The sequence below is a fragment of the Tenacibaculum amylolyticum genome (assembly GCF_964511145.1).
Taxonomy (GTDB): Bacteria; Bacteroidota; Bacteroidia; order Flavobacteriales; family Flavobacteriaceae; genus Polaribacter; species Polaribacter amylolyticum.
On sequence record NZ_CAZEFZ010000017.1, the window covers coordinates 1 to 57,671 of the forward strand.

General features: G+C 30.3%; 61 protein-coding genes (1 of these 61 running past the window's edge). 31 read left to right on the top strand and 30 right to left on the bottom strand.

The annotated features are described in order from the left end of the window. Positions 1-340: 340 nt before the first annotated feature. The 6 genes from ACKTTC_RS06820 to ACKTTC_RS06845 form a co-directional block, all read right to left on the bottom strand. The gene (locus tag ACKTTC_RS06820; RefSeq protein WP_408039056.1) at positions 341-853 is read right to left on the bottom strand and encodes a hypothetical protein; all 513 of its coding nucleotides are present in this window, start codon (positions 851-853) and stop codon (positions 341-343) included. Between the two features lie 60 nt (positions 854-913). Continuing rightward, positions 914-1,315, bottom strand: a complete 402-nt coding sequence (locus tag ACKTTC_RS06825; RefSeq protein WP_408039057.1) for a hypothetical protein — start codon at positions 1,313-1,315, stop codon at positions 914-916. Positions 1,316-1,374: 59 nt separating this feature from the next. Beyond that, on the bottom strand, positions 1,375-1,794 hold the full coding sequence (locus ACKTTC_RS06830) for a hypothetical protein (RefSeq protein WP_408039058.1): 420 nt from the start codon (positions 1,792-1,794) through the stop codon (positions 1,375-1,377). Between the two features lie 1,138 nt (positions 1,795-2,932). Next, positions 2,933-3,724, bottom strand: a complete 792-nt coding sequence (locus ACKTTC_RS06835; protein WP_408039059.1) for a hypothetical protein — start codon at positions 3,722-3,724, stop codon at positions 2,933-2,935. 33 nt (positions 3,725-3,757) lie between these two features. Continuing rightward, positions 3,758-5,158, bottom strand: coding sequence for a hypothetical protein (locus ACKTTC_RS06840; RefSeq protein ID WP_408039060.1), 1,401 nt, complete (start codon positions 5,156-5,158; stop codon positions 3,758-3,760). A gap of 502 nt (positions 5,159-5,660) precedes the next feature. Beyond that, positions 5,661-5,996 (bottom strand): single-stranded DNA-binding protein, encoded by a 336-nt coding sequence (locus ACKTTC_RS06845; RefSeq protein ID WP_408039061.1) that lies wholly within the window; start codon positions 5,994-5,996, stop codon positions 5,661-5,663. Between the two features lie 162 nt (positions 5,997-6,158). Between ACKTTC_RS06845 and ACKTTC_RS06850 the strand changes: the two genes are divergently transcribed. Together ACKTTC_RS06850 and ACKTTC_RS06855 are read left to right on the top strand one after the other, a co-directional pair. Beyond that, entirely contained in the window at positions 6,159-6,509 is a 351-nt protein-coding gene (locus ACKTTC_RS06850) for a hypothetical protein (protein WP_408039062.1), read from the top strand. 57 nt (positions 6,510-6,566) lie between these two features. Beyond that, the gene (locus ACKTTC_RS06855) at positions 6,567-7,229 is read left to right on the top strand and encodes a hypothetical protein (protein WP_408039063.1); all 663 of its coding nucleotides are present in this window, start codon (positions 6,567-6,569) and stop codon (positions 7,227-7,229) included. A gap of 2 nt (positions 7,230-7,231) precedes the next feature. Here the strand turns inward: ACKTTC_RS06855 and ACKTTC_RS06860 are convergent, their stop codons facing one another. Continuing rightward, complete coding sequence (locus ACKTTC_RS06860) at positions 7,232-7,699, bottom strand: CBS domain-containing protein (RefSeq protein ID WP_408039064.1); 468 nt, start codon at positions 7,697-7,699, stop codon at positions 7,232-7,234. A gap of 196 nt (positions 7,700-7,895) precedes the next feature. On the opposite strand from ACKTTC_RS06860, the gene ACKTTC_RS06865 reads away from it, so the two are divergent. Both ACKTTC_RS06865 and ACKTTC_RS06870 read left to right on the top strand, forming a co-directional pair. After that, positions 7,896-10,190 carry a M28 family peptidase gene (locus ACKTTC_RS06865; RefSeq protein WP_408039065.1) on the top strand — a complete coding sequence of 765 codons (2,295 nt, stop codon included), beginning with the start codon at positions 7,896-7,898 and terminating at the stop codon, positions 10,188-10,190. 69 nt (positions 10,191-10,259) lie between these two features. Continuing rightward, on the top strand, positions 10,260-10,538 hold the full coding sequence (locus ACKTTC_RS06870; protein WP_408039066.1) for a Sec-independent protein translocase subunit TatA/TatB: 279 nt from the start codon (positions 10,260-10,262) through the stop codon (positions 10,536-10,538). Between the two features lie 12 nt (positions 10,539-10,550). Here the strand turns inward: ACKTTC_RS06870 and ACKTTC_RS06875 are convergent, their stop codons facing one another. The 3 genes from ACKTTC_RS06875 to ACKTTC_RS06885 form a co-directional block, all read right to left on the bottom strand. Beyond that, positions 10,551-11,192, bottom strand: coding sequence for an O-methyltransferase (locus tag ACKTTC_RS06875; protein ID WP_408039067.1), 642 nt, complete (start codon positions 11,190-11,192; stop codon positions 10,551-10,553). Positions 11,193-11,555: 363 nt separating this feature from the next. Next, positions 11,556-12,128 carry a sigma-70 family RNA polymerase sigma factor gene (locus tag ACKTTC_RS06880; protein WP_408039068.1) on the bottom strand — a complete coding sequence of 191 codons (573 nt, stop codon included), beginning with the start codon at positions 12,126-12,128 and terminating at the stop codon, positions 11,556-11,558. A gap of 14 nt (positions 12,129-12,142) precedes the next feature. After that, the gene (locus ACKTTC_RS06885) at positions 12,143-12,622 is read right to left on the bottom strand and encodes a nuclear transport factor 2 family protein (protein ID WP_408039069.1); all 480 of its coding nucleotides are present in this window, start codon (positions 12,620-12,622) and stop codon (positions 12,143-12,145) included. Positions 12,623-12,741: 119 nt separating this feature from the next. Here ACKTTC_RS06885 and panB point away from each other — a divergent pair, with 119 nt between their 5' ends. The 6 genes from panB to ACKTTC_RS06915 all read left to right on the top strand — a co-directional run bounded on the left by panB (position 12,742) and on the right by ACKTTC_RS06915 (position 18,831). Further along, entirely contained in the window at positions 12,742-13,560 is an 819-nt protein-coding gene (gene panB, locus ACKTTC_RS06890; RefSeq protein WP_408039070.1) for a 3-methyl-2-oxobutanoate hydroxymethyltransferase, read from the top strand. A 115-nt stretch (positions 13,561-13,675) separates the two neighbouring features. After that, the gene (locus ACKTTC_RS06895; RefSeq protein WP_408039071.1) at positions 13,676-14,479 is read left to right on the top strand and encodes a hypothetical protein; all 804 of its coding nucleotides are present in this window, start codon (positions 13,676-13,678) and stop codon (positions 14,477-14,479) included. Beyond that, positions 14,476-15,273 (top strand): hypothetical protein, encoded by a 798-nt coding sequence (locus ACKTTC_RS06900; protein WP_408039072.1) that lies wholly within the window; start codon positions 14,476-14,478, stop codon positions 15,271-15,273. Before ACKTTC_RS06895 ends, ACKTTC_RS06900 begins: the two co-directional genes overlap by 4 nt. Beyond that, positions 15,252-17,567 carry a hypothetical protein gene (locus ACKTTC_RS06905; protein WP_408039073.1) on the top strand — a complete coding sequence of 772 codons (2,316 nt, stop codon included), beginning with the start codon at positions 15,252-15,254 and terminating at the stop codon, positions 17,565-17,567. Before ACKTTC_RS06900 ends, ACKTTC_RS06905 begins: the two co-directional genes overlap by 22 nt. A gap of 8 nt (positions 17,568-17,575) precedes the next feature. Further along, on the top strand, positions 17,576-18,040 hold the full coding sequence (locus ACKTTC_RS06910) for a DUF4231 domain-containing protein (RefSeq protein ID WP_408039074.1): 465 nt from the start codon (positions 17,576-17,578) through the stop codon (positions 18,038-18,040). A 59-nt stretch (positions 18,041-18,099) separates the two neighbouring features. Then, positions 18,100-18,831: a hypothetical protein gene (locus ACKTTC_RS06915; protein ID WP_408039075.1), complete on the top strand. Its 732-nt coding sequence runs from the start codon at positions 18,100-18,102 to the stop codon at positions 18,829-18,831. 157 nt (positions 18,832-18,988) lie between these two features. On the opposite strand, the gene ACKTTC_RS06920 is transcribed toward ACKTTC_RS06915, so the two are convergent. Continuing rightward, positions 18,989-19,381, bottom strand: a complete 393-nt coding sequence (locus tag ACKTTC_RS06920; protein WP_408039076.1) for a hypothetical protein — start codon at positions 19,379-19,381, stop codon at positions 18,989-18,991. A gap of 197 nt (positions 19,382-19,578) precedes the next feature. On the opposite strand from ACKTTC_RS06920, the gene ACKTTC_RS06925 reads away from it, so the two are divergent. From ACKTTC_RS06925 to ACKTTC_RS06945, 5 genes are all read left to right on the top strand, one after another. Beyond that, the gene (locus ACKTTC_RS06925) at positions 19,579-20,517 is read left to right on the top strand and encodes a 2-hydroxyacid dehydrogenase (protein ID WP_408039077.1); all 939 of its coding nucleotides are present in this window, start codon (positions 19,579-19,581) and stop codon (positions 20,515-20,517) included. 27 nt (positions 20,518-20,544) lie between these two features. After that, positions 20,545-20,952 (top strand): response regulator transcription factor, encoded by a 408-nt coding sequence (locus tag ACKTTC_RS06930; protein WP_408039078.1) that lies wholly within the window; start codon positions 20,545-20,547, stop codon positions 20,950-20,952. A gap of 195 nt (positions 20,953-21,147) precedes the next feature. After that, the gene (locus ACKTTC_RS06935) at positions 21,148-21,609 is read left to right on the top strand and encodes a DUF4199 domain-containing protein (protein ID WP_408039079.1); all 462 of its coding nucleotides are present in this window, start codon (positions 21,148-21,150) and stop codon (positions 21,607-21,609) included. 6 nt (positions 21,610-21,615) lie between these two features. After that, a complete protein-coding gene (locus tag ACKTTC_RS06940; protein WP_408039080.1) occupies positions 21,616-22,071 on the top strand; it encodes a DUF1801 domain-containing protein in 456 nt (151 codons plus the stop codon). After that, a complete protein-coding gene (locus ACKTTC_RS06945) occupies positions 22,068-22,457 on the top strand; it encodes a VOC family protein (RefSeq protein ID WP_408039081.1) in 390 nt (129 codons plus the stop codon). Before ACKTTC_RS06940 ends, ACKTTC_RS06945 begins: the two co-directional genes overlap by 4 nt. On the opposite strand, the gene ACKTTC_RS06950 is transcribed toward ACKTTC_RS06945, so the two are convergent. Beyond that, the gene (locus tag ACKTTC_RS06950) at positions 22,452-23,960 is read right to left on the bottom strand and encodes a hypothetical protein (protein WP_408039082.1); all 1,509 of its coding nucleotides are present in this window, start codon (positions 23,958-23,960) and stop codon (positions 22,452-22,454) included. The two genes, ACKTTC_RS06945 and ACKTTC_RS06950, sit on opposite strands and share 6 nt — an antisense overlap. A gap of 154 nt (positions 23,961-24,114) precedes the next feature. Between ACKTTC_RS06950 and yiaA the strand changes: the two genes are divergently transcribed. From yiaA to ACKTTC_RS06965, 3 genes are all read left to right on the top strand, one after another. Next, a complete protein-coding gene (gene yiaA / locus ACKTTC_RS06955) occupies positions 24,115-24,603 on the top strand; it encodes an inner membrane protein YiaA (protein WP_408039083.1) in 489 nt (162 codons plus the stop codon). A 115-nt stretch (positions 24,604-24,718) separates the two neighbouring features. Continuing rightward, positions 24,719-25,219, top strand: a complete 501-nt coding sequence (locus ACKTTC_RS06960; RefSeq protein WP_408039084.1) for a hypothetical protein — start codon at positions 24,719-24,721, stop codon at positions 25,217-25,219. A 254-nt stretch (positions 25,220-25,473) separates the two neighbouring features. Beyond that, positions 25,474-26,097, top strand: a complete 624-nt coding sequence (locus ACKTTC_RS06965; RefSeq protein ID WP_408039085.1) for a PAS domain-containing protein — start codon at positions 25,474-25,476, stop codon at positions 26,095-26,097. A 104-nt stretch (positions 26,098-26,201) separates the two neighbouring features. On the opposite strand, the gene ACKTTC_RS06970 is transcribed toward ACKTTC_RS06965, so the two are convergent. The 6 genes from ACKTTC_RS06970 to ACKTTC_RS06995 form a co-directional block, all read right to left on the bottom strand. After that, positions 26,202-27,074, bottom strand: a complete 873-nt coding sequence (locus ACKTTC_RS06970) for an OmpA/MotB family protein (RefSeq protein ID WP_408039086.1) — start codon at positions 27,072-27,074, stop codon at positions 26,202-26,204. A 372-nt stretch (positions 27,075-27,446) separates the two neighbouring features. Next, on the bottom strand, positions 27,447-27,668 hold the full coding sequence (locus ACKTTC_RS06975; RefSeq protein ID WP_408039087.1) for a hypothetical protein: 222 nt from the start codon (positions 27,666-27,668) through the stop codon (positions 27,447-27,449). 139 nt (positions 27,669-27,807) lie between these two features. Further along, positions 27,808-28,413, bottom strand: coding sequence for a LytR/AlgR family response regulator transcription factor (locus ACKTTC_RS06980; protein ID WP_408039088.1), 606 nt, complete (start codon positions 28,411-28,413; stop codon positions 27,808-27,810). A 198-nt stretch (positions 28,414-28,611) separates the two neighbouring features. Next, complete coding sequence (locus tag ACKTTC_RS06985) at positions 28,612-30,435, bottom strand: GNAT family N-acyltransferase (protein ID WP_408039089.1); 1,824 nt, start codon at positions 30,433-30,435, stop codon at positions 28,612-28,614. 43 nt (positions 30,436-30,478) lie between these two features. Beyond that, positions 30,479-31,732: an aspartate kinase gene (locus ACKTTC_RS06990; RefSeq protein WP_408039090.1), complete on the bottom strand. Its 1,254-nt coding sequence runs from the start codon at positions 31,730-31,732 to the stop codon at positions 30,479-30,481. Further along, on the bottom strand, positions 31,719-32,201 hold the full coding sequence (locus tag ACKTTC_RS06995; RefSeq protein WP_408039091.1) for a GNAT family N-acetyltransferase: 483 nt from the start codon (positions 32,199-32,201) through the stop codon (positions 31,719-31,721). The genes ACKTTC_RS06990 and ACKTTC_RS06995 overlap by 14 nt, the downstream gene beginning before the upstream one ends. Positions 32,202-32,432: 231 nt before the next feature. Here ACKTTC_RS06995 and fbp point away from each other — a divergent pair, with 231 nt between their 5' ends. Then, positions 32,433-33,449, top strand: a complete 1,017-nt coding sequence (fbp, locus tag ACKTTC_RS07000) for a class 1 fructose-bisphosphatase (protein ID WP_408039092.1) — start codon at positions 32,433-32,435, stop codon at positions 33,447-33,449. A 110-nt stretch (positions 33,450-33,559) separates the two neighbouring features. Then, complete coding sequence (locus ACKTTC_RS07005; protein ID WP_408039093.1) at positions 33,560-34,168, top strand: superoxide dismutase; 609 nt, start codon at positions 33,560-33,562, stop codon at positions 34,166-34,168. Between the two features lie 310 nt (positions 34,169-34,478). Here the strand turns inward: ACKTTC_RS07005 and ACKTTC_RS07010 are convergent, their stop codons facing one another. From ACKTTC_RS07010 to ACKTTC_RS07020, 3 genes are all read right to left on the bottom strand, one after another. Continuing rightward, complete coding sequence (locus ACKTTC_RS07010) at positions 34,479-35,072, bottom strand: TetR/AcrR family transcriptional regulator (RefSeq protein WP_408039094.1); 594 nt, start codon at positions 35,070-35,072, stop codon at positions 34,479-34,481. Between the two features lie 215 nt (positions 35,073-35,287). Next, entirely contained in the window at positions 35,288-36,439 is a 1,152-nt protein-coding gene (locus ACKTTC_RS07015; protein WP_408039095.1) for a cystathionine gamma-synthase, read from the bottom strand. Positions 36,440-36,479: 40 nt separating this feature from the next. Then, positions 36,480-36,935: a DinB family protein gene (locus ACKTTC_RS07020; RefSeq protein ID WP_408039096.1), complete on the bottom strand. Its 456-nt coding sequence runs from the start codon at positions 36,933-36,935 to the stop codon at positions 36,480-36,482. Between the two features lie 40 nt (positions 36,936-36,975). Here ACKTTC_RS07020 and ACKTTC_RS07025 point away from each other — a divergent pair, with 40 nt between their 5' ends. Then, positions 36,976-37,323 (top strand): arsenate reductase family protein, encoded by a 348-nt coding sequence (locus tag ACKTTC_RS07025; protein ID WP_408039097.1) that lies wholly within the window; start codon positions 36,976-36,978, stop codon positions 37,321-37,323. Here the strand turns inward: ACKTTC_RS07025 and ACKTTC_RS07030 are convergent. The 5 genes from ACKTTC_RS07030 to ACKTTC_RS07050 all read right to left on the bottom strand — a co-directional run bounded on the left by ACKTTC_RS07030 (position 37,320) and on the right by ACKTTC_RS07050 (position 40,804). Beyond that, a complete protein-coding gene (locus tag ACKTTC_RS07030) occupies positions 37,320-37,796 on the bottom strand; it encodes a DUF4252 domain-containing protein (protein WP_408039098.1) in 477 nt (158 codons plus the stop codon). The two genes, ACKTTC_RS07025 and ACKTTC_RS07030, sit on opposite strands and share 4 nt — an antisense overlap. Positions 37,797-37,905: 109 nt before the next feature. Continuing rightward, positions 37,906-38,235: a YegP family protein gene (locus ACKTTC_RS07035; protein WP_408039099.1), complete on the bottom strand. Its 330-nt coding sequence runs from the start codon at positions 38,233-38,235 to the stop codon at positions 37,906-37,908. Positions 38,236-38,328: 93 nt separating this feature from the next. Further along, positions 38,329-39,336, bottom strand: coding sequence for a DUF3089 domain-containing protein (locus tag ACKTTC_RS07040; RefSeq protein WP_408039100.1), 1,008 nt, complete (start codon positions 39,334-39,336; stop codon positions 38,329-38,331). Positions 39,337-39,352: 16 nt separating this feature from the next. After that, positions 39,353-39,748 carry a DUF6165 family protein gene (locus tag ACKTTC_RS07045; protein ID WP_408039101.1) on the bottom strand — a complete coding sequence of 132 codons (396 nt, stop codon included), beginning with the start codon at positions 39,746-39,748 and terminating at the stop codon, positions 39,353-39,355. A gap of 21 nt (positions 39,749-39,769) precedes the next feature. Then, positions 39,770-40,804 carry a hypothetical protein gene (locus tag ACKTTC_RS07050; RefSeq protein ID WP_408039102.1) on the bottom strand — a complete coding sequence of 345 codons (1,035 nt, stop codon included), beginning with the start codon at positions 40,802-40,804 and terminating at the stop codon, positions 39,770-39,772. Between the two features lie 101 nt (positions 40,805-40,905). On the opposite strand from ACKTTC_RS07050, the gene ACKTTC_RS07055 reads away from it, so the two are divergent. Genes ACKTTC_RS07055 through mscL form a run of 3 tightly spaced genes read left to right on the top strand, consistent with a single transcriptional unit; the run spans position 40,906 to position 43,067 of the window. Next, positions 40,906-41,511, top strand: a complete 606-nt coding sequence (locus ACKTTC_RS07055) for a thymidine kinase (protein ID WP_408039103.1) — start codon at positions 40,906-40,908, stop codon at positions 41,509-41,511. Next, positions 41,508-42,608, top strand: coding sequence for an alanine racemase (gene alr, locus ACKTTC_RS07060; protein WP_408039104.1), 1,101 nt, complete (start codon positions 41,508-41,510; stop codon positions 42,606-42,608). The genes ACKTTC_RS07055 and alr overlap by 4 nt, the downstream gene beginning before the upstream one ends. Before the next feature lie 51 nt (positions 42,609-42,659). Beyond that, a complete protein-coding gene (gene mscL / locus ACKTTC_RS07065; RefSeq protein WP_408039139.1) occupies positions 42,660-43,067 on the top strand; it encodes a large-conductance mechanosensitive channel protein MscL in 408 nt (135 codons plus the stop codon). A gap of 86 nt (positions 43,068-43,153) precedes the next feature. Here mscL and ACKTTC_RS07070 read toward each other — a convergent pair whose 3' ends face one another. Continuing rightward, a complete protein-coding gene (locus tag ACKTTC_RS07070) occupies positions 43,154-43,744 on the bottom strand; it encodes a carboxymuconolactone decarboxylase family protein (protein ID WP_408039105.1) in 591 nt (196 codons plus the stop codon). A gap of 60 nt (positions 43,745-43,804) precedes the next feature. Here ACKTTC_RS07070 and ACKTTC_RS07075 point away from each other — a divergent pair, with 60 nt between their 5' ends. Next, positions 43,805-44,230: an OsmC family protein gene (locus ACKTTC_RS07075; protein ID WP_408039106.1), complete on the top strand. Its 426-nt coding sequence runs from the start codon at positions 43,805-43,807 to the stop codon at positions 44,228-44,230. Here the strand turns inward: ACKTTC_RS07075 and ACKTTC_RS07080 are convergent, their stop codons facing one another. Next, a complete protein-coding gene (locus ACKTTC_RS07080; protein WP_408039107.1) occupies positions 44,231-46,312 on the bottom strand; it encodes an Ig-like domain-containing protein in 2,082 nt (693 codons plus the stop codon). It lies immediately after the preceding gene. Between the two features lie 128 nt (positions 46,313-46,440). Here ACKTTC_RS07080 and recJ point away from each other — a divergent pair, with 128 nt between their 5' ends. Both recJ and ACKTTC_RS07090 read left to right on the top strand, forming a co-directional pair. Then, a complete protein-coding gene (recJ, locus tag ACKTTC_RS07085) occupies positions 46,441-48,126 on the top strand; it encodes a single-stranded-DNA-specific exonuclease RecJ (RefSeq protein ID WP_408039108.1) in 1,686 nt (561 codons plus the stop codon). A 55-nt stretch (positions 48,127-48,181) separates the two neighbouring features. Then, on the top strand, positions 48,182-48,526 hold the full coding sequence (locus ACKTTC_RS07090; RefSeq protein ID WP_408039109.1) for a hypothetical protein: 345 nt from the start codon (positions 48,182-48,184) through the stop codon (positions 48,524-48,526). 53 nt (positions 48,527-48,579) lie between these two features. On the opposite strand, the gene ACKTTC_RS07095 is transcribed toward ACKTTC_RS07090, so the two are convergent. Further along, positions 48,580-49,626, bottom strand: coding sequence for an endonuclease/exonuclease/phosphatase family protein (locus ACKTTC_RS07095; RefSeq protein ID WP_408039110.1), 1,047 nt, complete (start codon positions 49,624-49,626; stop codon positions 48,580-48,582). A 154-nt stretch (positions 49,627-49,780) separates the two neighbouring features. Between ACKTTC_RS07095 and ACKTTC_RS07100 the strand changes: the two genes are divergently transcribed. The 4 genes from ACKTTC_RS07100 to ACKTTC_RS07115 all read left to right on the top strand — a co-directional run bounded on the left by ACKTTC_RS07100 (position 49,781) and on the right by ACKTTC_RS07115 (position 57,371). Then, positions 49,781-52,597: a carboxypeptidase-like regulatory domain-containing protein gene (locus ACKTTC_RS07100; protein ID WP_408039111.1), complete on the top strand. Its 2,817-nt coding sequence runs from the start codon at positions 49,781-49,783 to the stop codon at positions 52,595-52,597. A 27-nt stretch (positions 52,598-52,624) separates the two neighbouring features. Then, on the top strand, positions 52,625-54,070 hold the full coding sequence (locus ACKTTC_RS07105; protein WP_408039112.1) for a DUF5689 domain-containing protein: 1,446 nt from the start codon (positions 52,625-52,627) through the stop codon (positions 54,068-54,070). A gap of 87 nt (positions 54,071-54,157) precedes the next feature. Then, on the top strand, positions 54,158-55,045 hold the full coding sequence (locus ACKTTC_RS07110) for a metallophosphoesterase (RefSeq protein WP_408039113.1): 888 nt from the start codon (positions 54,158-54,160) through the stop codon (positions 55,043-55,045). A gap of 76 nt (positions 55,046-55,121) precedes the next feature. Continuing rightward, on the top strand, positions 55,122-57,371 hold the full coding sequence (locus ACKTTC_RS07115; RefSeq protein WP_408039114.1) for an inorganic phosphate transporter: 2,250 nt from the start codon (positions 55,122-55,124) through the stop codon (positions 57,369-57,371). An 83-nt stretch (positions 57,372-57,454) separates the two neighbouring features. On the opposite strand, the gene ACKTTC_RS07120 is transcribed toward ACKTTC_RS07115, so the two are convergent. After that, on the bottom strand, positions 57,455-57,671 hold the 3' end of the coding sequence (locus ACKTTC_RS07120) for a serine hydrolase domain-containing protein (protein WP_408039115.1). Its footprint extends 1,106 nt past the window's final position; the window shows 217 of its 1,323 coding nt (coding positions 1,107-1,323); the start codon falls outside the window, past its right edge; its stop codon occupies positions 57,455-57,457.

Genomic DNA, 57,671 nt, shown 5'->3' on the forward strand with positions numbered 1-57,671 from the left:
CTGATTTAGTGTTCATATATTTCGGGGGTATATGAGCCACTAAATTAATACTTTTTTTAGAAATATAAGATTGAAAACATATTTTGCGTTTTCTATTGCGTTACGCAAACAAACGCAATAATATTATAGAAGCACAATTAGAGTTTATCTAAATTTACAATCAACAAAGGTTTAAGTTAGAGTTTTGCATTTAATTATTGTAGGGTAAGAACAGTATTATTTTACTTTATTAAATAGACTCTCTTTAGAAGAACAAAACTATAATAATATACCTTTTAAGTCATTTTTAGTCTATACCGACATTATTGCGGTTATACATCTTTGTTGACAATTCGTTTTTTTATCCAATTTCAAATATGTCACTAATAATTCGGTTGACTGTATTCTTTGTTCTTGGTACACTGTCGATTTCTAAATATTTTTTCAGTCCGTTTGCAATTCTGTCCAGTTTAGGATTATCCATAAGTTTTGGTCTTAATTCTCTCATCCAAGGCGACTGATTTAATCTTTCGCCTAGAGTTGTACAGAACATTGTAGCGTCAATAGCGACTATACTCCAAGGTCTTCCCATTTCAAGCCACTTTTCCGCTCTTACCCAAGTGAAATTCGAGCTAGCTGATAAATGTCCCCAATCCTGTGTTACATTTTTCACTCTATCCACATTTTGTTCTACCCAATCTAAAACGGGTTCATATTTGAGGAAATTAAGTGGTGTCATAAATTCAATCAAGTATCGATCCTCACATTCATTTAGTTCGTACGTGATTAATTCAAAAGCACTTTTAGTATCGTGCTTATCAATTATTTCTCGCATTCGGTTTTGAAAATTTTCTACTTTTTCTCTATCGTACATTTAGAGTTAGTTTAAATGGCCGCCAACACCTTAATATAGCAATTAATCAAGTTTATCTAATTATAGAATCTTTGAGTAAAAGTATTTAAACTTTTCGAGAAGTTTCGTTTGTTTCTCAGTTTGCGTAGCAATTTCCTCATGTTTATAAAAAACATGTTTTTCACCTCCAAAAATTAAATAATCTCTGTTATCTCTTTGCAGTTCTTCAAAACTTTTATTTAATTTACTGAGACTATCTAAGATCAAATTATGAAAGTTTACAATAAAATCGGTTTTGTTTTTAAAAAAAATAGCTTTCTCATTAGTTTGTAATCTAAAAGTTTCATTATCATTTACCATGTTTTTTACATAGTATATTTCTTCAAACTCAATGCCGCTATTTTTTAATAAAGATTTGAATTTTAAACCAGTTATCTGACTAACCTTTTCATATACTATTTCATCATGTTTTTCTTCATTCATTATTAAAGTATTAAAGATAAATTAGAAAATATTTGTTGTATTTGTCAAAGATTATTTCTTTACTTGTTTAAGATGAGTTGGTTTATGGTTTTTAAATCATCTTCGTTAAACTCAAATTGCTCCTTTTTGATTAAAAAAAGATAATCCATTAATTCATTTACATAAAATATTTGTGGTTTATATTTGATGTCTCCTTGCATACTAGGAATAATATTTCGAGTTTCTTTGAACATGTAGCCTATAGAAAATTTATTTAGTTGTTCATGAACTTTAAAACCATGTAAATTAGATTTATATACAGTTAAATATTGAGGTGCTAGATACTTTGCTTCAAAATTAAAAACCTCAATAAGCCATTTACCGTTTATCTGAATCATTGAATAACTATTATTAACTCCTTGTATTTCCTCTTTTAATATTTCAGATAATATTTTAGGAGTGACTAAAACTATTTTTTGAAGATTTATGTTATAAATCAAATGACCTATTTTAAGTTTATTAGATATTTTTTTGTAATTAATAACGGGGTTTGTAAAATTTTCAGATGAATAATTATTAGAAATCATGGGAACTTATTATTAGTATTATTTTAAAGTATGGTAAAGATAAAATAAACTATTGCCTTTAATAATTAATTATACTTTTTTAAATTACTATATGAAGATGTTTTCAAGATTAAATAGAAGTAAATTTGTGTTTAAGTATTTTTTTCAATACAAGTATATTGAATAAATATAGAATAATATTAAAAAACTTTGGATGGTAAAATAAAATGATTGATTAATATAATTTTTGCAACTTACTTTGTTATTAAAAAGTTTAAATATTAATTCAATTCCCTAAATAGACTCCCTTTTCGAATATAATTAAAAGAACATTAGTGTTTTGATTTACAATTAGTTTATGCCGTTATACGTCTTTATTATAACTGGCTTTTATTCAATTGTTCCGTTAAACGTTTTATATTCACTATAAACTGTAATACCAAAAAGATTCCATTTCAAAGTTCTATTAGCTATAAATTCTGCTTTTCCATTCTGATTCAGATTGGTTGTGTTAATTAAATTCCCATTTACACCTACTTACTAATCTAGTTAGAAAGCTGTTACTTTCTATTGGAATATATTCGTTTTGGTCAATTGAATATTTTACGAGCATATTTATGTCAAAAGTCCAGTTATTTTCCAAAACTACTCGTCTTAATTCCGAAATATTTTTTTGTTAAAATCTAAAGTTATTAATATTCGATTCGAATTTTTCTCCAATTCAGAAGCAGATATTATCTGAAAAACCCCAATAACTACGATACAAATTGAAGTCACTTTAAATTTAAATTGCGGTTTAAATATCTTTTTCCCTTTTAAGATAAGTCCTATAATCAAATAGAGAAAGTAAAAAACAAGTACTCCGTTTATTATTGACCAAATTAAATGCATCACAGTTTTTGTTTTTTATCTTATTTAAAACAATTATTTACTGATTATTAGAATGACGGATAAAGTTAGACTGAACCAAACGTTATATTTTATTTTTATCTTACCCATTCTTAAAAGCCAATTTCGAAGTGTTGGTAAGTGTTTATAAATAGATTTAAGCTTTCATAAACTTTCTAACCTCTTATTTGCTGTATTTAGAATTATTAGCTTTTTCTACTATCATCACTTGATGTGTTATTGAAAACAAATCTATCTTGTAACCATAATCATTGACTTCTGCTACTCCATAACAATATATCAGTTTATTTTCTATTGTATTTATTCTATTTTTATTTTTCTCAACATAAGAAGCAGGAATAAAAAGGTCAAACTTATTTTTATTACCATATTTACCTCCGTTAGTTAATGGTAATTTTATGCTTTTCCCTACTTCAATTGATTTGCTAGTATAGCCTTTGAGTATACATATAAAACTGTTATTCTCGTTCTTTAGTTTCTCAATTATAGTATCTTGACGCATAATTATGTCAATTAGTTTTACTGTCTTTTTATCCTCTGTCCTTAATGTTAATTCTTTTAATTCATGCCAAGAAAGAGAATTTAATGAATTAAGAAATTGTCGACTTCTCTTTCCAAAATATCTCTTTCTGATTTTTCGTTTTTTTTCATTGGAATCTAAATTTATCAATCTCTCCCCACGTGGTAAAATAGTAGAAATAATCGAATAGATATTTGAATTGTCCTGTTTTGAAAATCGTTTATAGTTTAATTCAATTTCACAATTCGGTTGGTGGCTCGTATTCGGCCAATTTTTAAAATGTGGATCTTCTTTATTTATCCCTCTGTTGAATTGAATTTGCGCACCACACTCCACACACTTGAATTGGTTTCTGTTGAAGTCATTATAGTTGTCATCTACTTCAAAAGCATCGATTGTTTCATTTTTATATGTAGCAGAGTTTGTTCGAGACATATTTATTACTGAGAGAGTTATAGCCTTTAACTGTTAGTTAAGTGATAAATTAGCATTTATTTTCTTTTCAATTCGTGATTTTATCCTAGGTTTATTTTCATTTCCAATCATTCTCAAACATTCTCGATAAAGCTCTATCGATCGTTTTCTTAAATTCCACATACTAAATTGGTCAGCAACTTTTTCTATTGGTCTAAAATCTTCTTTATTATAGAGATTTAAAAATAATTCAAGTAGTTTAATTGAATTCTCTGATTTTTCCAATTCTGAATTCTTAAAGTCAAATATGTAAATAAGGTTTTTGTTAAACTGTTCTTTTTTGTAAAGATAATAGTCTGATGATTGTTTACCATAAATTTTTGGCTCGATTTCTCCGCTTATCAATTTTTCTAACATATTATTTGCTTGATTGATAAAATAAATAACCTTGTCGTATTTATTATTGTTTATCAAGACTTTTAACCAATCATTAAATTTCCCAGTATGTATTGCAGAGTCAATATCAAATTTGTATTTCTCAAATTCTTTATCCACAATTTCTTCATTATTAAGTTTAATTTCAATATTAACTTTTAATTCTTTATAATCTTCTTCTCTTTTTAGTTCTAATGCTTTATCAATCTCCTTTTGTGCATTCTCAAATTCTTGATTATCAAAAAAGGTAACTGCCTTTATAAAATATTCTAAATGTTCGCTATATGCTACAAAATCCGTTAATGGTACGCCTTGTTCATTTAGAGCTTTGATGAAGTAAGGTTTCTTCGTAATTCTTTTTCCTGTTTGAAGAGAAACTTTGTGTTCCTTTTTATTTAAGTTGGCATCATAAAAACCAAAATAACGTTCACTTCTTTTAATGGCTTTCCATCTGCCTTGTATTTCCTTTTTGGGGTTCAGTCCAATTTCGTGCCATTCCGAAATAGGTTTTACTATATCAACATATTTTAAAATTTGTTTTGGAAGTTCAATATAGTTTCCAGTTTCTAAATAAATTGGAAGTTCTTTATTTTTCTCTAATTCTTGTTCTTTTTTCTTTTTACGTTCTTCTTGCGGTAGAAATTGTTCTGGATATTCAACTTGAAAGTATTCTCTGAATTCTAAGTACTCTTGTTTAATTATCTCCAAAATATCATTAAATTCTCCGTTATCATTTACATTTTGTTGTCTTATACTTTCATAAAGTTTAGAGTAGGATAGATTTACTAAGTCAACATCCCCAGCTCTTAAACCTTGTTGTATTTTTTGGTAGTGCCAATCAATTGCATTTATTCTATCGGGATATTTTATTTTAGATAATTTTGATTGAAAGGAAGGACGGGATTTAAGAGAGTTTTTTTTCTTTGAAAGATTCTTCTTCTCTTGTTGATTCTTTTGTTTGTTTTTTCCAATATAATAAAGTGTTACTAAAACAATTCCTATTATGATTATTACTTTCATTTGGTTGGTCGTAAACTGATATTAATACTTTTTGTATAGTTTTTGGGATAAAATAACGATTATTTTCGGTTGAGTACAAGCCAAATTTTATTAAAAAAGTTTAAATGAATTCAAATTATATTCGAAACTTTAAAGAACTAAGTTTAAGTTTAAAAAAATAAAGCTGAAATATTAGTTTTTATTCTAAAGTAGAATATTCCTGTAACAAATAATCCTTTTATCTAAATTTAGCTGCATGTTTTAGATTTTTTTATCTTTGAGTAAAAGTTTTTTCTAAAAAAACATAAAAAATTCACACTTTTACCCGAATTCTTACCCTTTAAAACTTAAAAACCTATAAAACAAGCATATAAATAAGTGAAAAATCACCCGTTTTGGGTGATTTTAATAAAAGTTATCATTTTTAGGAAAGAATGTTATAAGAAAAAACCCAACAGTTGTACACTGTTGGGTTTTTCTTTCTTTTTCAATTTCTTTTTGGTGGTTTTAGCAATTTCCCCCTCTACTTGTTACCTAACATTAAAAGTTCGTTACATACTACTTCTGTAAAGTAACGTTTCTCTCCGTCTGGGTTTTCATAACTTCTAGAAGTTAGTTTACCTTCTATCATTACTTCGCTTCCTTTATCTAAATACATTTCGATAATTTCTGCTGTTTTGTTCCAAGCCACAATGTTATGCCATTGCGTATCGGTAATTTTTTGTCCTTGTGCGTTTTTGTACATTTCGTTAGTTGCTAGTGAAAATTTGGCTAGTTTTTTTCCAGATTCTAAAACTAAAATTTCTGGTTTGTTTCCTAAGTTCCCAATTAACTGTACTCTGTTTTTAAGTGCATTCATAATATTAATTTTTATCGTTTAACAGTTAAGACATCGCCATTGAATAATGACACTGCAAAGATGCAACAAGAAAGAAGTTAGAGTCGGTTGTAATGCGTTTACTTTCGATTGTAAATGTTTGTAGTCGTTTACATTCAGTTAATTTATCTATATTTGTTTTCTATGGAAAAAAGAGCTTGCTTAGAATGCGGAGAACCTTTAAGAGGTAGAGCAGATCAAAAATTTTGTTCGGACTATTGTAGAAATACTTATAACAATAAAGTAGATAAGGACACAAAAAATTTAATTCGGAATATTAACAATCGATTAAAGAAGAATTATAAGATTTTATCTGAATTAAATACTAAAGGAAAAACAAAAGTTAGTAGAACTAAATTATATGATAAAGGGTTCGATTTTCAATTATTCACTTCTATTTATAATACTAAAACTGGTAATACTTACTTTTATGTATATAACCAAGGATACTTACCTCTAGAAAACGAGCTATTTTTATTAGTAAAACAAGAATAATGTGTTTGTGTAACATTTCTACAAATTTATACACTCATTATTATAAATAAATTCACTATGATCTTTGCTATTATAATTCCTGTAGTCCTTATTCTTTTTTTCTTGATTTATTATTTCAGTAATAAACAAACCATCATACGAAAGTTACGTAAAATTCCAAGTGCGGGTATTGGTAGTATTCGAACAAATCAACTTGTAAAAGTTACAGGAAAAGCGCTGCATGTTCATGAACCTTTAGTAGCTCCTTTCAGCAAACGAAAGTGTGTGTTTTTTAGAATTAAAATAGAGCAAAAGAAAAGCTCTGGCAAAAGTTCACATTGGTCTACAATTTTAAAAGAAGAACGAATTCAAGATTTTTTTATTGATAAAAATGGTACTTCTGTAATGGTGCAACCTTCAAAAAATTTGAGAAATTACAAAGCACATTTAGTGGTAGACAAACATACTTCTTCAGGAACCTTTAAGGATCCTTCTCCTGAATTTTTACGTTTATTAAAAGAATATAATATCAAAAGCACAGGTTTTTTTGGCTTTAATAAACAACTACGCTATTCAGAAGCAATTGTAGAAATAGGTGAAGAAGTTACAGTAGCTGGGACAGCAAAATGGAAAAATCTTAATGAGCCTGTAGCTGGATATGATTATTCTAACATTTTAGCATTAGAAAGTACTAATCAACAAAAATTAATCATCACTGACTTATCAAAAAAACAATTATAATTTTATTTCCACGTATTGCTTTTTAATTTCATTGCTGCTTTCAGCACATCTTTTTGACTTATTTGTCCAACAAGCTTACCATTTTCTACGATAGGAAATCTTCTACGTTTAGATTCAAGAAACTTATTGGCTGCATCAAAAATATTCATATTTCCATCTATGGTTTCTACAGAAGTTATCATTGCTTTTTTTACAGTATTATTTTTATCTACTGGCAAATTATGATATCTACTTTCAGATATTTGTTTCATACAATCTCCTTCGGAAATAATCCCAATTAGTTCGTTTTTTTCATTTACTACTGGACCACCAGATATTTTATATTTTATTAATGTTTCTATAACTTCTTCAATAGGTTGTTCTTCTTTGAAGGTTATTAAATTTCTCGTCATATAATCTGACACTAAAATAGGTTCAGACTCTTTCGTATTCGTTGTAGTTCTTTTACCTTGAAAGCTTTTAATTCCCATAATCTTAACATTTAACCTTTTTAAATATACTGATTTTAAAGCTCTTATAAAAAAATCTTTCTTTTATTTTATTTTCCTATTTTTAGTACGGGTAAAATAATATATAAAAAGGACGCTATGTTGGAAGCAACTTATAGCCTAATATACATAACACTAAAATTGCATCTTTTCTAAACTACAAAGGAATCATCTACCAATGAACACTATCAACAAAACCATTGCTTTAATCATTATTTTAATCACAGTATATTGGAGTTTTTCTGACATGATTCCTAGTCATTCAAATGATGAAACCTCTTTAAACACTCAAGAATTTTCGGTAAATAACGCACTACAACATTTAAAAAATATTTCCCATAAAGCTCATAGTGTAGGTACAGATGAGCACAAAAAAGTACAACAATATTTAGTTAAGGAGTTAGAAAATTTAGGGTTACAACCCGAAGTACAAATAGCTACTGTTTTTAATAAAAAATGGGTAGCTGGAACTACTGTTGAAAATATTATAGCTCGTATTAAAGGAAGCTCTAATGGCAAATCTCTACTACTATTAAGTCATTACGATAGTAATCCACATTCGTCTATAGGCGCAGCAGATGCAGGTTCGGGTATTGTAACTATTTTAGAAGGTATTCGTGCATATTTATCTCAAAACAAAACGCCTAAAAATGATATTATTATTGTTTTTTCCGATGCTGAAGAATTAGGCTTATTAGGTGCTGAAGCTTTTGTACAACATCACCCATTAGCTTCTAATATTGGACTTGTTCTCAATTTTGAGGCTAGAGGTAGCGGAGGTCCTAGTTATATGCTAATGGAAACAAATGGTAAGAATAGTGAATTACTAAAAAGTTTTCTAAATGCCAATACTAAATTTCCTGCGGCAAACTCACTAATGTACAGTGTTTATAAAATGCTTCCAAATGATACAGATTTAACTGTTTTCAGAGAAAAAGCAGATATCAATGGATTTAATTTCGCATTTATTGGAGATCATTTTGATTATCATACCGCGCAAGATAGTTATGACAGACTGGATAGGGCTTCTTTAGCTCACCAAGGAGATTATTTAATGGGAGGGTTAAATTATTTTTCTGAAGCTGATTTAACAAACCTTAATAGTAACAAGGATTATGTATATGTGAATTTTCCTTTTATCAGATTGCTTATTTATCCTTTTTCTTGGATTTTACCCCTAATTTTAATTGCTACTTTACTATTTGGAGCACTTATCTTTTATGGAATAAAAAAAGAAAAGATTTCTGTATCTGGAATGTTTGTAGGATTTATTCCTTTTTTATTAGCTCTAGTAATATGTATAATTGTAAATATTGCTCTTTGGAAATTTTTATTATACTTATATCCAGAATATAAAGATATACTTCATGGTTTTACCTATAATGGTTATTATTATATTGCTGCTTTTAGTTTTCTAAACATCTGGATTGTTTTTGCAATTTTTAATTTCTTTAAATATATAGCTGCTATTGATTTACTTATAGCACCAATTACCATATGGTTATTAATAAGTTTTTTACTGTATCTATATTTACCTGGTGGTGCTTTCTTAATTATTCCAGTATATTTTGCTTTAGTCGTTTTAACTATTTTAATCTTTTGGAGCAATTATGCGAAACCTATTTTAATAACTTTAATATCTGTACCAACTGTATACATATTTAGTCCTTTAATTAAAATGTTTCCTGTTGGTTTAGGATTAAAAAACCTTTTTATTTCTGCATTTTTTATTGTGTTAACGCTTGGTTTATTAGTACCAATCTTCCATAAAAAAAACAAAAGAAATTCCTGGGTAATATTTTCAGGTCTTATTACCATTGTCTTATTTATTTTTTCGAGTATTAACAGTGGCTTTTCTGTAGACAGAAAGAAACCTAATAGTTTGGTTTATGTACAAAACTTAGAAGATAAATCGGCCTTTTGGGGAACTTACAACCAAACTTTAGATGATTATACACAACAAATATTTAATGATAATTTTTCTGAAGGCAGCATTGCTAACGCAGACACAAAAAATAAATACAATCGTAAATTTAATTTTTATAAAAAAGCTGAATTTAAAAATTTAGTCACTTCGGAAATTGCGGTTACAATAGATACAATTATTGGTAATGAACGTGAAGTTTTATTTACAATTATGCCACAACGTAAGATTAACAAGTTTGAGTTATTTAACAATGTTCCTTTAACTCTTTCCTTTTTAAGTGTGAATAATGCAGTTATTTATGATACTGTTACAACTATAAAAAAAGAAACTCTACTTATTTATCACATGGGAAATGCGGATAAAGAAGTACAAATAAAAATGAAGTTTCAAAAAGACGAACATTTACATATTACCTTGAATGAAATTTCTAATGATCTTTTAACAAATTCAGCATTTAATTTACAGCCTAGAGATGAAACAATGATGCCAATGCCTTTTGTTACAAATGATGCAATTATTAGTTCTAAAACACTTACGTTCGATTAGCTTTTGAATTACTTATCATTCGTACATATTTTAAGAATTGACTGAGCTAAATTGTGTATCTTTGCTTCTATGAAATTACCTTTTTTATTCATAAGCGGACCAGAAATTTTTGTTATTTTACTAATTGTTATTGTTGTTTTTGGTCCTAGTAAGCTTCCAGAGATTGCTCGTGGATTAGGAAAAGGAATGCGTCAGGTAAAAGATGCTACGAACGAAATTAAAAGAGAAATTAACGAAAGTGCTCAGAAACAAGGTTTAGATACTGAAATTGTTTCAGACATTAACAAGGAAGTTAACGAGGTAAAAGATAATATAGACGACTTAACAGGCCCTATTAAAAGAAGTTAAAAGAGGGCAATGTTACTTTACCCTACTTATTGTAAGTCCATCTCTAATAGGCAATAAAACTGTTTCTACTCTATCATCTTCATTTAAAAGCTTATTGTAAGTTAATAACATTTTAGTATCGTTATCTTTTTCATCTAAAGGTTCTACAACTTTTCCACTCCATAAAACATTATCGGATAAAATAATTCCGCCTTTATTCATTCTTTCAATAATTAAATGAAAATAATTTGGGTAATTCGACTTATCTGCATCTATAAAAACCAAGTCAAATTTTTCTTGAATCGTAGGAATAATTTCAATAGCATTTCCAACATACTGTTTAATTTGATTCGAATAAGAAGATTTTTCAAAATATTTACTTTGCAATTCTTCTAACTCTTCATTCTTATCAATTGTATATAATATTCCATCTTCCTGTAAACCTTCAGCCAAACACAGTGCAGAATATCCAGTATATGTACCTATTTCTAAAATAGATTTTGGAGCAATTAACTTTGAAATCATTGACAATACTCTACCTTGAAAAGGACCGCTTAACATTCTTGGGTTTAAAACTTTTTGCCAAGTTTCTCTATTCAGTTCTTTTAACAATTCAGGTTCTTGCTGAGAATGTTGTACTACATAATTATCTATAGATTCTGGTAAAAAATGCATCTTCTTAAATTTAAAAAAACGGAATTCACCTTATTTAAAAAGTAAACTCCGTTCAATCTAACAAAAAATCAAAAACGGTTTCTTAATCTCAATCGATTAAGTAGACATTTCTTTTAATTTTTCTTTTAATAATTCTTTTTCTCTGTCGCTCATGCAACTAACATGATTTTGACAGTCTAGTTTCTTAGAGTTAAATATATCTGTCATCTTTCTATTCTGCTTAGAATACATTGCACAGATTTTACAAAAGAGAATATGTATATTTAACTTAATCTTTTCTGTAAAAGTGGCTTCATTATACTGAGATTTATTGCATATCTCATTAGCCTCTTGACAAGTTATTTTTAAAAATTTAAACATTTTTTATTTATTGAACCAATTTTTTTCCATGCAACCTCTCAGTTGCGTTCTTGCTCTATGGATAATTACCCAAAGGTTTGACGGAGTAATATCTAACTCCTTACAAATTTCTTCTGTTTCAAATTCTTGAATCGTTTTCATCCTGAAAACCATAGCGTATTTTTCTGGAAGTTTATCTATACAAACATCTATTTGATTTTTCAATTCTTCGTTTTCGATATCCTTCTCTGTCTCACTATTCCAAGATTGGGGAACTCGTTCTTCAATCCAACTCCCTTCATTTTCACCATCTTCATAAAAACTCATACGGACTTCTGCCTGTCCTTTTTTCGAATTTATTTTTCGATAGTAATCAATAATCTTACGTTTCAAAATCGAAATTAACCAAGTTCTCTCAGTCGATTTTCCTTCAAAATTTTTTGCTGATCTCAGTCCAGCAAAAAATGTTTCCTGTACTAGGTCTTTTGCAATATCTGAGCTATTTACTCTTACAACAGCATAATTAAATAAATAATCAGAATAACTATCTACCCAAGTATCAGGATTTAACAGTTGTGTTTTACTTTCATTACTCACACGCTAAAGATACATTATTTTTTTACTTCATTTGCCTTACAATTACCTCTTCTTCTCATGTCTACTAAATAGATAATTTCCCATGTATTATTGTTGTTAAATAACTGGAATGAATTGGCTCCACAATGGCTAAATTTACCGTTAAAATAAAATTCATAAGGGGTCCAAACCGAAGCTAAATTTCCATCAACTTTAATATCATAAGACAATAATTTTTCTAAATAAGTGTCTGTCTTTTTCTTTGCTGCAATTCCTGCTAATAATTTTTCTCTAGTTTCATCTCTTAAAATTCGTTTTCCTTCTTTATTTGTGTAAGTAGTTTGAATTTTAATTCCAGAATGTAATGTACTACTTACAATTGAAGAGTCTCCTTGATGTAACCCTTCAAAAAAAGTATCTATTACTTTTCTTATTTTTTGCTTTTCTGGCACTGTTTGACTATTCATTACAAAACTTGTTATTAAGAAGATAAAGAAAAAAGAGAATCGTTTCATTTTATTAAGTTTTATGTAAAGCTAAAAAAAAGTAACCTGTTAAATTCAAATTAACAGAAGATTAACGAGTTTCATGTATTTTGTATATTTTTACCACAACAAAAAATAACAAACAGTACATGTCTATAGCAAAAAAAGAGTACAAAAGAGTTACAGTAAAATCGTTAATAGAAATGAAAGCCAATAAGGAAAAAATATCTATGCTTACGGCATATGATTATACAATGGCTAAAATTGTTGACGGAGCTGGTATTGATGTAATTTTAGTTGGAGATTCGGCTTCTAATGTAATGGCTGGGCATGAAACAACATTGCCTATTACACTAGACCAAATGATTTACCATGCTAGTTCAGTGGTTCGTGCTATATATCGCTGTTTAGTTGTTGTAGATTTACCTTTTGGAACTTACCAAGGAAACTCTAAAAATGCCTTAGAATCTGCTATTCGAATTATGAAAGAATCTGGAGGTCATGCCGTAAAGCTAGAGGGTGGTAGTGAAATTTCTGAATCTATTTCTAGAATTTTAACTGCTGGAATTCCGGTTATGGGACATTTAGGACTTACGCCACAATCTATTTATAAATTTGGTACGTATACAGTTCGTGCAAAAGAAGAAGAAGAAGCTAAAAAATTAAAAGAAGACGCTAAGCTTTTAGAAGAATTAGGTTGTTTTGCTTTAGTGTTAGAAAAAGTACCCGCTAAACTTGCTAAGGAAGTAGCAGAAAGTTTAACTATTCCTGTAATTGGTATTGGAGCTGGTAATGGTGTAGATGGCCAAGTTTTAGTAACACACGATATGCTTGGAATGACACATGAATTCAACCCACGTTTTTTACGTCGTTATTTAGACTTACACACAGAAATGACAAATGCTTTTAAACAATATAGTGCAGATGTAAAGAGTTTAGATTTTCCAAATGAAAACGAACAGTATTAAATAGTATATTTTTCTTAAGAAAATAATAAAAGCATCAAATATTCTATAATTTCTATAGGATATTTGATGCTTTCTTTTTAAATTGTATTTTCCCTAAAAATAGTGCTAAAAAAGAATGAGAACATTTAAAGATATCATTGATGATTACAAAAACAACAATGACATAGAAGGAGATTTATTACCATTTTGTCATACAACAAAATATCATGTTTTATTTAAGTATATTATAACAGATAATAATTATCTTATAGCTCAAAGAGGATGTGAATATCATGACGATGAGAAACTTATTTTTTTATTCTATGGTAAATCTGCTTACTTCCCCCCTAAAGACCAAATAGACAAGTATGATAAAGATCCTCCTGTTACATTATTGTATAAGGATTTAGATCTAAAAGAAAATATTAAAAGACTGTGCTGTTTTGATTCAGGCGCGTATCTTAATGGTAGATTTAATTTTGAAAATCCAGGCGCCCCAGAACCGGTTAAAATGCTACAAAATTTTATTGTAGAAAACCCGAAAAAAGAAGATATCATTGCTGGTGTAAAAGCATTGTATCAAAACAATGAAAATTATTTAAAAAGTGAGTTCACACCTCATTATGATGTAGAAAAAAAACAATTTTGTTTGTGTCTAACCACTATAAACGACATACATAAAAACAGGAACGAAAGTTATACTGAATATGGACCGCAAGCATTTACTTTTGAAATACAAATTCAAGATCAAGTAACAGCAAAACCTGATGTTGTTTTTTTACCAGAAAGTAAAGCGAGAGATGAAGAAACGATTTTAGGATGGAGTGAATATTTCCCAGGAACAGAGATCATTACTTATAAACACGATCAGTTTACACATATTCACACAGCATATCATTTCATGAGAGAAAAGGTTATTAATTACAAGGATAGAAGATGAAAGTTTACGGAATAAAAAAAGAATTTAAAAAAGAAAATCGCTTTGCTCCTGTAATATTTAAATCAGGGAAAGATTTTTACACTCAAAAAACAAAAAATGAATTTCAGTTCTTTTTTGAACCTGAAGAAATTCCAGAAGATCAAATTTTGAAAATTCCGAATGGAAATGAGTACGATGCTAATTTTAGTAGTTGTATTTATGGTTTTTTTGATAATAACCAAAACGTCATTTGCGGTACACAACAAGAGATCTTTGATTATTTATTTACTAAAATGGATGAAATAGATGATCGATTAGTAAAATTAAAAATTTCTCGTATCCTCAATTTAAATGGTAAAACAAAGAAGCTTGAAATTGATAGAGATTTATACTTCAAACAAAAAAACATTAATATCAATTTTGATGATCAAACAAAGTTTGTTTCTATTCAAGATTTATCTCAAGACACAAAAAAACTATTGAATAGCACCATAGATCGGTATTCAAAAAAAATACACGACAATGAAGATTTAAACTGGAATCATATTATCCTTTCTGAACCTAATGAACACAACAATTTATACTTAGATAGATTTCGCTTCCGTCTTTCTGAAGTATTTGACTTGCTCATTAAAACAGACCATAATAAAGACTTAACCAAAAATTTAATTGAAAGACACAACACCATAGTGAGTTTTAACATTGAAAATAAACTTGCTCGTTTAGACACTATAGAAGAAGCAGATGACGCGCATATAAAAAGCATTGTAGACTATGTTAAAAATAAAAATAAATGGAAAGAGAAACACTTTTAGATTTTTATACATCTAGCGAATTACAAATTGTTAAATCTGATCTTCAGGAACATTATAAAGGCATTAACAGTGTTTATGTTATAGATACTTTTGATGTAATTAATTATACGCTTCCATTTATTAATAAAAACTCTTTTCACAAGGATTCGAAATTAGCTTTAACAACCATTTTCTATGAAAATGTGTTTTCGATTTACAAAGATTTCGATATTATTCTTGCAGATGAATACCGAGAAGAGCTTTCTAATATTGTAGAAGGATTTCAAATGAAAATAACCAATTTCTCTTCTATTAGAAACAGGTTATTAACCTTTATTGAAGAATCTATTTCTTCTAATGATGTAAAAATTAACAAAGAACTTTTTTACAATGAATTTGAATTAATTATTGTACTCTATATTTTTATTGAAAAAGGGAAAAATTTATTCGATCGATTTAATGATTTTATAGAATCATTAAACATTCACGATTTTGTGTCTAACAAAGTTAAAAATAGTGAGCTGATACTCGATGCATTTAGAAACAACCAACCAACAGAACTTACCAATAAATTACTAGAGCTATTTGCTGATTCTCAAAAATATAAACTAGCTTCGTTAAATAGTGATTATGAGCGTTATTGTTATTTAGATAATACCTACAGAGATATTTCTGTTATAGATCGTGTGTATAATATAAATCGTGAAATTAAAGAGGAAAATACTCGAGTAAAATATCTTTCTTCTACGCCACAAAAAACAAATGAAATAATTAAGCTTTTAAGAAAAGCTACTAACGATACTAATTGCTCTTTTAATAGAAATATTAATCAGGTATTTTTATTAAAATATTTAATTGAAAAATCGGATAATGAACAAGAGTCTATTGACAATATAAACACGTTAATAGATATTAAAGAGGTAGAAAAAAATATTTCTCAAGAACAAAACAACACTTCTTTTTTAGAGTCTATTAATAATTCTTTAGAATCGTTTAAAAAAGACATTACCAATTCGTATGTTTTCGATTCTTATACACATTACGATACGTTATTTAAAACCTTTATTAACAACGAAGATGTTTCTAAAAGAGATTTGCTGAGTATTAAGAGTATAATTGAAAAAATTGACGATAATATTCCAACAAAGTTATTGACTGACAAATTAAGTTCTAGACTTAAATTCAGCCAGGTACTTACATTATCTCATAAATTAAATGACTCTCTAAAACCAACCTCAATTTTTATAAATACGGGAGACGATATTATTAGAAATATATTTCATCATCTACCCTATTTAATTTTTTGCGACCTTCAAAATGAACCTACTATAAATGAGTTTTATCATTTCTTAAATTCAATTTCTAATAGTTCTGAACCTGTTGGTGCTTCTTCTAAAAGCTTCAAAAAAGAAATTGATCATATTTTAAGTCATTTGTCTTATCGAAAAATGACCTTGTCTCAACAAAACATTGATTTTCTAATCTTGTCTTTCCTGAATTTAGTAATGGAAACCAAATCGGAACACACAGATGAAAATCAGTTAATAGAATTAATAGAAAGTCAAGTAGTTATTTTAAATAATGCTAAAATTAGTTTTGAAAAAAGTGAAGGCAAAGTTGAGGTAGTTAAAAATAACGACAAACACATAGACGATTTTAACTATATGCTACTTTGGTTATACAGAAGAACGCAACAATATGACAAAAGTGAACAAATTATAGATAGGAACACCAACTATAAAGATTCTTACAGGTTTATACATGGTTTAGCCCTTACAAAGCATGCAAAAGCATATGATTATATAGATGCAAAAGATTTCCTATTAGCTATAGAAACACTACAAAAGTCTAAAAAACTATTAGCTAGTGCTTTTGAACATTATCAAGAAGTAACAGTTAATAATAAGAATCTTAGAAAGTTAGTTATCAAACAAAAAATAGGGATTCTAAATACTTTTATAGATGCTAACTTAAGAATTATTGAAGTTACTGATACACTGAATATCAAGCACATTAAACAGTCTAGAGATCATTTAAATATTATTAAAAAGCAAATTGAAATAGAGTTACCTGAAATTGAATATCAAACACTGGAAACTATAAATCATACAGAATCTGAATTAGAATACTATGAAGCACTGTTACATTACGAAAATGGAGATTTTTTAGACTCCATAACGAAACTAAATTACACTGTTGACAGACTAAAAATTGTTACAAAAAGTAAAACTTTGTTAGAAGATCGATTTAAAAATATTGAGAAAAAAGTAAGTAGTTTACGATATAAAAATTTAATTGCATTGAAAATAATTTAAAATAAGCCATGGAATATACAGATAAAGAACTAAGAGAGAAAATAGCATTTCTTCAAGAAGAAATTAATATTCATATTGAAAAATTCTCAAAAAAAAGAAAGGACAATAAATACAAAGCTAGGAACTTTCATGTAGTTATTACAATTGCTAGTGCCATTAGCACTGTTATATTAGGTTTTGATTTTGCTGGCTTCGATGCAATTACATTCATTAGTAATCAAACAAAAAACATTGCGCTAATGATTTCATCTTTTATTACAGTAATTAGTACCTACAATACTTTTTTCGATCATAAAAGTTTATGGGTGAATTATACAAATACTCGAAATAGATTATTCGATTTAAGATTTGACATTAATTTCTATTTAAAAGGAAAAGAAAAAATTGACCCTGAAGAAATTGAAGCATTTAAAGAGCGTTACAGAGATATATTACACATGCTCAACGAAAAATGGTCTAAACTTAGAGGGTAATAAAAACTAAATGACAAGTTGTATTAGTTAAAAAACAGCTCCATTAAATTGCATCTATTATGAAAAAAATAATATCACTAATCTTCATTACAATACTATTCTCATCTTGCAGTAAATCAAACCCAAGAATTAATGTTGTTGAAGAAAAAAATTTAACTCAAACTCAAATAGATTCTATTATGGATGAATATAATTTCATCTATGATGATTTAGCTTTTATTGATAGCACTAATCAAGTTCTATTCCCAATTACTACGCAAAAAAGTTACGATAGGTCTAGCTATGGCAGATATAGTAAATATGAAACTGAAGATTACCCTAGGTATTGGAATATTTTATTCTATAATAGTTCAACTGGCAAAACTAACTTACTAACAAAATCAAAAGTACGAATCTCTGATTTTAGATTTAAAATAGAGGAATCAGGTCCTATTTTAAGTAATAAAATAATATATAAAATTGGAGACACAGACTACAATCAAGATAAGCGTTTTAACTATAAAGATCCACTTCATTTATTTATTTCAAATATTGATGGAAGTGAATTAACTAGAGTTTCTCCCTTAAATGAAGAGTTAGAGTATTATAAAATTATTCCTAATACAGATAAGATTATATTTCGTACAATAAGAGATGTGAATGGTGACTTACGTTTTAATAAAGAAGACGAACTCATATGGTACCAAATTGACTTATCTATTCCTAATTCTCTAAAAGAGATTATAAATACTTCTGACAGAAAATTAATCGAAAAACTTTATTTTGAACAATGGCTTGTTAAGAAAAAGTAAACTAAAACTATCCTAAAAACATAACTGATAATAATTCATGAATGAAGTTTAAAATTCTATGTTATCATTCAAAAATGATTGTCACTTTTCTTTTCTACTTTAAGTGTAACAAATATTTTAAACCCCATTATTCAATTTAAATAATGGGGCTGTTTTCTTATATATTAGAATTTCTTTTCGCCCATAATTCGCCTTCACCTTGGTATCCATCTTGTAACCCCATTTTACCAAAAGCATGACTTAATGTTTTTCCTGTTTCTCCTCCTACACAATTAAAAGAAACATTACCTCCTCCATGGTCTACCATAACCCACTCTTCTCCTTCTCCCTGTATCCCATCTTGTAACCATAATTTATTAAATGCATGGCTTAAATATTTCCCTGTTTCTCCTCCCACACAAGCCAAAGCTACGCGTCCTCCAGATAATTCCTCAAGTATAAAAACTTCACCTTCTCCCTGAACTCCAAATTGAAGCCATACTTTATCAAGTGCATGACTTAAATAATATCCTGTTTCTTTTCCTAGTGCTTCTAATGTAATACGTGACATAATTTTGTTTTTTAAAGTTATACTAAGTTTATTTGTACTGATTTTGTCCTAATAGACTTATTAAAATTCAGAAATAAACTAACTAGGTTTTAAATAAATACCTTAAAGCATATTTAAAAAGTTATAAGTGTCTATTTTCAAATCACAAAAAAGCATTAAACAAACAAAATAAATTTGTTATCTATAACAAAGTACATATGAACATTCTACATCTAGACACAAACCATTCTTTATTAATTAATCAATTAGCAGCAGCTGGATTTATAAATGATGAAGATTATACCTCATCAAAACAAGACATCGAAAACAAAATTCACGAGTATGATGGGATTGTTATTAGAAGTAGGTTTACCATAGACAAGCAATTCTTAGATAAAGCTACAAATCTAAAATTTATTGGTCGTGTTGGTGCTGGTTTAGAAAATATAGATTGTGATTATGCGGCAACTAAAGGGGTTTATTTAATTTCTGCTCCAGAAGGAAATAGAAACGCAGTTGGTGAACATGCATTAGGAATGTTACTTTCTCTTTTTAACAAATTAAATATTGCAGATAAAGAAGTACGAGAAGGGAAATGGTTGCGTGAAGAAAATCGTGGTATTGAATTAGATGGAAAAACTGTTGGCTTAATTGGTTATGGAAATATGGGAAAAGCCTTTGCAAAAAAATTACGAGGTTTTGATGTGGAGGTATTGTGTTACGATATAAAACCAAATATAGGTGATGAAAACTGTACACAAGTTAGCTTAGCAGAGCTACAAGAAAAAGCAGATGTATTAAGCTTACATACTCCACAAACAGCATTAACTATAAATATGGTAAACGAAACGTTTATCAATAATTTTAAAAATCCGTTTTGGTTACTTAATACCGCTAGAGGAAAATCTGTTGTAACAAAAGATTTGGTAGCCGCAATTGAATCTAACAAAGTATTGGGTGCTGGTTTAGATGTTTTAGAATACGAAAAAAAATCTTTCGAAAATTTATTTACTGACTCTAAAATGCCCGAAGCTTTTGAATACTTAATTAAGTCTGATAAAGTAATTCTTTCTCCCCATGTTGCAGGCTGGACAGTTGAAAGTAAAGAGAAGTTGGCGCAAACTATAGTCGATAAAATCAAAAAGAAATTCTGTTAGTTTATCGTTAATTTTTAAATTAGAAACATGAAGAAAACAATTCTTGTTTTTAGTGCTTTAATTATTGCCGTTATACTTTTATTTCAGATTAGTAAATATTCTATACTTTTTGGTGGAATGGAAATAGAACTCGTAATAACTTGTATTGCGATTATCGGTTTTTTTGTTGGAGCATATTTTAACAGAAAGCTAAACAAACCTCAAGAAATTAGTTCCGAAATTAATCATCAGAAAATAAAAGAACTTGAAATTACTTCGAGAGAGTACGAAGTTTTAGAATTAATAGCGAAAGGATTTTCTAATAAGGAAATTGCTTCAACTTTATTTCTATCGGAAAGCACCATTAAAACGCACGTTTCAAATTTGCTAACAAAACTGAATGCAAAACGAAGAACTCAAGCGATTCAAATAGCCAAAGAAATTCATATTTTATAATCTTTAAATACAAAATCACTCCCTTAAAAGACATGAGAATAAAGAACTATTACTTGTAATAGTTTTTCTAAAAGTGTCAGATATTCTTAACTTTATAATATATGATACTTAAGAATGAGTGATTTGGTACTTTAGTATGAGTGCTTATTTTACCCTTCGAACTAGTTTTGTACTATAATTTAAACTCTTTTAATTATGAAAAACGCAATTGTAAAATATGGTTCATACGGAATCTTAACTGGCTTTCTCGTTTTCACATTACATTTAGTTATTGGAATTGATAACTTTGATTACACTACAAATGAAGTTCTAGGATATCTATCCATATTTCTATCCTTATCTTTTATCTACTTTGCAATAAAACATTATAGAGATACTATAAATAATGGAGTAGTATCTTTAGGAAAAGGAATTATAATTGGTGTTTTAATTTCAGTACTTGTAGGAATTGGTATTGGAATAGCAGACTTTATCTATACCAAATATATAAACCCAGACTTCTTTTCGAATTATGAAGAAATGCTTAGAAAACAAGGAAGAGAAGACGAAATAATGGAAATGACAAGTTCTTTTGCTGCTCTGTTTATGATCGTATTAGTTACGATTATTGGATTTATCATATCTTTAGTATCAGCATTATTTCTACAACGTAAATAAAAACACATGAAATACGAAGCAGCTACTCCAGAAGAATATATAGCACAACTTCCAGAAGACAGAAAAGAAGTTGTGGAAAAATTACGAGCTATTATAAAACAAAATTTACCTGAAGGGTTTGAAGAAGGTATTAATTATAACATGTTAGGTTATTATGTTCCTCATAGCATTTATCCGAGCGGTTATCATTGCGATCCTAAACTTCCATTACCTTTTATGAATGTAGCTTCACAGAAAAACTCAGTGAACGTATATCATAGCGGTATTTATGCAATTCCAGAAATTCATGATTGGTTTGTTTCTGAATACCCAAAACATGCCAAACGAAAATTAGACATGGGAAAAAGCTGTATCCGTTTTAAGAAAATGGACGATATTCCTTACGAGCTTATTGCTGAGTTATGCAGAAAAATAACAGTTGATAATTGGATTAAAACATACGAGAAAAACATAAAACGATGAAAAAAGGTAAAGTACTTGGTATAGGTGGTGTTTTCTTTAAAACGAAAGATACAAATGCCACAAAAAATTGGTACAAAAAACATTTAGGATTCAACACAGACGACTGGGGTTGTACTTTTTGGTGGAAAGATAATGAAGGTAAAAAAGCATCTACGCAATGGAGTCCGTTTTCTAAAGACACCGATTATTTTAAACCGTCTGAAAAAGACTTTATGTTTAATTACAGAGTAGAAAATTTGAAAGAACTTTTAGAAGAATTAAAAGCAGAAGGTGTTACTGTAATAGATAAAGTAGAAGAATACAGCTACGGAAAATTTGGCTGGATTATAGATTTAGATGGTAATAAAATAGAACTATGGGAACCTAACGACGACGCTTTTTTATAATTGTTGTGCTTGGGCAATTAAATCTAGTGTAACCTTATACAAAGGCTCTTCTATCATTTTACTTTTTAACCAAGCATAAAAACTCATTACAAAAATATCCTCTTGTTTAGCTCCTATCCATTCAAAAGAATTTTCTACTTTATCAAAAAAAGCTTCTGTAGTAATCGTTGTTGGTTTTCTATAATACGCATCAACGTATTGTAAGAAAATCAGCACACGCTCTTGCTCTATTTCTTTTAAATAAGCTGCAAATTGACGTTTAAAACGTAGCAATCTGCTTTCAAATAAATCTAAATAATCTAACTCTACTAACAACAATAATTCTATCAAACTCTTTTTAATTACCCATTCTTTACCTACTTTTTCGGTATACCAAGCATCTGTATGACGCAGTTTAGATAATAATTTATATGCTTTAGACCATTCATTATTTTGAGCATAAAACACCACTAAACTCAATTGAATATCTAATTCGGAAATAATATCTGAGTGTTTCTTTTTTAAAATCGATTCAAAATACTCAATAGCTAAAGCCTGTTTATGAGTATAATTTAAATTAAGTCCATATAACAACTCATACTTCAGCATAAAAAGACGATGATAAGCACGCTTGTTTTGTAAAATTTCATGTTTCATTAGTTCCAAAAACTCCATCGACTTTTTAAATTGTTTTGTTCTAAACAATGTATTTGCAATCATATACAATACTTGAATATGATAAAACCGTCCTTTTTCTTTGTTTGGATGTTCTTTAAGCAACGCATACATTTCTAACATAAAAGATTCTACTTGCAAATAATCTTTCGTTACAAAGGCAGAAATGCTCGCAATCGTTAATAATTTATATAACGATTTAAACGACATCATTGAATCGATAGTTATTTGTTGCTCATTTAAAATACCAAGTACTAGTTTCTGAAAATCTATAACCGCTCCCTCATGGCTTATTTTACGAAGTATATCTTTAATCTTTGCATATACAATATTGAGTTCTTCTTCTAGAATATAAAATTGCTGGTTTTCTTTAAACTGATGAATCAATTCATCTAAAGACTCTTTTGTGTTTACATCTGCATATTCAATCTTGATATGATAAATTTCATTCAAATAGGCATATAACTGATATTCTTTTGCAATTACTTCTGCTTTATTCAATATTGAAAAACCTAAAGGAAACTGCTTTTGCTGCAAAAAAGATTTCGCAACTAAAATATACTTAATCACAGCTACCTTATCTGTATTCTCTTCTTCTAAGTTTTCAGATGCTAAGAAATTAATCACAGATTCATACAATCTTTTTCGCAAAGCATGGTATGCATCTTTTTTTATTGCCTTTGGATATAACTGTTTACAAACTTCTTCAGAACTCAATTCTCCCTCATATAACAACTTAAAGAGCTCCACATTTTTTACATCTGTACGCCTATTTTTCTTCTGTAAAAAAGTAATGAACTTCTTACAATCTTCTGTAGAAAACGATTTAATTAACTGTTCAACTTTCATTTTTAATCATCAGTTACAAGACTTAATATTACTAATTTTATAGGCATTAAATATACTTTTAAACATTTTAAATCATCAGTTTCATATAAAAATAGTTTTTCTAAATACTCAACCTCTTTGCATTTTTGTCTCGTAATCAATTAAAAAAAGAATTATGGATTATCAAACCACTATTTCAAATAAAGAAGCAACCAAAAAGAAAGAACAAAAGAAAAAACCAACTCTATTTGATCAAAAACCTACTGGAGCTTTTATTGGTGCATCATGGGCCGTATTACTTATCGGGGTAATTTCTTATTGTATTGGCTTATGGAATGCAGCAATGGAATTAAATGAAAAAGGATATTATTTTACAGTATTACTATTCGGAATATTTTCAGTGATCTCTCTTCAAAAAGTTGTTCGAGATCGTTTAGAAGGAATTGAAGTTACAGATATTTATTATGGTATTAGCTGGTTTACTACAGCTATCTCAATTGTTCTATTAATCGTTGGATTATGGAACGCAGATTTAGAATTAAGTGAAAAAGGATTTTATGGGATTGCTTTTATACTAAGTGTATATGCAGCAATCGCTGTACAAAAAAACACACGTGATGTTACTTACATTGATCGAAAACATAATGAAAAGGAGAAAAGTTGATTTTTGATAATTCAATTAGTTTTCTAGTTGATCTGGATGCCCAATAATTAATTTTGTTGGGTATCTTTTTTTATTTTTTAAATTTGAGAGTTATCTAACTTAAAATCAAATTACAATGACTGAAGAAAACCAAAACACAGAAGAACCTACAAACGATGCTGCTGAAAATGTAGAAAACACTACAAACGAAACAACTAAAGATGCAAAAAACACAGCTAAAGAAGCATTAGACAAAGCTATGGATAAAGCTACTCAGATGGCTGGAGAAGCCAAAGAAGCGTTTGACGATGTTGCTGAAAAAGCGGGTGAATATGCAAAAGTCGCTGAAGAAAAAGTTGCAGATTTTGCAGGTGAAGCTGGAGAAAAGTTAGCTGATCTTGCAGACGACGCCAAAGAAGCTTTTGAAGATGCAAAAGAAAAAGTTGCAGAAGTTTTAGCAAGTGAAGAAGCTCAAAATATAAAAGCGAAAGCTAATGCCTTGGCAGATGATGCTAAAGAAGCACTTAGCGATGCTGCTGAAAAAGCTGCAGATTTTGCCGAGGAAGCAAAAGAGGAATTAAAAGACGCCAAAGGCAAAACAAAAAATTTCTTTCAAAAACTATTTGGAAAAAAATAGTGCTGTAAGGTTTCTTTATAGTTAAAATCCTCTGTACTAAAGTGCAAGTTTTTTGATTCATTTTTGAGTTCAAAAAAAGATTTAAAACTATGTTAAGATTACACCTGTAATCCCAATAAAAGACATAGAAACACAAAATATTTACGTAATTTTGACATTCAAATTACACGGGGCAAGTTTTTGGTAGATCGTTACTCTAGATCTATTAAAAACTTGTCCTTTTTTACTCATAAAAACTCAAAACAACTTAAAAAATGGAAAACAAGACAGAAGAAAGACTCGTCTTAAATGAAGAAATCAAATGGGACAAAACCAAAACTATTGTTAGTAAAACAGACACATACGGATCTATTTTATATACCAATGATGCTTTTTGTGAAACTAGTGAATACAGTAAAGTGGAGCTAATAGGCGAGCCTCACAATGTCATTCGACATCCTGATATGCCAAAAGTTACGTTTAAGGTATTGTGGCAAGCTTTAAAGAAAGGAGAAAACTTTCATGCAATTGTTAAAAACCTAACCAAAACGGGGAAGTATTATTGGGTTATTACTGATTTTACTATTGATAAAACTCCAGAAGGTAAAATTAAGGGATACACAGGTAGACGTAAAGCTGTACCTGATAGCGTCGTAGAAAAAATAGCTCCTTTTTACCAAACGTTATTAGAAATTGAACAACAAAAAGGAGAGGAAGCAAGCGAGCTTTACTTTGAAGCTTACTTAAATGAAGAAATAGGAAAAAATTACAATGATTTTGTAGTTGACTTATTTGAAGATGAATTAAAAAAGCAACAACCTGAAAAAGAAAAGGAAAAAGGGTTAAAAATTAAAAAAGGATTAAACTGGTTCTTCTTTAGTAAGTACGAAGGAGAATAAATCTATACAAAAACCGCCCGTTATTAAAATAAGAAACCGCTCTTTAGACATTACACTTCTAAAAGGGCGGTTTCTTATTTTAAAGATATTTCTTTTACAACAAATTAAGGTTGTAATGTTTTTTCTTCTACATCCATTAAACCAAAAAACTTATCTAAGTTTGGTAAAATAACAATACGAGTTCTACGGTTTCTAGCTCTGTTCTTTGCAGAGTTATTTTCTACTAAAGGCATAGAACTACCTCTACCCGCTGCAATTAATCTGTTTGGAGCTACTTTATATTTCTTTTCTAATAAACGTACAATAGATGTAGCTCTCTTTACACTTAAATCCCAGTTATCTTGCACTACTGCATTTCTAATTCCTCTAGAATCTGTATGACCTTCAATCATTACATCCATACTAGGCTCAGAATTAATTACGTTAGCTAATTGCTGAATTAACTTATACGCTTTTCTTTTTACTTTATAACTTGCTGTATTAAATAATAACTTATCTGAAACAGAAATCATTACTACTGTTTGATCAATATCTACATTGATATCATCAGAATTTTCTAAATCTGAAGTATTAATCGATTTTTTTAAGTTGTGAGCAATAGCAACATCCATAGAATCTTTTAGCGTTTTTGCATTCGCTAATTCTGCTGGATCAACCTTTGCTAGAGTCGCTCTCATTTTTTCTTTCATAGAATTAGAAATAACAGCTGTGTTTCCTATCATATCTAATTTCACATTGTTTTCCTCTTGTAAAGTTGAATTGTAGTTTTTAAGTGAATTTATTTTTTCATTATAGTTTTCAACTCTCTTTTCAATTTTCGCAAACTTTGCTTCTAGCTCTTGTTTTTCAAGAGTAGTCTTTTGCAAGTTACCTTTTGTATCTTGATACTGTTGCTCTAAAGCAAGATACTTTTTCTTTGAGACACATGAGCTCATTACGAGAGCTGACATGCTTAGGAGGATTATAGTTTTTCTCATTTTTAATAATTTTGATTGATTTGCTTACTTAACGAGTGAACCACTATAATTATTGTAATAAAAAACGCTACTGAATTCAGTAGTGCCTTACATTTAACTTTTATCTAAGATTTATTAAGAACAAGGGCCTAAATCAAGTATAACTCCTCCTCCACAAAATCCTTTTAAACTCCCTCCAATACAAGCTATTAAAGGTCTACCTCCTTATGGACAAGATGCCGAATTAAAACCTCCATTAATTTTTTCTTCATCTTTTTTACATAAAATTTTTCCCAAATTTAAAATTGTTTTCTTCATATGAATTAAGTTTTAAGTGTTTAGTATCTAAAAAAACGCTACTGAATTCAGTAGCGTTTTTTATTTCATTTAAAGTTATAAGCAATGCCCTCCATTACCAGAGATTACTTGTCCATTTTGACAGTACCCAACTATGGAGTTATTAATACAAGTAAATGTGGGAATACTTCCATCTGAACAACCACTTCCAATAGGAATAGGATTTATAACTCCGTCTCCTCCTTTAACTCCTCCATTAATTGTTTGCTGTTCCTTTTTAGCTAGTGCTTTTCCTAAATTTAAAATTGTTTTTTTCATAATAATTAAGTTTTAAAAACAGTTTTTAAACAACTATTTTCTTTTAATATTTCTAATAAATGTATTCAAAAAACCTTTCTTGTTTTTATGCTTCTTTATAAACGAAAGCACATTTTTGATTAGATATACATTTAACGATTTAAGTGTAATTTTTAATAAAGTTTACTAAGCTTGATTTGTTTCGAACAGAGACAACAATTCTCTCTTCGTTGTGTAATGTAATAGCCTCCTTTTTGTAAATTGATTTAATGTAACGGACATTTATTAGTACAGATCTATTGGCTCTAAAAAACCCCTTATTCTTTAGCATTTTCTCATAATACTTTAAAGATTTAGAAGCAAGATATTCGTCTCCGCTATCCATAAAGAACTTTGTGTAATTCCCATCTGCTTCACATTTTATAAGTTCTTGTAAACTTACCGAGACATAAGAACTATTTACATGGATAAAAAGAGTATTTGAAGTATGTGTATCTTCAAATGACGTAGCAGATCCTAAATTATTTGTTTCATTAGCAGCTTTCCTTTTCTCTAAATTATTATTGAACAACGACTTTAACATACTATTTTCTTTCACTATACTCGCAATAGCATCATCTAAGTCAATATGATCTAACAACTGTTCAAATTTATTTCGTAAAGTTTCTTTATCTAAATCATTTAATTTAGGGGAAATTATATTTAATAGTGATACAATATCGTATTGTGCTTCATTTTCATAGATAGGTGTAGATAATTCCTTCATTACTTGCATTGTTTAAAACGGCTATAACTACGTAATAGAACCGATGTTTTTTATTACGTTTCAAACAATACAAAAATGTTACTATCAACACTCTTGATGATTCGCAAATTCTTTTGAATTTTTAAATTTTATACGAAAGTATATTTCTTTATAATGTAAATGATATAAAAACAAAAAAGACCTTTTCAGGTCTCTTTTTTAGTTTTTATTGGTAGTAGCATTATTTAAATTCTCTAATGCTTTTTTTTCTAATTCTGCCTGAAATTCTTCTAGAACAGGCTTCACCGTACTTTCTGGTAAATCGGAAACTTTAATATACATTAAACCATCTACGGCGTTGTTAAATTTAGGATCTACATTAAAGGCTACTAAACGTGCATTCTGTTTTACGTATTTCTTAATTAAAACAGGAATACGTAATGCTCCAGGTTCAATCTCATCAATAACTTTATCAAACTTATTCATATCAGATTTTGTTGCATCGAATACAAAATCTTTATCTCCATCTTTAAGTTTTACTTTAAATTCTTTTTTAGGATGAATGTATTGTGCTACATAAGGATCGTAGTAATGCGATTTCATAAACTCAATCATTAATGATTTAGAGAATTCTGAAAACTGATTACTAATACTTACACCTCCCATTAAGTATTTGTAACTTGGGTAACGCAATGTTACGTGTACAATTCCTTTCCATAATAAAAATAATGGCATCGGTTTTTGCTGATATTCTTTTATAATAAAAGCTCTTCCCATTTCTATTGTACTCTCCATCATTGGATGTAACTCTGGCTCTATTTTAAACAACGTTTGTACATAGAATCCGTTTATTCCATAACGCTTATAAATATCTTTACCTAAGCCCATTCGATAAGCTCCTACCACTTTATTATCTGTATTGTCCCATAATAATAAATGGTGGTAATATTTATCAAACCTATCTAAATCTAATGAGTTATTTGTCCCTTCTCCTACTTCTCTAAATGTAATTTCGCGTAAACGCCCTATTTCATGAAGAATGTTTGGTATCTCTTTAGCTGAAGAAAAGAATACTTCGTAATTTTTACTTTCTAATAAACGCTTACCATGATCTCGTAAATCATTAATTTCTTTTACAAAAAGATCTGGGTTTCTTTGTGAAGTAATACTTTTCGCCTTCTTTGGAATTTTTAGCTTTTGAGTAGAAATTAACTTCTGGTTCTTCTCAAAAGGATTCGCCAACATATAGGTCTTTTTACGCAAAAATTCATAAAACGCAGGTATTTCCTTATAAGCATCCTGATCTTTAACAGATATCGGTTTTCCTATTCTTACTTTTATAACTCTATTCTTCTGAGAAAGTAATTCAGATGGTAATTTTGCTGTCCTAAGCGTATCGCTTATTTTAGATAAAATATAAAATAGCCTACTATTTTTTGCGTGGAAGTAAATTGGAATTACAGGAACTTTTGCTTTTTTAATAAGCTTTACAGCGCCTTCTTCCCATTCTTTATCTACCATTAATTTCCCATCTCTGTAAGTAGACACTTCACCTGCAGGAAAAATCCCTAACGGTTTTCCTTCTCGTAAATGCATTAAAGCATTTTTTATTCCTGCTACACTAGATTTTGCATCCTTATGATTTTCAAAAGGATTTACAGGCATTACATATGGTTTTAATGGCTCTATTCTATGCAATAAGAAGTTTGCAATGATTTTATAGTCGGGTCTATGCTCTACTAACAAACGCAATAATAAAATCCCATCAATCCCACCTAAAGGATGGTTTGAGATTGTAATAAACGGCCCTTCTTTTGGAATACGTTTAAAATCTTCTTCTGGAATTTCAAACTCAATTTGAAACTCATCTAACAAGCCTTTTAAAAAAGGTAAATCGTTTAAATGTTTATGTTTGTTATAAACTTTATTTGCAGTAGAAATTCGCAAAACTTGCATTAATAACCAGCCAATAAATGTACCTAAAATACCCAGTTTATCAACTTTTATTGCTTTTGCTACTTCCTTTGATGTAACTAAACCCATAAATTTGGTGTTAAACCGCAAATATATAAGAAAAATACTTTTGTTAAGCGTTTTCTTGTATAACTAACTGGGCAGTTTCAGTATTAATTTGTCGTATAATTGCTCTTCCTTTACTTCGAATACTTTTAATAGCTTCATCATCAAAGTGTCTAATCGTATATAATGTTACGTCTTTGTAACATTTTATATTGAAAGAACTTTTTAAGTCATTATAAAAATTATCAAAGCTGTTAAACTTATCTTCAATACACACAGAAAAACTAATAGCTGAGTTTTGAATTAGGTTTACCTTTAGTTTATACTCATGTAATTTTTTAAATACAGTGCTAATATTATCTTCAACCATAAATGAAAAATCTTTAGCAGAAACTGAAGCTAAAATCTGATTTTTCTTTACAATATAACAAGGCACTTCTGGAGTAATTCCTTGTGTTTTAGAAACTGCTGTCCCTTCTAATTCTAAATTATCGAAAGAACGAACAAATAATGGAATTTGCTTTTGTTCTAATGGTTGAATTGTTTTTGGGTGAATTACAGAAGCTCCATAAAAAGCCATCTCAATAGCTTCTGTATACGATATTTTTTGTAACAGTTCTGTTGCATCAAAAACTCTAGGATCTGCATTTAAAACACCTTGTACATCTTTCCATATAGTTACACTATCTGCATTTAAACAATAAGCAAAAATACCCGCTGTATAGTCAGAACCTTCTCTACCTAATGTAGTTGTGTATTCTCCATTATTCCCTAAAAACCCTTGTGTAATGTTCAATTTAGAAACATCCACTTTTTGTTGAATAATGGCTTCTGTAAGTTCCCAATTTACTTTCGCATCTCTATAATTGCTATCTGTTTTAATATAGTCTCTTACATCTAACCATTGATTTGTTACTCCAATTTTAGTTAAGTAAGCACTTACAATAGTTGTAGAAAGTAATTCTCCAAAGCCTACTAATTGATCATATATGTAGTTGTAATCTTCTGAAGTATTTATAGCCATACGCCCAGCAAGTTCTCCAAATAAATAAGTTACTTTAGTGTATACTTCTTCATTTTTATCGAACAAACCATCTAGCATATTTGTGTGAAAATCTTTTATAGCCTTTAACGCTTCTTGTAAATCGTCTGTCCCATCTACATAAGCTCTTATCAAACGCTCAAAAGCATTTGTCATTTTCCCCATAGCTGAGATTACGACTAAAGTATTTTCCGTTCCTTCATGTTGTAGCACGCGTGCTACATTTTTCACTGCATCTGGACTTTTAACAGATGCTCCTCCAAACTTAAAAATTCTCATTTATAAACCTTTCTAAATTTTGTTCATTCATTTGTGCAACTCTCCATTCATCAAAAACCGTTGCTCCTGTATTTTCATAAAACTTAATTGCATTGGTATTCCAATCTAATACTTCCCAAGCTACACGTTTGTATCCATTTTCATGTGCATAATTCAACACTGCTTTATACAATGCTTTTCCTGCTCCAATTCCTCTTTTAGATGCTGTTACCATTAAATCCTCTAGATGAATTGTTTTTCCTTTCCAAGTAGAATACCTTTCATAAAAAAGTGTCATTCCAACAATTATTCCTTCTTCTTCAGCTACAAAAGTTTTAAATCTAGGATTATCTGAAAAACCATCTCTTATTAAATCATCAACTGTAACCTCAACAGCGTCTGGTTCTTTTTCAAAAACAGCTAACTCAACAATTAACTGTAATATAGCAGCTGCATCTCTTTTTTCTCCTGTGCGAATTTTAAAACTCATTTTTTTGAAATTTTTAGCAAAAATACTTTTTATAATACCTCCTTAAAAAAAATAATAAATTCCAACATATCCATTTTATTTTGTTGATTTTTTATTCTTTTCTACACATAAACAATCAAAAGATAAAACACTGGGGGTTTATACCCTATCTCGTAAAAATACTTTACTAAAACGTTGTAGTTGTCTAAAAAGTTGTCATCTTTGTATCTGGTATGTAAACTGTATCTATTCATGGCTAGAAAAAATCAAACTCTTGGTGAGTTTATTATTGAAAATCAATCGTCTTTTAAGTACACTTCTGGAGAACTTTCTCGTTTAATCAATTCTATTCGTTTAGCAGCAAAAGTTGTAAATCACGAAGTAAACAAAGCAGGTTTAGTAGATATTATTGGAGCTGCAGGTGAAACTAATGTACAAGGTGAAGACCAACAAAAGTTAGATGTATACGCTAACGACAAGTTTATACAAACACTTACAAATAGAAATATCGTTTGTGGTATTGCAAGTGAGGAAGAAGATGATTTTATCATCGTAAACAGTCAAGATGAAAACCATCAAAATAAATATGTTGTTTTGATAGATCCTTTAGATGGATCTTCTAACATTGACGTAAATGTTTCTGTAGGAACTATATTTTCTATTTATAGACGTATTACTCCTGTAGGAACTCCTGTTCAAATTGAAGACTTCTTACAAAAAGGAGATGAACAAGTAGCGGCTGGATATGTTGTATATGGAACTTCTACAATGTTAGTATATACTACTGGTGACGGTGTGAATGGATTTACCTTAAACCCTGCCATTGGAACTTTTTATTTATCACATCCAAATATGGAATTCCCTGAAAATGGAAAGATTTACTCAGTAAACGAAGGAAATTATATTCATTTTCCTTTGGGCGTAAAGAAATACATTAAATATTGCCAGGAAGAAGAAGGAGACAGACCATATACAAGTAGGTATATTGGTTCTTTAGTTTCTGACTTTCATAGAAACATGATTAAAGGAGGAATTTATATGTATCCTAAGAGTTCTAAAAACTCTAATGGAAAACTTCGTTTGTTATATGAATGTAACCCTATGGCATTTTTAGCTGAACAAGCAAATGGAAAAGCGAGTGATGGATTCCAAAGAATCTTAGACTTACAGCCTACAGAATTACATCAAAGAGTTCCGTTTTTCTGTGGCAGTAAAAATATGGTAGAAAAAGCGGAGTCTTTTATGAATGAATACTCTGATAAAGCATAATTTTTTATTATAATTCAATAGATAATCAAATAGGACTAGCAGTTGTTAGTCCTATTTTTTTATGGTAAATTCGTACCTGCAAATTAGTAACTAATACAAATCAAAAAATTATGGCTTTTCAATTACCGGAATTAGGGTACGCTTACGATGCGTTAGAACCAAATATTGATGCAAGAACTATGGAAATTCACCATACTAAACATCACAATGGATATACAAATAAATTAAATGCTGCAATTGAAGGTACTGATTTAGAAGGGAAATCAATTGAAGATATTTTAACTAACTTAGATATGAATAATGGTGCTGTTCGTAATAACGGTGGTGGTTTTTATAATCACTCTTTATTTTGGACAGTTATGAATCCTGAAGATAGAGGATATCTTTCTGGAGAATTAAAAGACGCTATTGAGGCAGAATTTGGTTCGAAAGAAGCTTTTATTGAGGCTTTTTCTAAAGCTGCTGCTACACAATTTGGTTCTGGATGGGCTTGGTTATGTGTACACAAAGGAGGAAAAGTTGAAGTATGTTCTACTCCAAACCAAGACAATCCTTTAATGCCTGGTGTAACTTGTGGAGGTACGCCTATTTTAGGTTTAGATGTTTGGGAACATGCTTACTACTTAAACTACCAAAACCGTCGTCCAGATTATATTGATGCTTTCTTTAAAGTAATTAACTGGAATGAAGTAGAAAGAAGATATGCTGCTGCTAAATAATTAGTAGTACTCATATACAACACATAAAAAAGGCATCCAATTAAGGATGCCTTTTATGCTTACACTATTTTCAATTCTATAAAGCTTTTAAACCCTTGCTTTTAAAACGTACTTTAAGGAATATTTTTTATCAAAACAGAACAAGCGTATCTTCTATATTGTTTAGAAGACAATAGTAACAAATTAAAATACATAAGCGAACTAAACGCGAAAATGTAAAGTCCAAACTCAGCTTCTTTTGGGATTATTTCTAATATTAAATTCATAACTATATTTTTATACCAATTGGTATATTTTTAGTCAAAAAAATTTATTTCTTTAAATCATTTGCTATCATTACCTTCATTATTGCTGCTAAATCATGTAGATAACTTCCATCTTCCATTACATGCGACATATACACTGCACCTTCTATCATATAGGAAAACCGTTTTGCATATGTTTCGCTATTTACTTCATTTTTTACTTGGTTAGATTCTTTTGCTGCATCGATTAATTTAGTGAACTTCTCCAATATCCTCTCGTTATAAGATCTCACTAATTTAGATATCGAATTTTGCTGATATCCTGAATCAACACCAATATTTAAAATCGGACAACCACCAAATTTTTTACTATAACTATAATAATTTTTGTAAAAGTTTGAAACGTTAATTAATCTATCTAACGCTGTGTCCCCCTTTGCAACATGTGCATTTAAATCTTTTAAAACTGTTCTTATACAGTATCTAAAAGCTTCTGTTGCTAATTCTTCCTTGCTTTCAAAATGACCATAAATAGCTCCTTTTGTTAAGCCTGTTGCCTCTGTAATTTTTGAAAGGCTCATTGCTGCATAACCGTTCTTATTAAAAATTGGTGCTACAGTCCCAATAATATGTAATCTTGTCTTCTCAGATTTCAACATATATGACAAACATACAAAAATATACCGATTGGTATATAAAAAATTTAAAAAAAGATTTATTTAATTGTTAAATTCATTATTTGAAACACTCAAAATTCACAAATTCATAAAACAAAATATATTTGAAACTAGCTAGAGTCATAAGGATTCCAGAGAGTTTTAAAGAAGTTTACCTTTAAAAAAGAAAAACACTCTTTTTCTAGAGTGTTTTTTATTTAAATAGTTAAAGCTTGTTCTAAATCAGCTAATAAATCGTCTATATCTTCAATTCCTACACTTAAACGAATTAGCGAATCTGTAACTCCTATTTTTAACCGCTCAGTTTCAGGAATAGAAGCGTGCGTCATCGTAACTGGATGATTCACTAAGCTTTCTACGCCTCCTAATGATTCAGCCAAGGTGAATACTTTTGTATTTTCCAAAAACTTAAAAGCTGCTTCTTTACTTTCATTTTTTAAACGAAAAGAAACCATGCCTCCATAACCTTTTGTCATCTGTTTCTTAGCGATTTCGTGATTAGGATGATCTTCAAAACCTGGATAATACACATGACCAACTTTATTATGCTTTGCTAAAAACTCAGCAACTGCATTACCATTTTCACAATGACGTTGCATACGAACATGCAATGTTTTTATCCCTCGTAATGCTAAAAAAGCATCCATTGGTCCTGCAATTGCACCTGCTGCAAACTGAATAAAATGTAATTCTTTAGCTAATTTTTCATCTTTTACCATTAAGGCTCCCATTACTAAATCAGAATGACCTCCTAAATATTTTGTAGCAGAATGCATCACAATATCTGCTCCTAAATTTAAAGGTTGTTGCAAATATGGAGTGGCAAATGTATTATCAACAGCTGTTATAATTTCTTTATTCACTTCTCTAACAGCTATTGTTATTGCCTCGATATCTGCAATCTTCATTAACGGATTCGTTGGTGTTTCTATCCAAATTAGCTTTGTGTTAGAAGAAATTGCATTCGCAACATTAGCTGCTTCTTCCATATTTACAAATTGAAATTTCAATCCATATTTTTGAAACAACTGAGTAAACATTCTATAAGTTCCTCCATATAAATCGTCTCCTGCAATAATTTCATCTCCTGGGTTTAACAAACGTAACACACAGTCTATAGCTGATAAACCTGAAGAAAACGCAAATCCATGTGTACCATTTTCAATAGCAGCAAATGCATTTTCTAAAGCTGTTCTCGTTGGATTAGCTGCTCTAGAATATTCATATCCTTTATTTACTCCTGGACTAGATTGTGCATAGGTAGAAGTTTGAAAGATTGGTGGCATTACAGCACCTGTAGCTTCTTCATTCTTTTGCCCTCCGTGTATTGTTTTTGTATTAAACTTCATGCTGTTCATTTCTTACATTAGACGATGAGTACACTCAACTTTACACCAATTTGGTTAACGCCATAATAACACCCAAATGTATTCCTTCATGTAAATTGTTAAATGCTATTGCATTTTCTATAGAAGTCAGTACAAAACCTGTACTTGTAGGATATTCCGTATATGTTTTAAAGATTCCTTCGTTATAATCTTCAATTAATGTGTCTGGTAAGCCCATTAGTAAATCTTTCACCTCTTCAAATTCTTCTGCAGACATTTCTTCAGTTGGAGCTGTTCCTTTTCTATATTTTTCTATCAATTCATCTGGCACCAAACATTGTAATCCAGAAAGTTTATAATGTAATAACTGTTGGGTTACTACTAAATGTGCTACATTCCATGCAATATTGTTTTTAAATCCTTCTGGAATTTTATGTAATTGCTCATGTGTTAGTCCTTCTATTTTTTTAAAAACTAGTTCTCTAGATTTTTTTAAAATATCGAATTGTGTATTCATTTTCTGATTATTTTAGCGATGCTAAAGATACTTATTTAACATGAAGAAAGTTTACTTTTTACAAACTTGCGATACTTGTAGAAGAATTTTAAAAGAAGTGAATCTAGAAGGTTTCGAAAAACAAGAAATAAAATCAGAACCTATTACTGTTGCCCAATTAGAAGAACTTTATGGTTTAACACAAAGTTACGAGGCTTTATTTAATAAGAGAGCTAAATTATATAGGGAAATGGACTTGAAAAATCAGAACTTAACTGAACAAGACTATCGCCAATATATCTCAGATGAATATACCTTTTTAAAGCGCCCAGTTTTTATTGTAGAAAATGAAATATTTGTAGGTAATAGTAAAAAGGTAATAGATAATTTAAAAGAAAAGCTTCTCTAATGAGAAGCTTCTTTCTTTTTTATATCTGACATAAGAGATGCTAATTCATCTTTTGTTAAGGTAATTTTTAATCCTACCATTACAAAGCTATCTCCTTTGCTATTCGCTTTTAGAATCAATTCCTTGATCAAATCTCCTTTTTCTTTGTAATATACTCCCACTCTATCTTTACCATCTCTAACTTTAACTAAGGTTTTTAATCCTTTGGACTTTGTAAACCTTTTAAAATCTTTTTCAATTGAATTATCTTCATTATTAAAGACAATGATTTTGCACTTTTTTGCTTTCTTAATCAATCTATCAAACTCTTCAGAACTGTCATCATCTGCAATCAAATTGGCTAAAGAAGTTGGTACATCCATAGAAAATTTTGATTGTTCTTTATGATCATTATAAAACTCTGAAAAAGTTGTTTTTTGAGCGTTGATTGTTAAAACTAAAAATAATAATGCTGCTGTTATATATCGTTTCATAATACTTGGTTTTGTCTTGTAGACGACCTAGTTTTTTTTTTGTTACAATAAAAAAGTCTATAGCATAAAAATGCTATAGACTTTTAATATTTTAGTATACTGTTTCGTACTAGCTCAAGTCTTCTACAGAAGCATCTTCAGCATTTTTCTTCACAGATCTTATACCGTTTTCCATACTTTCTACAGACGCATACATCTGACTAGATCCGATTACCTGGCCATTAGATGCTTTTAGATTAAAATATGGCTTACCACTTTTAGATTCTAATCTTTCAAATCTAGAATCTTGAGTTCCATTTTTTCTAACCGATTCAATTCCGTTTGTACATCCCGACTTTGCACTGTATCCTTCGCTCGATAAAATAACTTGTCCGTTAGCAGCTTTTAATCTGAATCTAAACTCTTGACTTGCGTCTTTATAAATTTCGAATTTTCCCATTTAGTTATGTTTTTAATTACCCGTTTAATACTTAAGACACCAGTTTAAGACATTCGTCACTTTTACCGTGAAAAAAATTTACTTAAACTTATATTATTCATTCTCTTGTAACCAAGAGTTGGTTCTTGCTTCAGCATTTTCTCGAATATCTTGCCAGAACAAATTAATATCTCCTGCATGATATTTTCTAAGAAAAGACATGAAAAAGCGTAATGGAAATTTAGGGTTAGTACTCCATACCAATCCATCAGTTATTTCAATTTTAAGTGCTTTATCATATAACTTTCCATTAGAATACAAAAAACCTTTGTGCTGATCTAATTCAGTTTCTTTAGTTGTATTCCAAGTAATTGGATTTGTAGTTACACTACCTTTATACCAATCTTTATCTTTCTTGGGATAATGCCCTTTTTTATAAGTGTTCCAAGAAACAAATCCTCCAGTTTCCTTAGGAGAGGTCATTTCTTTTAGCGTTTTAAAGTCATCTGACTTTACTCCAATTCCAGGAATGTATGCTGCTATTAATTGTTTTTGCAATGGTTTTTCATCGAAAAAATCTTGTAATAAACGAATTGTATGCGTTGTACCTTGACTATGTCCTACCATTATAATAGGACGGTTATTATTGTACTTTTTTAAATACGTTTCAAAAGCCTTCTTTACATCTGAATAAGCTAGTTCTTGCGCCTCCTTACCTCCTTTATTATACAAAGGATAAGAACGTAAATGTGCTTGTCTATATAATGGCACATATACTTTTCCTGAAGTTGCAAACGCAGAAGCTTGCATTAAAACTGCTTTATTTACTACTTTATCGTTTTGCTCTATATCTCCTATTGGAGCATTCCATCGAATATCTTTTTTATCTGTAATCAGTGTTGGATACACATAGAATACATCTGCTTTTAAGGTATCTAAGCGATTTGATGCATATTCTTTAAAATTCTCGGCGTAGGTATTTGGCAACACTGCCCAAGATGTTTCTTTTGTATAATCTGGTTGTACTGGAATATTTTCTTGACGAAAAGTTTGTGTACGATATGTAGATTTACAATTGGCAAATACAATACAAAAAATAAGAAATACAAACGTTTTTTTCATCTTAGTAACACACCTTTTAGTCCTTATAATCTTCGTAAGATTTCTCTTCAACTAAATCTGAACCTGTAAATTCATTAATTTCTTTTTTTACTACAGAACGATCATCATTCGTATAATAAACAGCTCTAGCTAGCTTTATAAACGTTTCACCAAAATCTTTCGCTCGCTCACATTCACGAATATCATCTTCTATTTTCCACAATGTTTTATTAATCTCTAATAAATTATTATGTAGCTTTTTTAATGTTTCCTGATTAGCTGCTTCTGCATAAATTTGCTCTACAATAGGAGTTAACACTTCATACTCATGTTTAACATTTACGAGTTTTTTTGTGTCTTTTATTTCAGAAAGCTTTATTTCTAGAATTGTGTACTTGTCTATAATTTCTCCGTTGGATACTTCAATCTTCATGGTTTTCTACATTAAATTCATTTATGAAAAACGACGTTCTATAATTTCTAAAAAACGTGTTTCGTACTCTTCTTTTTCACTCCAATCATAGTCTGGTTTTACCATTTTATTAATAAAACTCTTCGCTTCTTTTTCAGTTTTAAAAGTATTTAATTGAGATACAACTCGATTAAAATCGGTTTGATCTCCATCAAATAGATTATTAACAAAAGCAATTCGATCGTTTAATCCAATTTGAATTGTATTTTGTAAATAATCATTTACTGTTTTCTTAGGTTCTGCTTTTTGAAATAAATCAGCCATTACATCAACAGGAAGTGTGTCTTGCAACTCATCTTCTAATGTTGGTGTTTTTTCTACTGGCTTTTCTTCTTTTATTTCTTCTGCTTTAGGTTCTTCAACTGGCACAAATTCTTCTTCAGTTGTAATAGTTGTTATATCTTCAGCGAATAATAATTGTTCTAATTCATCAAAAGGTTGCTCTGTAATTTCAGTTACTGGCTTCTTATCTGTTTTTTGAGGTGTTTCTTCTACTGCTGTTTTAGTTTCAGCTGCTACAACTTCATCCTCCTCCTCTTCTTCAAATAATTCGTGAACGATAATTTCTTCAGTTGTTTCTTTTATAGATTCTACAGATGCTTCTATTGGTTGTTCCGTTGCTGGCACCTCTACTTCTTCCTTCTCAACTGGTTCTTCAACTACTGGCGTCACTTCTTTTTCTATAACTTCAACAGGTGTTATTGTTTCTTCCTCATCAACTAACTCCGTAACAATAATTTCCTCTTCCGCTTCATTTGTTACAGATTCTTTTTCTTCAAGAAGTCCTTCCTCAATAACTTTACCAACATTTGCTCCTGCTATTTTTTCAATTAACTCTTCTTTCGTAACAGTAGCCTGAGGAGTGGTATTTATATATTCTTCAACATAAGCTAACAAAGCAAGTTTCTCATATACTTCGTGAGCTTTTTCTTTTAAGGCAAGCACATCTTCCTTATTTTTCATTTGTAAGATACTGTGTGCTAAACTAGTTAAATCAGAAGCTAATTTTTTGTGCATAAGTTCTCCCTAGGTTTTAATTTTTGCTTTTAAAATTTAATAAATTTGTCCTTTGTTTAAAGCAAAGCAAAAATATATAAATTGAGCATTAAAATTACAAAATGTTTCTTGAAAACACAGTAAATCACACAGAACAATTTGGTTGGATTGAGGTAATTTGTGGCTCAATGTTTTCTGGTAAAACTGAAGAATTGATCCGCAGATTGAAAAGAGCGCAATTTGCCAAGCAAAGAGTAGAAATTTTTAAACCAGCCATAGACGTTCGTTATGATGAGGAAGAAGTAGTATCTCATAACGACAACAGAATTCGTTCTACCCCCGTTCCTGCATCTTCAAACATACGATTATTAGCTAATAATGTAGATGTTGTAGGAATAGACGAAGCCCAATTTTTTGACGATGAAATCGTAGCAGTTTGTAATGACTTAGCCAATAGAGGTATTAGAGTTATTGTTGCTGGATTAGATATGGATTTTAAAGGTAATCCATTTGGTCCTATGCCAGCTTTAATGGCTACTGCAGAATATGTTACAAAAGTACATGCTGTTTGCACCAGAACTGGTAACTTAGCACATTACAGTTTTAGAAAAGCTGAAGGCGAGAATATTGTTATGCTAGGAGAAACACAAGAATACGAGCCTCTTAGTAGAGCTGCCTATTATAAAGCTATTAAAGAACAAAAAGTTCACAATAAAGAGGAGGAATGAATAATCATGTAACCGTTTTAGAAATCGATGCAAATGCAGTTTTGCATAATGTTAACTACTTTAAACAAAAATTACAGCCTACCACTAAAATACTAGCTGTTGTTAAAGCTTTTGGTTATGGTAGTGAGGCTATTGAAATTGCCAAACTAGTTCAAAACGAAGTTGATTATTTTGCTGTCGCTTATTCTAATGAAGGAATTGCATTGCGTGAAGCTGGTATAGATACTCCTATACTTGTATTACACCCTCAAATTTCCAATATTAAGGATATTGTAACACACAGATTAGAACCTAATTTATATAACTTTAAAATTCTTGAAGCTTTTCTACAATATGCCAATGATGTGCCTTTAATGAATTATCCTATTCATATAAAATTTAACACTGGGTTAAATAGATTAGGTTTTTGGCATACCGATATTCCTAATATCATTGCACGGTTAAAACAATCTAACAATGTGATTGTACAATCGCTTTTTTCTCATTTAGCAGCTAGTGAAGATGTTAATGAACAAGAATTCACCGTAAATCAAATTAACAATTTTGCTTACATCGTTAAGCAAGTTTATGAGCATTTAGGATATGAACCTATGATTCATATTTTAAATACTTCTGGTGTAGTAAACTACCCACAAGCACAATTTGATATGGTACGATTAGGAATTGGATTATATGGTTTTGGGAATACTCCAAATGAAACAGCCAATCTTAAAAACACACACGCACTCAAATCTATTATTTCACAAATACACCTTATCCAACCTGGTGAAACGGTAGGATATAATCGAGCTTTTGTTGCTAGTAGACTTACAAAGAGTGCAACTATTCCCGTGGGACATGCCGATGGTATTTCTAGAAGATTAGGAAATAAAAATGGTTTTGTAATTGTTAATAACAAACCAGCTCCAATTATTGGCAATGTTTGTATGGACATGATAATGGTAGACGTGACTGATATTGACTGTAACGAAGGAGATGAAGTTATTCTTTTCAACCATCAGCAACATATAGAATACATGGCACATAAATGCGAAACTATTCCTTATGAAATCTTAACTGCTTTATCTCAGCGCATAAAAAGGTTGGTAAAACGTTAAAATTTTACTAAATTCCGTTTTCAATAATCAAAAACTAATAATCACATGGGAATGTTAAAAGAGTTTAAGGACTTTGCCATGAAAGGTAATTTGGTAGACATTGCAGTTGCTTTTGTAATGGGTGCTTCTTTCAACAAAGTCGTTTCTTCATTTACTGGGGGTATTGTTTCTCCTCTTATAGGTATGATTGGAGGTACTAACTTTAATGATTTAAAATTTGTAATTAAAGATGCTGTTACTGACGCCTCAGGCAAAGTAACTTCAAATGAAGTCGCAATTCTTTATGGTGAATTCATGACCAATCTTATTGACTTCATTATTGTTGCTTTCGTAATGTTCATGATTGTAAAAGGCGTGAATGCAATGAAGAAAAAAGAAGAGGCAGCACCAGCTCCTCCAGCAGGTCCAAGCCAAGAAGAATTATTAGCCGAAATTAGAGACTTATTAAAGAAGAATTAGTTTATTCTTCTTCTAACTACTACATAAAAAAAGCTCGCAAATTGCGAGCTTTTTACGTATCTAATATTTTCTAGTAGTATTGAAACTTACACGTGTTTTCCCTTATTCCAACCGTGCTTTCCTAAGTACTGCTCTCCACTTTCTACAGCTCCATCTTCAATACTTGTTCCCATAGAATCATTCCACCTATTTAAGTATCCAAAAAGTGAAATTACTCCTAACATTTCAACAATTTCACCTTCATTCCAATGTTCATATAAACGTTCTTTAATCGTTTCATCAACTCCGTTAGGCACCATAGAAGCAGCTAATGAAAAATCTAATGCAGCACGTTCTGCTTCGGAAAATGCTGGATGGGTTTTATACTCCCAAATATTATCTAGTTTTTCTTGCTCTGCCCCATAACGTTCCGCAGCTCTAATAGCATGCGCCTGGCAATACCTGCAACCTGTAGCGTTACTACTTACCCAAGCAATCATTCTTTTAAGAGCAGAAGTTACACGTCCGTGATTTGCCATTACGGCCTTATTTAAATTGATAAAAGCTTTTGATATATCTGGTCTACGCTGCATTGTTAAAACAGAATTTGGGCAAAACCCAAGTGTTTCATTATAAAAATCCGATAATTGCTTCGTTTCTTCATCATGATTCGGATCTAATGGAGTTACTAATGGCATAATTTAGTTTTTATTTAAGTAGTTTTGTATTTCTTTTACAATAAACAAAAAAATTCTCATATGGCATCTAATTTCGTAACCACAGAATGGAAGAAAAACTTACTTTTTAAAAGCGACAATCCTAACGGAGCACAAATTTTAATGGACACCTCATTTCAAAATGGTGGTAATGAAGTTGGTGCATCTCCAAAAGCTTTAATGCTATCTTCATTAGCAGGTTGTTCTGGACTAGATGTTGTGTTAATTGCTGAAAAAATGCGTGTTAGTTTTGATGACCTTACAATTACTGTAGCAGCTAACCTAACTGATGAACATCCTAAATATTATGACAAAGTACATATGACATATCACTTTTATGGAGCTGATTTAGATCAGGAAAAACTAACCAAAGTTGTAAACCTTTCTGTAGAAAAATATTGTGGTGTTATGGAAATGTTTCGCAAGTTTGCAGAAGTTTCAACAGAAATAGTTTTTAATATTCAATAGCTATTTCCTTAATAAACCAACCGCTCCTTTCTTATGGATTTTTCGTCCATTTTTATCGGTCACTTCAACAAGATACCAATAACTACCAGAAGGGAGCTCTTTACCATTATATCTTCCATCCCAATTTTCAGAAGTACCTGAGTTCTCAAATAATAACTTTCCATATCTGTCAAATACAACGATTTTTGAAATCGCATACTCATTGCTTCTAAAACCATCTATCTTCCACGAATCTTTTACACCATCTCCATTAGGTGTAAAAAAAGTAGGATAATTAAAAACAGAGAATTCAACACTAGTTACACCACAACCATTTTTATCTCTTATATTAAGAGTATGAATACCTGGTAATAAATTTTCATAAAAGTTTGATGACGTATAGTTTTCATTATCTACCGCATATTCATAGCTTCCTACACCTATTTGGTCAGTTAATATTAAAATAGAGTTATTCTCTGTATCATCTGAAATGATTAAACTTTCAGCAGTTAAAGATGCTATTTCAGAGGCTTTAACTTCTATTTTTTTTATCTCTGACTTACATCCTGCCCTTGAAGTAGCCTGTACAAAATAGTTCCCCGCCTCTACTACACTAAGAGTATTTTCAGTAACCAAAACATTTCCTTCTTCGTTTGTCCAAACATATGAATAATCTATACCCAAAGGGTTACTTGCAGCTATAGTTAACATTCCTTCATTTACACAGATAAACAACTCTTCTTCGACATCAAAATCAGGCACAACATTTTCTACGACTGCTTCTACTGGCGTTCTTGTTGCAGAAACACATCCTGTTAAACTTTCTACTTCCACATAATAAGTTGTACTAACGCTAATTGTTACCTCTAAACTATTACCACTAAAAATAGGAGTTGTACTTGTTAAAGAATCATACCAATTAATTGTTCCTTCTGAAGCAGTAGCCTCCAATACAACACTCCCAGGACTACCACAAACGTATCCATTTTCCACATTAACCACAGATGGCAACTCATTAATAGTAGCTCTTACAGGAATTCTACCGCTACACTCAGCTTCTGATGTTGTAACATAATAAGTTGTTGTATTAGTTAATGTAGGAGTTGTAAAAACATTACCTGAGTTCACTAAGTTTCCTCCAGCAGGGGTATCATACCATAAAACAACTCCTTCAGAAGAACTTGCTGAAAGCATTACCGAAGTGGCACTACAAGATTCTCCTTCCGTAATTGATGTGATTCCTATTTCTCCTACATTAATCATTGTACTTGCCGAAATATTCAACACAGGATCTCCTGTTCTTCCTCCATATTCAACAATATACCCTTTTGGTTCATATACTCCAGAATCTCCATTCAAAGGCAAATCATTCCATGATCCTATAACACCTACAGAATCATCTGTAATGTGCGCATAATCTTCATTCCCTCCAGCATTATTAGGTTCACCATGATTCCAAAATGCAAAATTTGGTGTTGTTCCATTTACACCTCCATTCCAGAAAACAGCTCCTGCTTCAGGACCTGTTGCCCATTTCCATACTCCTTCTTCTTCTTCATCTGTTCCTCCAATCCAACCTGCTCCTTTCGATTGTTCTCCAACTATAGCTGCTTCTTCTCTAGAAGTAACTGTTGCTAAATATCCTTGCAATCCAAAATACATTCTATCTTCAGCTAGCATCTTAGCTTCCGTCCACGAAACGCCTATATTAGGAACAAATTCATAATAATGTTGATTAGATGGTAGAAAGTTTGCATTTCCTGTAGTTAATGAAAAATCTTTTACTCCTGAAACATCTGGATTAGTACTTTCAAATACAACTTCTCTTACTGCTCTTTCCAAATCAGAAAACAGCATTGGGATTCCTCCAACCCCTCTTAAAGTTAACTTCCCTTCTCTATCATCCCACTCTGCCTCTATAGAGGAATGTGTTCCTGTAAGTATTAAAACATCAGAGCCTGATTCATACCCCGAAGATATTTGAATATAAAAAGTTTCAATAGTAGTATCATCTACATCAACAATACTAAAATCTGTTACAATGGGAATTTGACTTAGGGGACAATAAGTTTGATTTCCTGTTGCTGTTATTTCTGGGGGCATGTTTTGACATAAAACATTAAAATGAAATAACAAGGCACCAATAACCATACAGTTTATTAGTTTTTTTGATTTCATGCCTTTATGAATTACATTTACGAATTGCTAACAAAAGTACATTTTTTATAATTATGCGTTGGAAAGTTAAGCCATTGCCAGATTCAGAGGTTACAGAAAAATTAGCTACTGATTTATCTATTGACACTAAATTAGCTTCTATTTTAGCTCAAAGAGGCATTCGCTCTTTTGATGAAGCGAAACATTTTTTTAGACCTTCTTTAGAAAACTTACATGATCCTTTCTTAATGAAAGATATGAAAAAAGCTGTTGCTAGAATAGAAAAAGCTATAGAAACAGAAGAAAAGATTCTCGTTTATGGAGATTATGATGTAGATGGAACTACTGCTGTTTCTTTAATGTATTCTTATTTAAAAGAAACATATCCTAATATTGCTACTTATATTCCTGACAGATATAAAGAAGGCTATGGTGTTTCATATCAAGGAATTGATTTTGCTGACGACAATGATTTCACCTTAATTATTGCTTTAGACTGTGGTATTAAAGCTATTGACAAAGTTGCCTATGCTACTGAAAAAGGTGTTGATTTCATTATTTGCGATCACCATAAACCTGGAGAGAAAATCCCCAATGCTATTGCTGTTTTAAACCCAAAACGTGTAGACTGTAGTTACCCTTATAAAGAATTATGCGGTTGTGGTGTTGGTTTTAAATTAATTCAAGCGTTAGCGCAGCGAAAAGGAAAAACAATTGAAACTCTAATTCCTTATTTAGACTTAGTAGTGACAGCAATTGCTGCTGATATTGTTCCTATGACAGGAGAAAATAGAGTTTTAGCTCATTATGGACTGCAAGTTATTAATTCCAACCCTCGAGCAGGAATTAAAGCATTAATTAGCTCTCTTTCTACTAAAATCATCACTACTTCTCATGTTGTTTTTACTATTGCCCCTAGAATTAATGCTGCTGGTAGAATAAAACACGGAACTTATGCTGTAGAATTATTAACCGCTGATACTTCTGAAACTGCAACTGAAATGGCAGCTGCTATAGAGCAGTTTAATATTGACAGGAAAGAACTAGATAAAAAAATAACTGAAGCTGCTTTATATCAGATTGAAGATAATAACGAAACAGACACCTTTACAACAGTAGTTTATAATGAAAATTGGCATAAAGGTGTAATTGGAATTGTTGCTTCAAGATTAATAGAGACTTATTATAGACCCACTCTTGTATTCACAAAAAGTGGTGATAAACTAGCTGCTTCTGCAAGATCTGTAAAAGGTTTTGATGTATATAACGCATTAGAAGCTTGTTCTGAATATATTGAACAATTTGGTGGACATAAATATGCTGCGGGGCTTACATTACTACCTGAAAACTATGAAAATTTTAAATGGAAATTTGAAGAGGTAGTTAAAAACACTATAGATAAAGAACTCTTAATCCCAGAAGTTACTATCGATACGGAACTAGAGTTTTTAGATATCACGCCAAAATTTTTTAGAATCCTACAACAAATGGCTCCTTTTGGCCCACAAAATATGCGCCCAATATTTAAAAGCTCATCTGTAAGAGACAATGGATATGGAAAACAAGTGGGAGAAGACAAAACACACTTAAAACTCACTGTTTTTCAAGGAGTTTCTAAAAACAGTTTTGGAGCTATAGGATTTGGTTTAGGAAATAAAATAGATACAGTTCAAAATACTTTTGAAATTGTATACCAACTAGAGGAAAACACCTGGAACGGAAACACCTCTATTCAGCTACAAATAAAAGATTTAAAATAATTATTTAGATTTATTCTAAATAAACTATATTTGTTCCGTAATAAAAAGTACGATTATGGAAGAAATTATAAGAATATATGAAAATCAAATAGGAATTTCATTTAGATGGTTAAACTCTACTTCTAATTTAATACAGATTATATTTAGAGATGTAGGCTTTCATTTAACCATGAATGAAATTGAAGTATTCTTAGAAAAAATTCTCGACACCAAACAACAAAAAAGATGTCCAGAATGTCAATTAGGAGAAAATTGTAGATCGTTACTTTTACAAACCCCATCTAATAAGGTAAGCATGGCTGTATCTTCTATAGAGTTAGGGCAAATTGAAGACCTTTTAAAAGGCTCACTCTTCCAACTAAGATTAAACAGCTACCTAAACGAAATATGTAAAAACTAAAAAATACTGGTTTACACCAGTATTTTTTATTGATCTTTATATGTAAAATCTTTTTATTTATCCTCTTTAATAAGGTAAATATAAACAGGATAGTGATCGCTATAACCTCCCGTATATTGTCCATTAGAAAAACTTCTAAAAGGATATCCTTTATATCTTCCTTTCTTTTGAGTTAAAAAACGCTTGTTAAAAATAGCTGACTTAAACATTTTAAAACTTGTAAAGTCATTTTCTCCTTTCTTATTTAATAAAGGATAAGTAAACATTATTTGGTCAAAAAGATTAACATTATCTCTATACCCTAATGTATTCAAACCTTTTTTAAACATCTTTTCATAAGGATTATAAATATCTCCTGGTTTTACATTTTTCTTCTTAGCTTTTGTTTTTAGAACACTTTTAAAGCTAGAATTTGTAGGGTCATCATTAAAATCACCCATTATAATTATCTTAGGATTCTTTTCTTTCTCTCTAATTTGTTCAATTATTTGAGAAACTTTATAAGCTGCTTTCTCTCTTAACGGTCTACTTTTCGCTTCTCCTCCTCTTCTAGATGGCCAGTGGTTTACGATTACATGAACCAATTCATTATCTAAATAACCTGAAACCCATAGAATATCTCTTGTATATACTTTTTTATTATTTGAATAGATATTCGGATTTACCGCTTCATAATGCACTGGCTTAAAATAACGTTGTTGATATAATAAAGCTACATCTATCCCTCTTTTATCAGGAGAATCAAAATGAATGATCCCATAACGTTTTTTCTTAAGTTTCTTCGACTTTACTAAATCTTCTAAAACTTGTTTGTTTTCAATTTCAGCAACTCCTAAAATAGCTGGGCTTGTTTTTGCCTTCTCCTCACCCATCTGATCTATAACATCTGCTAACTTATCTATTTTATTCCAATAAACTTTAGATCTATTAGTTTTCAATTCCATCATAGGACTAAACTCATCATCTTTAGCTGTATCGTTTATTGTATCAAATAAATTTTCAAGATTATAAAAACCTACGGTTCTTATCTTATACTTTTTTTGTCCATTAACCACTAAAAAATTTAGTAGCAATACACTTAAGAATACTATTCTTTTCATTATTTAAAATTTAACGCGGCAAAAGTAAGACAAAATCCAACCCAGACCCGAATTCTTTAAAAAAAATTCAAAATATTAATGTTAACTTAACATTAACAAACTTAAAAACCCTAGTTTTGTGGGCATTTTTTAAAAAAACACATTAATCAATTTTATGAAACAGACTATTTTATCAATGTTTTTTTGCTTCATGATGGCTATTGGCATCTCTGCACAAAACGTTGTAAAAGGAATTGTAAAAGATAGCAATTCTGAAGGATTACTACAAGGTGTTTCTGTAAGCGTAGAAGGACAAAGTGTTGGCCAAACAACTGGTACAGACGGAGCTTTTATCCTTGAAAACTTACCAAATGGAAGACATATCATAGTAATTAAGAAGGATGGCTATGAAACACAGAACTATCCTGTAAACTTAACAGGGAGTTTAATTGATTTAGGAACTATTTTCATGTATGAAGATGAATTTTCTGAAGATCTAGACTTAAGCACAATTGTAATTACTGACGATGAGCTTAATGATGACACTACTGCTGCAGATAATATCTCTGGATTATTACAAGCTTCTAGAGACGTATATTTAAGAACTGCTGCTTTTGAATTTAGTTCTTCATTTTTTAGAATCCGAGGATTAGATTCAGACAATGCTAAATTACTTATTAATGGTGTTGAAATGAATAAACTTTCTACAGGAAGACCAGAATGGGCTAACTGGGGTGGTTTAAATGACGTATTAAGAAATCAAGAGTTTACGAATGGTTTAGCACCTTCTAACTATACTTTTGGTGGTGTATTAGGTTCTACAAATATTAGTACTAGAGCTTCACAGTACAGAAAAGGAGGAAGAGTTTCTTATGCTTCTTCTAATAGAAGTTATGTGCATAGAGTAATGGGAATGTACGCAACTGGTCTTATGGATGATGGATGGGCATTTACTTTCTCTGGAAGTAGAAGATTAGCTAATGAAGGTTTTGTAGACGGAACATCATACAATGCATACTCTACATTTGCTTCTATCGAAAAAGTATTTAACGATAAGCACAGCTTAAACTTTACTTCTATTTTCGCTGCTAACAGAAGAGGTAAAGGAGCTCCAAATACTCAAGAAGTATACGATATTAAAGGAATTCAGTACAATCCTTATTGGGGATACCAAAACGGAGAAATTAGAAACTCTAGAATTAAAGATGTAGAAGAACCAATAATCATGTTAGATCATTATTGGAATATTTCAGACAAAACTTCTTTAACTACTAATGTAGCTTACCAGTTTGGTGGAATTGGAAACAGTAGAATCGATTTTAACGGTGCGCGTGTAGTAGATAATGTTTTAGATGGTAATGGAAATCCTTTTATTGTAGAATTAGGAAGTTCTAATCCAGATCCTACATACTATCAAAAATTACCAAGTTACGGTGTTAGAAATGGTTTACCAGATGTATTTGGTATGTACCAAGAATTTGCTAATAACGGACAATTAGATTGGAATCAATTATACACTGCAAATACACTTTACGGAGGAAATTCTGCTTATGTATTATACGAAGATCGTAATGAAGATAAGAGATTTACTATCAACTCAATCTTAGAATCTCAAATTACAGACAATATCTTATTAAACGCTTCTGTTAATTATACAACTCAAAAATCTGAAAACTTCGCTAAGCTTTTAGACTTATTAGGTGGAACTACGTATTTAGATGTTGATAATTTTGCTGATACTTTTGACGAAAAGCAAAACAACTTATTAGAACCTTTACATTTTGTAGGTGAAGGAGATCGTTTTAAATACAACTTTAACCTAAATACAGAAGTATTAAGCGGATTTGCACAAGCGCAATTCAAATACAATAAAGTTGACTTTTTCTTAGCTGGTACAGTTTCTAGAACTTCACACCAAAGAGAAGGTTTATATCAAAATGGAGGATTCCGTGATACTTCGTTTGGAAAATCTCCAAAACAAGAATTCACAAACTATGGAGCTAAAGCTGGTATTACTTATAAGATAACTGGTCGTCATTTATTAGACTTTAATGCAGGATACCTTACAAAGGCACCAACTTTAAGAAATACATTTGCTAATTCAAGAGAAAACAACGCTGTTGTACCTAACTTAACTAGCGAAAAAGTATTATCATTTGATGCAAGTTATATTATAAGGTCTCCAATAGTACAAGCAAGAGCTACTGCATACTACACTAGAGGCCAAGATGCAACAGAAATTTCATTCTTCTTTGCTGATGGTATTGGTGGTGATAACACTGCTTTTGTTCAAGAAATTTTACAAGGTATAGACAGAAGACATATTGGAGCTGAATTTGGAATGAATGTTAAAGTAACTCCAACGTTAACTTTAAAAGGAGCTGCAAACATTGGTCAATATACATTTGATAACAATCCTAACTTACTTGTTGCTTCTGAAGATTTTGTTGACACAAATTCAAGCGATGAGTTAGTAAGAAATTTTGGAATTAGAGATTTCGGAAAATCTTACTTAAAAAATTATAGATTAGCTAGTGGACCACAAAAAGCATATTCATTCGGATTTGAATATAGAGATCCAGATTACTGGTGGTTTGGAGCAACTGCAAACTTTTTTGGAGACACATATATAGATGTAGCTCCTTTAACAAGAAGTAGTAACTTTGCAGATGATGGTGGAGTTCCATTTAACGATTACGATCCTGGTATCGCAAGAGATTTATTAAGACAAGAAAGATTTAGTGACTACATGGTATTAAATGCCGTTGGTGGTAAATCATGGAAAATAGGAAACGGACAGTATATTGGGCTTTTTGCTAGTATCGGTAATATTTTAAACCGTGAATATAGAACTGGAGGTTTTGAACAAGGAAGAAATGCTAACTATCGTCAATTAAGAGATGACAGAGCGTTAGACACTCCTGTTTTTGGTAATAAATACTGGTATGGTAGAGGAACTACCTACTTCGTTAACATAAACTATAGATTTTAATACAATATTTTTTTAAATAGAAAAAAAATGAAAACAAATAAGATATTAAGCATTTTATCATTTTTCATCTTCTCCATCTCAATTATTTCATGTGTAGAAGACAATGATTTTGAAGTTCCGAACATTAGCGTTTCAGAACCAGACATCACAACTACTTTAACTGTTGCTAAAGTACAGCAAGATTTAACTCAAGAGTTTAATAGCAATGGTAACTTAACACTTACCTATCGTGTAAACGATACACCAACATACGTTAGTGGATATGTTGTATCTAGTGATGCTGCTGGAAACTTCTTTAAAACATTAGTTGTTCAAGATAAGCCTGAAAACCCAACTGCAGGTATTGAAATCTTAGTAAACAATAGTTCTTTAAGCCAAACATATCAAGTAGGTAGAAAAGTATTCATCAAATTAGATGGTTTAACTGTTACTTATGATGACGGTGAAAGCTCTAGTAGAATTAGCCCTGTAAATGGAGTACCTGGAGTATATACTTTAGGATTATTATCTAGCGAAGGTAGAGTTAGCGACATTCCTTCAACTACATACAGAGACGTTATTGTAAAGTCTGCTGAAGTAGCTGAAATTATTCCTACTGCAATCACAATTGATGCTATTGAGGACAAAAATGTAAACACATTAGTACAATTAGAATCTGCTCAGTTTGCTAAAAACGAATTAGGTAGAACTTATGCTGGAGAAGCAAACGATCAATTTGATGGTTTCAGAAATATCTTCGAATGTGGTACTGAGAATACTATTCCATTACAAACAAGTACTTTTGCTAGCTTCAAATCAAATATAGTAGCAACTGGAAGTGGTAAAGCAACAGCTATTTTAGCAAAAGATTTCCGTGCAGAGTTCTTCGTATTAGTAGCAAACTCTCCTGCTGATTTAGATTTTTCTAATCCTGAAAGATGTGATCCTCCTGTATTAGATTGTGGTACTGGTGCTGTTGGTGGTAGTACAGTTCTTTTAGATGAGACTTTTGATTCTTATGGAACTACTGCAGATGTTGAAGCTGCTGGATGGACTAACATTAATGCAAACGGTGGTGCTACTACTTTCTCATTAAGAAGTTTTAGTGGTAACAAATACATGCAAGGATCTGCATTTAGAACTGGAGAAAACCCATTAGAAATGTGGTTAATTAGTCCTGCTGTTAACTTAAACGGAACTACAAACGAAGAATTAACTTTCGAAACTAAAACTGGATTTAATAATGGTGAAGCATTATCTGTTTGGGTTTCTACAGACTATACTGGAGATGTTGCTGCAGCAACTTGGTTAAGAGTAGATGCTACTTTAGCAAACGGTCCTAGTAGTGGATTTGAGCCTAACTTTACACAATCTGGCTCTATCAACTTATCTTGTTTAGATGGAGATGTATACGTTGCTTTCAGATACGCTGGAGGAGACGGTGGTGTTACTACTACATTCCAAGTAGAAAATGTAAGAATAACAGGGCAATAATCCCTTGTAGATATTATAACATTAAGAAACCGAGTTTTACAACTCGGTTTTTTTTATGCATCTTTATCTCATTATTTCGTGTACATTATGTCTGCAAACAAAAGAATTAGCAATGCTTTTAAAAAAGCAAAAACACTTCCTTTACATAAAGATTCTAAGTATATTTTATTTTCAGATTGTCATAGAGGTGATAATAGTTTCGCAGATGATTTTGCTAGGAATAGAAAAATCTACAATTATGCACTTTCTCAATATTTTTCAAATGACTTTACCTACATTGAATTAGGAGATGGTGATGAACTTTGGGAAAATTCATTTGATAATATTTTTAGTGCTAATAAAGACTCTTTTTTAATTCTGAAAAAATTTTACGAACACAATAGGGTCCATTTTATTTGGGGAAATCATGATATGGATTATAAAAACCCTAAGAACATCACAAAAAACCTTTCCAATTATTATGAGTCTTCCACAGGAAAAGAAGAAACATTAATGCCGAATGCATCATTTTCTGAAGCTATTAAATTGGTAAACGAAAACGGACAATCTATTTTTTTACTACATGGACATCAGGCAGATTGGTTTAACTATACTTTTTGGAAACTCAGTCGTTTTTTAGTGAAGATTTTATGGAGGCCATTACAAATTATTGGTATAAAAGACCCAACAAGTCCTGCACAAAACTTTAAAGAGCTTATAAAAGTAGAACGTCATATCGAAAAATGGATTCTTAAAAATAATCGTCAAATTGTTGTTACTGGCCATACCCATCGCCCTCGCTTTCCTCAACCTAACGAATTACCTTACTTTAACGACGGTAGTTGTGTGCATCCAAGATGCATAACAGGCTTAGAAATTGAGAATTACGAAATCACTTTAGTAAAATGGCATCTTACCACTCACGAAAATGGTACTATGCAAATCGTGAAAACCATTCTTGAAGGCCCAAAAAATATTGCATTTTATCAGCAGTAATTTTAATTTCATAACAATTACATAACATACCGAAAAATATAGGTCTTTACTTTTGTCGAGTTTAATAATACTAAGAATGGGAGACCCATATATTTTAATGTTAGCAGCACTTGCTGGACTTGCAATTTTAGATTTAGTTGTTGGTGTTAGTAATGATGCTGTAAATTTCTTGAACTCTGCAATTGGTTCAAAAGCTATTCCTATTAAAACTATTATGATTATTGCTAGTGTTGGAGTGTTCTTTGGAGCAGTAACTTCAAGTGGTATGATGGAAGTAGCTCGTAAAGGTATCTTCAATCCAAATATGTTTATGTTTGAAGAAATCATGTACATCTTTATGGCAGTAATGATTACCGATATCTTACTCTTAGACATCTTCAATTCATTAGGAATGCCTACTTCGACAACAGTTTCTATTGTTTTTGAATTATTAGGAGCAGCTGTAGCAATAGCATTGATTAAAATTTCGGGAACAGACGATTCTGTAACTGAAATATGGAATTATATAAACCACGAAACTGCTACTGAAATTATTTTAGGAATTGTACTCTCCGTATTCGTTGCATTTACTGTTGGAGCAATTGTACAATATTTTTCTAGATTAATCTATTCTTTCGATTTTGATAAAAGACCTTTGTATATTAACGCCCTTTTTGGTGGTTTTGCCATTACTGCTATTACATACTTTATCATTATTAAAGGTTTAAAAGGAACACCTTTTTACGCGAATTTGAAGCATATTATTGAAGGAAACACTGCCGCTATTGTAGCTGTAAGCTTTGTGTTATGGTCTTCTATATCTTACTTATTAATAAAAGTATTTAAAGTAAATATTCTAACAACCATTATTGCTATTGGTACTTTTTCTTTAGCCATGGCTTTTGCGGGGAACGACTTAGTAAACTTTATCGGAGTACCAATTGCTGCTTTAAATTCTTACGATGCTTGGCAACTTTCTGGAATGGGGGCAAGTGAGTTTTCTATGGGAATACTAGCAAACAAAGTACCATCTAACACATTGTTATTATTGCTTGCTGGCGCTATTATGGTAGTTACTTTATGGACTTCTAAAAAAGCACGTGCTGTAATTGAAACAGGGATAAACCTTTCTCGTCAAGGAGATGGGCAAGAAAAATTCAACCCTAATAATATGTCTAGAATTATTGTTAGGGCTGCCATGTATACAAACATTGGTTTTAATTATTTAATTCCTGCTAAAGCGCAGAAATATATTAACGCTAAATTTGAAAAACCTGTTATTAAACTTCCAAAAGACAAAACATATGAGTTACCTGCTTTTGATTTAGTAAGAGCATCAGTAAATCTTATCATGGCTAGTATTTTAATTTCTATAGCTACTTCAATGAAATTACCTCTTTCTACCACTTATGTAACGTTTATGGTTGCTATGGGTACTTCATTAGCAGATAGAGCTTGGGGACGTGAAAGTGCTGTTTATAGAGTTGCCGGGGTAATAAAAGTAATTGGAGGATGGTTTTTAACAGCTATTATAGCCTTTATTGCTGCTGGAATTGTAGCATTTTTAATTAGCTGGGATAAAGCAATGATTCCAGTTTTATTACTTGTAGTTATTGGAATGTTAGTTAGAACAACCTTACAATATTCTAAAAAGAATAAAGAAGAAAAACAACAACAGTTTGTAGAAAGAGCTGAATTAATTTCTATTAATGAAGTAATTGAAGAGAGTTCTGGACATATTGCTAGTGTTGCTGTTAGAGTTAATAAATTATACTCTAATGTTGTAAATGACTTAGCTACTCATGATTTAAATAAATTAAGAAAAACAGAAAAGCACGTATTAAAACTTAATCAAGAAATTGAGAGTTTAAAGAGTGGTGTTTTTTACTTTATTAAATCTTTAGATGACACTTCTGTACAAGCAAGTAAGTTTTACATTTTAATTCTTGGATACTTACAAGATGTAGCCCAATCTATTAGCTATATCTCTAAAGCAACATACAATCACGTAAACAACAATCATAAAAATCTTAAGAAATCTCAGATTAAAGATTTAAAGTATATCGATATCAAATTATCTGAATTATTAAGTAATATTAGTGATGCTTTTGAAACAAAGCAGTTTGATGATTTATTTACTATCCTTACTGAGAAAAAAGAGTTATTAACAGAAGTTACTAAGTCTATTGAAAGGCAAGTAGATAGAATTCGAACAGACGAAACAAGTCCTAAAAACACTACGTTATACTTTAGTATTCTATTAGAAACACAAGATTTAATATCTGGTTTAATTAGTTTATTAGAAAGCTATAATGAATTTTATGTAAGTACTAAGAATGTAATCTAGTAAACGATCTATATATCATAAAAAAGCTCGAGAAAATTCTCGAGCTTTTTTATTTACTTTATTATTATTCAATAACAATAATCTTATTTAAAAGAGTTTAAAACTTCACTTAAAAAATGATTTACATCTGCATTTTTAGTTAAACCTAGTCTTACAACAACTAAATCTTGATCTGGTAAAACAAATACATTCTGTCCTTGGTACCCATTAAAAGAATACATGTTTTTAGGAACATCAGGATATCTACTTCCTGCATTTAACCAAATTTGCGCCCCATACCAGCCATCAGAAGTAGGTGTA

Coding starts and splice junctions, on each gene's coding strand:
- ACKTTC_RS06820 (WP_408039056.1), bottom strand. CDS start 853: ATGTACGATAGAGAAAAAGTAGAAAATTTTCAAAACCGAATGCGAGAA.
- ACKTTC_RS06825 (WP_408039057.1), bottom strand. CDS start 1,315: ATGAATGAAGAAAAACATGATGAAATAGTATATGAAAAGGTTAGTCAG.
- ACKTTC_RS06835 (WP_408039059.1), bottom strand. CDS start 3,724: ATGTCTCGAACAAACTCTGCTACATATAAAAATGAAACAATCGATGCT.
- ACKTTC_RS06840 (WP_408039060.1), bottom strand. CDS start 5,158: ATGAAAGTAATAATCATAATAGGAATTGTTTTAGTAACACTTTATTAT.
- ACKTTC_RS06845 (WP_408039061.1), bottom strand. CDS start 5,996: ATGAATGCACTTAAAAACAGAGTACAGTTAATTGGGAACTTAGGAAAC.
- ACKTTC_RS06850 (WP_408039062.1), top strand. CDS start 6,159: ATGGAAAAAAGAGCTTGCTTAGAATGCGGAGAACCTTTAAGAGGTAGA.
- ACKTTC_RS06855 (WP_408039063.1), top strand. CDS start 6,567: ATGATCTTTGCTATTATAATTCCTGTAGTCCTTATTCTTTTTTTCTTG.
- ACKTTC_RS06860 (WP_408039064.1), bottom strand. CDS start 7,699: ATGGGAATTAAAAGCTTTCAAGGTAAAAGAACTACAACGAATACGAAA.
- ACKTTC_RS06865 (WP_408039065.1), top strand. CDS start 7,896: ATGAACACTATCAACAAAACCATTGCTTTAATCATTATTTTAATCACA.
- ACKTTC_RS06870 (WP_408039066.1), top strand. CDS start 10,260: ATGAAATTACCTTTTTTATTCATAAGCGGACCAGAAATTTTTGTTATT.
- ACKTTC_RS06875 (WP_408039067.1), bottom strand. CDS start 11,192: ATGCATTTTTTACCAGAATCTATAGATAATTATGTAGTACAACATTCT.
- ACKTTC_RS06885 (WP_408039069.1), bottom strand. CDS start 12,622: ATGAAACGATTCTCTTTTTTCTTTATCTTCTTAATAACAAGTTTTGTA.
- panB (WP_408039070.1), top strand. CDS start 12,742: ATGTCTATAGCAAAAAAAGAGTACAAAAGAGTTACAGTAAAATCGTTA.
- ACKTTC_RS06895 (WP_408039071.1), top strand. CDS start 13,676: ATGAGAACATTTAAAGATATCATTGATGATTACAAAAACAACAATGAC.
- ACKTTC_RS06900 (WP_408039072.1), top strand. CDS start 14,476: ATGAAAGTTTACGGAATAAAAAAAGAATTTAAAAAAGAAAATCGCTTT.
- ACKTTC_RS06905 (WP_408039073.1), top strand. CDS start 15,252: ATGGAAAGAGAAACACTTTTAGATTTTTATACATCTAGCGAATTACAA.
- ACKTTC_RS06910 (WP_408039074.1), top strand. CDS start 17,576: ATGGAATATACAGATAAAGAACTAAGAGAGAAAATAGCATTTCTTCAA.
- ACKTTC_RS06915 (WP_408039075.1), top strand. CDS start 18,100: ATGAAAAAAATAATATCACTAATCTTCATTACAATACTATTCTCATCT.
- ACKTTC_RS06920 (WP_408039076.1), bottom strand. CDS start 19,381: ATGTCACGTATTACATTAGAAGCACTAGGAAAAGAAACAGGATATTAT.
- ACKTTC_RS06925 (WP_408039077.1), top strand. CDS start 19,579: ATGAACATTCTACATCTAGACACAAACCATTCTTTATTAATTAATCAA.
- ACKTTC_RS06930 (WP_408039078.1), top strand. CDS start 20,545: ATGAAGAAAACAATTCTTGTTTTTAGTGCTTTAATTATTGCCGTTATA.
- ACKTTC_RS06935 (WP_408039079.1), top strand. CDS start 21,148: ATGAAAAACGCAATTGTAAAATATGGTTCATACGGAATCTTAACTGGC.
- ACKTTC_RS06940 (WP_408039080.1), top strand. CDS start 21,616: ATGAAATACGAAGCAGCTACTCCAGAAGAATATATAGCACAACTTCCA.
- ACKTTC_RS06945 (WP_408039081.1), top strand. CDS start 22,068: ATGAAAAAAGGTAAAGTACTTGGTATAGGTGGTGTTTTCTTTAAAACG.
- ACKTTC_RS06950 (WP_408039082.1), bottom strand. CDS start 23,960: ATGAAAGTTGAACAGTTAATTAAATCGTTTTCTACAGAAGATTGTAAG.
- yiaA (WP_408039083.1), top strand. CDS start 24,115: ATGGATTATCAAACCACTATTTCAAATAAAGAAGCAACCAAAAAGAAA.
- ACKTTC_RS06960 (WP_408039084.1), top strand. CDS start 24,719: ATGACTGAAGAAAACCAAAACACAGAAGAACCTACAAACGATGCTGCT.
- ACKTTC_RS06965 (WP_408039085.1), top strand. CDS start 25,474: ATGGAAAACAAGACAGAAGAAAGACTCGTCTTAAATGAAGAAATCAAA.
- ACKTTC_RS06970 (WP_408039086.1), bottom strand. CDS start 27,074: ATGAGAAAAACTATAATCCTCCTAAGCATGTCAGCTCTCGTAATGAGC.
- ACKTTC_RS06975 (WP_408039087.1), bottom strand. CDS start 27,668: ATGAAAAAAACAATTTTAAATTTAGGAAAAGCACTAGCTAAAAAGGAA.
- ACKTTC_RS06980 (WP_408039088.1), bottom strand. CDS start 28,413: ATGAAGGAATTATCTACACCTATCTATGAAAATGAAGCACAATACGAT.
- ACKTTC_RS06985 (WP_408039089.1), bottom strand. CDS start 30,435: ATGGGTTTAGTTACATCAAAGGAAGTAGCAAAAGCAATAAAAGTTGAT.
- ACKTTC_RS06990 (WP_408039090.1), bottom strand. CDS start 31,732: ATGAGAATTTTTAAGTTTGGAGGAGCATCTGTTAAAAGTCCAGATGCA.
- ACKTTC_RS06995 (WP_408039091.1), bottom strand. CDS start 32,201: ATGAGTTTTAAAATTCGCACAGGAGAAAAAAGAGATGCAGCTGCTATA.
- fbp (WP_408039092.1), top strand. CDS start 32,433: ATGGCTAGAAAAAATCAAACTCTTGGTGAGTTTATTATTGAAAATCAA.
- ACKTTC_RS07005 (WP_408039093.1), top strand. CDS start 33,560: ATGGCTTTTCAATTACCGGAATTAGGGTACGCTTACGATGCGTTAGAA.
- ACKTTC_RS07010 (WP_408039094.1), bottom strand. CDS start 35,072: ATGTTGAAATCTGAGAAGACAAGATTACATATTATTGGGACTGTAGCA.
- ACKTTC_RS07015 (WP_408039095.1), bottom strand. CDS start 36,439: ATGAAGTTTAATACAAAAACAATACACGGAGGGCAAAAGAATGAAGAA.
- ACKTTC_RS07020 (WP_408039096.1), bottom strand. CDS start 36,935: ATGAATACACAATTCGATATTTTAAAAAAATCTAGAGAACTAGTTTTT.
- ACKTTC_RS07025 (WP_408039097.1), top strand. CDS start 36,976: ATGAAGAAAGTTTACTTTTTACAAACTTGCGATACTTGTAGAAGAATT.
- ACKTTC_RS07030 (WP_408039098.1), bottom strand. CDS start 37,796: ATGAAACGATATATAACAGCAGCATTATTATTTTTAGTTTTAACAATC.
- ACKTTC_RS07035 (WP_408039099.1), bottom strand. CDS start 38,235: ATGGGAAAATTCGAAATTTATAAAGACGCAAGTCAAGAGTTTAGATTC.
- ACKTTC_RS07040 (WP_408039100.1), bottom strand. CDS start 39,336: ATGAAAAAAACGTTTGTATTTCTTATTTTTTGTATTGTATTTGCCAAT.
- ACKTTC_RS07045 (WP_408039101.1), bottom strand. CDS start 39,748: ATGAAGATTGAAGTATCCAACGGAGAAATTATAGACAAGTACACAATT.
- ACKTTC_RS07050 (WP_408039102.1), bottom strand. CDS start 40,804: ATGCACAAAAAATTAGCTTCTGATTTAACTAGTTTAGCACACAGTATC.
- ACKTTC_RS07055 (WP_408039103.1), top strand. CDS start 40,906: ATGTTTCTTGAAAACACAGTAAATCACACAGAACAATTTGGTTGGATT.
- alr (WP_408039104.1), top strand. CDS start 41,508: ATGAATAATCATGTAACCGTTTTAGAAATCGATGCAAATGCAGTTTTG.
- mscL (WP_408039139.1), top strand. CDS start 42,660: ATGTTAAAAGAGTTTAAGGACTTTGCCATGAAAGGTAATTTGGTAGAC.
- ACKTTC_RS07070 (WP_408039105.1), bottom strand. CDS start 43,744: ATGCCATTAGTAACTCCATTAGATCCGAATCATGATGAAGAAACGAAG.
- ACKTTC_RS07075 (WP_408039106.1), top strand. CDS start 43,805: ATGGCATCTAATTTCGTAACCACAGAATGGAAGAAAAACTTACTTTTT.
- ACKTTC_RS07080 (WP_408039107.1), bottom strand. CDS start 46,312: ATGCCCCCAGAAATAACAGCAACAGGAAATCAAACTTATTGTCCCCTA.
- recJ (WP_408039108.1), top strand. CDS start 46,441: ATGCGTTGGAAAGTTAAGCCATTGCCAGATTCAGAGGTTACAGAAAAA.
- ACKTTC_RS07090 (WP_408039109.1), top strand. CDS start 48,182: ATGGAAGAAATTATAAGAATATATGAAAATCAAATAGGAATTTCATTT.
- ACKTTC_RS07095 (WP_408039110.1), bottom strand. CDS start 49,626: ATGAAAAGAATAGTATTCTTAAGTGTATTGCTACTAAATTTTTTAGTG.
- ACKTTC_RS07100 (WP_408039111.1), top strand. CDS start 49,781: ATGAAACAGACTATTTTATCAATGTTTTTTTGCTTCATGATGGCTATT.
- ACKTTC_RS07105 (WP_408039112.1), top strand. CDS start 52,625: ATGAAAACAAATAAGATATTAAGCATTTTATCATTTTTCATCTTCTCC.
- ACKTTC_RS07110 (WP_408039113.1), top strand. CDS start 54,158: ATGTCTGCAAACAAAAGAATTAGCAATGCTTTTAAAAAAGCAAAAACA.
- ACKTTC_RS07115 (WP_408039114.1), top strand. CDS start 55,122: ATGGGAGACCCATATATTTTAATGTTAGCAGCACTTGCTGGACTTGCA.